At 71.7% G+C, this 56,398-nt stretch carries 48 protein-coding genes and 2 pseudogenes; 13 read left to right on the forward strand and 37 right to left on the reverse strand.

Translation table 11 applies throughout. From position 1 onward, the window contains the following. Positions 1–1,924 (reverse strand): bifunctional lysylphosphatidylglycerol synthetase/lysine--tRNA ligase LysX (gene lysX / locus ACFU95_RS24640; protein ID WP_383831379.1); only part of this gene is annotated, 1,924 nt, incomplete at its 3' end. 88 nt (positions 1,925–2,012) lie between these two features. On the opposite strand from lysX, the gene ACFU95_RS24645 reads away from it, so the two are divergent. Continuing rightward, positions 2,013–2,474: a universal stress protein gene (locus ACFU95_RS24645; protein WP_383831381.1), complete on the forward strand. Its 462-nt coding sequence runs from the start codon at positions 2,013–2,015 to the stop codon at positions 2,472–2,474. Positions 2,475–2,489: 15 nt separating this feature from the next. On the opposite strand, the gene ACFU95_RS24650 is transcribed toward ACFU95_RS24645, so the two are convergent. Next, complete coding sequence (locus ACFU95_RS24650; RefSeq protein ID WP_383831383.1) at positions 2,490–3,311, reverse strand: alpha/beta fold hydrolase; 822 nt, start codon at positions 3,309–3,311, stop codon at positions 2,490–2,492. A 57-nt stretch (positions 3,312–3,368) separates the two neighbouring features. Here ACFU95_RS24650 and ACFU95_RS24655 point away from each other — a divergent pair, with 57 nt between their 5' ends. After that, the gene (locus tag ACFU95_RS24655) at positions 3,369–3,842 is read left to right on the forward strand and encodes a MarR family winged helix-turn-helix transcriptional regulator (protein WP_383831385.1); all 474 of its coding nucleotides are present in this window, start codon (positions 3,369–3,371) and stop codon (positions 3,840–3,842) included. A 1-nt stretch (position 3,843) separates the two neighbouring features. Here the strand turns inward: ACFU95_RS24655 and ACFU95_RS24660 are convergent, their stop codons facing one another. Next, the gene (locus tag ACFU95_RS24660; RefSeq protein ID WP_383831387.1) at positions 3,844–4,992 is read right to left on the reverse strand and encodes a CapA family protein; all 1,149 of its coding nucleotides are present in this window, start codon (positions 4,990–4,992) and stop codon (positions 3,844–3,846) included. A 211-nt stretch (positions 4,993–5,203) separates the two neighbouring features. Here ACFU95_RS24660 and ACFU95_RS24665 point away from each other — a divergent pair, with 211 nt between their 5' ends. From ACFU95_RS24665 to ACFU95_RS24675, 3 genes are all read left to right on the forward strand, one after another. Next, positions 5,204–5,752 carry a sigma-70 family RNA polymerase sigma factor gene (locus ACFU95_RS24665; protein ID WP_383831389.1) on the forward strand — a complete coding sequence of 183 codons (549 nt, stop codon included), beginning with the start codon at positions 5,204–5,206 and terminating at the stop codon, positions 5,750–5,752. A 146-nt stretch (positions 5,753–5,898) separates the two neighbouring features. Continuing rightward, on the forward strand, positions 5,899–6,414 hold the full coding sequence (locus ACFU95_RS24670) for a hypothetical protein (RefSeq protein ID WP_048580100.1): 516 nt from the start codon (positions 5,899–5,901) through the stop codon (positions 6,412–6,414). Between the two features lie 151 nt (positions 6,415–6,565). Continuing rightward, the gene (locus ACFU95_RS24675) at positions 6,566–7,219 is read left to right on the forward strand and encodes a zf-HC2 domain-containing protein (protein WP_383831391.1); all 654 of its coding nucleotides are present in this window, start codon (positions 6,566–6,568) and stop codon (positions 7,217–7,219) included. A gap of 19 nt (positions 7,220–7,238) precedes the next feature. On the opposite strand, the gene ACFU95_RS24680 is transcribed toward ACFU95_RS24675, so the two are convergent. From ACFU95_RS24680 to ACFU95_RS24690, 3 genes are all read right to left on the reverse strand, one after another. Continuing rightward, the gene (locus ACFU95_RS24680) at positions 7,239–8,102 is read right to left on the reverse strand and encodes an Fpg/Nei family DNA glycosylase (RefSeq protein WP_383831393.1); all 864 of its coding nucleotides are present in this window, start codon (positions 8,100–8,102) and stop codon (positions 7,239–7,241) included. Positions 8,103–8,133: 31 nt separating this feature from the next. Continuing rightward, positions 8,134–10,209, reverse strand: coding sequence for a SpoIIE family protein phosphatase (locus ACFU95_RS24685; protein ID WP_383831395.1), 2,076 nt, complete (start codon positions 10,207–10,209; stop codon positions 8,134–8,136). 88 nt (positions 10,210–10,297) lie between these two features. After that, positions 10,298–11,605 carry a DUF6777 domain-containing protein gene (locus ACFU95_RS24690; protein ID WP_383831397.1) on the reverse strand — a complete coding sequence of 436 codons (1,308 nt, stop codon included), beginning with the start codon at positions 11,603–11,605 and terminating at the stop codon, positions 10,298–10,300. Positions 11,606–11,717: 112 nt separating this feature from the next. Here ACFU95_RS24690 and ACFU95_RS24695 point away from each other — a divergent pair, with 112 nt between their 5' ends. Continuing rightward, positions 11,718–13,139 carry a lipase maturation factor family protein gene (locus ACFU95_RS24695; protein WP_383831399.1) on the forward strand — a complete coding sequence of 474 codons (1,422 nt, stop codon included), beginning with the start codon at positions 11,718–11,720 and terminating at the stop codon, positions 13,137–13,139. Here ACFU95_RS24695 and ACFU95_RS24700 read toward each other — a convergent pair. From ACFU95_RS24700 to ACFU95_RS24735, 8 genes are read right to left on the reverse strand one after another with little or no spacing between them, the layout of a single operon-like run. Next, on the reverse strand, positions 13,127–13,960 hold the full coding sequence (locus ACFU95_RS24700) for an amidohydrolase family protein (RefSeq protein WP_383831400.1): 834 nt from the start codon (positions 13,958–13,960) through the stop codon (positions 13,127–13,129). The genes ACFU95_RS24695 and ACFU95_RS24700 overlap by 13 nt on opposite strands. After that, entirely contained in the window at positions 13,957–14,271 is a 315-nt protein-coding gene (locus ACFU95_RS24705; RefSeq protein ID WP_383831402.1) for an L-rhamnose mutarotase, read from the reverse strand. Before ACFU95_RS24705 ends, ACFU95_RS24700 begins: the two co-directional genes overlap by 4 nt. Beyond that, entirely contained in the window at positions 14,268–15,239 is a 972-nt protein-coding gene (locus ACFU95_RS24710; protein ID WP_383831404.1) for an aldo/keto reductase, read from the reverse strand. The genes ACFU95_RS24705 and ACFU95_RS24710 overlap by 4 nt, the downstream gene beginning before the upstream one ends. After that, positions 15,236–15,991, reverse strand: a complete 756-nt coding sequence (locus ACFU95_RS24715) for an SDR family NAD(P)-dependent oxidoreductase (protein ID WP_383831406.1) — start codon at positions 15,989–15,991, stop codon at positions 15,236–15,238. Before ACFU95_RS24715 ends, ACFU95_RS24710 begins: the two co-directional genes overlap by 4 nt. Next, positions 15,988–17,340, reverse strand: coding sequence for an L-fuconate dehydratase (locus ACFU95_RS24720; RefSeq protein ID WP_383831408.1), 1,353 nt, complete (start codon positions 17,338–17,340; stop codon positions 15,988–15,990). Before ACFU95_RS24720 ends, ACFU95_RS24715 begins: the two co-directional genes overlap by 4 nt. Before the next feature lie 45 nt (positions 17,341–17,385). Then, entirely contained in the window at positions 17,386–18,411 is a 1,026-nt protein-coding gene (locus ACFU95_RS24725; protein WP_383831410.1) for an ABC transporter permease, read from the reverse strand. Continuing rightward, positions 18,404–20,005, reverse strand: a complete 1,602-nt coding sequence (locus ACFU95_RS24730) for a sugar ABC transporter ATP-binding protein (protein ID WP_383831412.1) — start codon at positions 20,003–20,005, stop codon at positions 18,404–18,406. Before ACFU95_RS24730 ends, ACFU95_RS24725 begins: the two co-directional genes overlap by 8 nt. Further along, complete coding sequence (locus tag ACFU95_RS24735) at positions 20,002–21,072, reverse strand: sugar ABC transporter substrate-binding protein (RefSeq protein WP_383831414.1); 1,071 nt, start codon at positions 21,070–21,072, stop codon at positions 20,002–20,004. The genes ACFU95_RS24730 and ACFU95_RS24735 overlap by 4 nt, the downstream gene beginning before the upstream one ends. 182 nt (positions 21,073–21,254) lie before the next feature. Here ACFU95_RS24735 and ACFU95_RS24740 point away from each other — a divergent pair, with 182 nt between their 5' ends. Beyond that, complete coding sequence (locus tag ACFU95_RS24740) at positions 21,255–21,956, forward strand: FadR/GntR family transcriptional regulator (protein ID WP_383831568.1); 702 nt, start codon at positions 21,255–21,257, stop codon at positions 21,954–21,956. 53 nt (positions 21,957–22,009) lie between these two features. Here ACFU95_RS24740 and ACFU95_RS24745 read toward each other — a convergent pair whose 3' ends face one another. The 7 genes from ACFU95_RS24745 to ACFU95_RS24775 all read right to left on the reverse strand — a co-directional run bounded on the left by ACFU95_RS24745 (position 22,010) and on the right by ACFU95_RS24775 (position 32,448). Beyond that, positions 22,010–22,825 carry an N-acetylmuramoyl-L-alanine amidase gene (locus ACFU95_RS24745; protein ID WP_383831416.1) on the reverse strand — a complete coding sequence of 272 codons (816 nt, stop codon included), beginning with the start codon at positions 22,823–22,825 and terminating at the stop codon, positions 22,010–22,012. Positions 22,826–22,922: 97 nt separating this feature from the next. Continuing rightward, the gene (locus tag ACFU95_RS24750; RefSeq protein WP_383831418.1) at positions 22,923–25,943 is read right to left on the reverse strand and encodes an alpha-mannosidase; all 3,021 of its coding nucleotides are present in this window, start codon (positions 25,941–25,943) and stop codon (positions 22,923–22,925) included. Positions 25,944–25,978: 35 nt separating this feature from the next. Further along, positions 25,979–27,985 carry an endo-beta-N-acetylglucosaminidase gene (locus tag ACFU95_RS24755; RefSeq protein WP_383831420.1) on the reverse strand — a complete coding sequence of 669 codons (2,007 nt, stop codon included), beginning with the start codon at positions 27,983–27,985 and terminating at the stop codon, positions 25,979–25,981. Next, entirely contained in the window at positions 27,982–29,238 is a 1,257-nt protein-coding gene (locus ACFU95_RS24760) for a glycosyl hydrolase (protein WP_383831422.1), read from the reverse strand. Before ACFU95_RS24760 ends, ACFU95_RS24755 begins: the two co-directional genes overlap by 4 nt. A 67-nt stretch (positions 29,239–29,305) precedes the next feature. Beyond that, complete coding sequence (locus tag ACFU95_RS24765; protein ID WP_383831424.1) at positions 29,306–30,217, reverse strand: carbohydrate ABC transporter permease; 912 nt, start codon at positions 30,215–30,217, stop codon at positions 29,306–29,308. Beyond that, positions 30,214–31,149 carry a carbohydrate ABC transporter permease gene (locus ACFU95_RS24770; protein WP_383831426.1) on the reverse strand — a complete coding sequence of 312 codons (936 nt, stop codon included), beginning with the start codon at positions 31,147–31,149 and terminating at the stop codon, positions 30,214–30,216. Before ACFU95_RS24770 ends, ACFU95_RS24765 begins: the two co-directional genes overlap by 4 nt. 6 nt (positions 31,150–31,155) lie before the next feature. Continuing rightward, on the reverse strand, positions 31,156–32,448 hold the full coding sequence (locus ACFU95_RS24775) for an ABC transporter substrate-binding protein (RefSeq protein WP_383831428.1): 1,293 nt from the start codon (positions 32,446–32,448) through the stop codon (positions 31,156–31,158). Positions 32,449–32,666: 218 nt separating this feature from the next. Between ACFU95_RS24775 and ACFU95_RS24780 the strand changes: the two genes are divergently transcribed. Next, the gene (locus ACFU95_RS24780; protein ID WP_383831430.1) at positions 32,667–33,713 is read left to right on the forward strand and encodes a LacI family DNA-binding transcriptional regulator; all 1,047 of its coding nucleotides are present in this window, start codon (positions 32,667–32,669) and stop codon (positions 33,711–33,713) included. Positions 33,714–33,770: 57 nt separating this feature from the next. Here the strand turns inward: ACFU95_RS24780 and ACFU95_RS24785 are convergent, their stop codons facing one another. The 3 genes from ACFU95_RS24785 to ACFU95_RS24795 are packed head-to-tail and all read right to left on the reverse strand — an operon-like array spanning position 33,771 to position 38,411. Then, on the reverse strand, positions 33,771–34,922 hold the full coding sequence (locus ACFU95_RS24785) for a serine hydrolase domain-containing protein (protein WP_383831432.1): 1,152 nt from the start codon (positions 34,920–34,922) through the stop codon (positions 33,771–33,773). Between the two features lie 42 nt (positions 34,923–34,964). Beyond that, positions 34,965–36,524 carry an alpha-L-fucosidase gene (locus ACFU95_RS24790; RefSeq protein WP_383831433.1) on the reverse strand — a complete coding sequence of 520 codons (1,560 nt, stop codon included), beginning with the start codon at positions 36,522–36,524 and terminating at the stop codon, positions 34,965–34,967. Positions 36,525–36,575: 51 nt separating this feature from the next. Then, positions 36,576–38,411, reverse strand: a complete 1,836-nt coding sequence (locus tag ACFU95_RS24795) for a family 20 glycosylhydrolase (RefSeq protein ID WP_383831435.1) — start codon at positions 38,409–38,411, stop codon at positions 36,576–36,578. 249 nt (positions 38,412–38,660) lie between these two features. On the opposite strand from ACFU95_RS24795, the gene ACFU95_RS24800 reads away from it, so the two are divergent. Then, positions 38,661–40,016: an amidase gene (locus tag ACFU95_RS24800; protein ID WP_383831437.1), complete on the forward strand. Its 1,356-nt coding sequence runs from the start codon at positions 38,661–38,663 to the stop codon at positions 40,014–40,016. 3 nt (positions 40,017–40,019) lie between these two features. Here the strand turns inward: ACFU95_RS24800 and ACFU95_RS24805 are convergent, their stop codons facing one another. The 5 genes from ACFU95_RS24805 to ACFU95_RS24825 form a co-directional block, all read right to left on the reverse strand. Beyond that, entirely contained in the window at positions 40,020–40,196 is a 177-nt protein-coding gene (locus ACFU95_RS24805) for a hypothetical protein (protein WP_383831438.1), read from the reverse strand. An 8-nt stretch (positions 40,197–40,204) separates the two neighbouring features. Then, positions 40,205–41,386, reverse strand: coding sequence for a GDSL-type esterase/lipase family protein (locus ACFU95_RS24810; protein ID WP_383831440.1), 1,182 nt, complete (start codon positions 41,384–41,386; stop codon positions 40,205–40,207). A 17-nt stretch (positions 41,387–41,403) separates the two neighbouring features. Then, a complete protein-coding gene (locus tag ACFU95_RS24815) occupies positions 41,404–41,982 on the reverse strand; it encodes a TetR/AcrR family transcriptional regulator (protein WP_383831442.1) in 579 nt (192 codons plus the stop codon). Positions 41,983–42,071: 89 nt separating this feature from the next. After that, entirely contained in the window at positions 42,072–42,554 is a 483-nt protein-coding gene (locus ACFU95_RS24820) for a GNAT family N-acetyltransferase (protein ID WP_383831444.1), read from the reverse strand. Positions 42,555–42,608: 54 nt separating this feature from the next. Then, entirely contained in the window at positions 42,609–42,782 is a 174-nt protein-coding gene (locus ACFU95_RS24825) for a hypothetical protein (RefSeq protein WP_019759059.1), read from the reverse strand. 474 nt (positions 42,783–43,256) lie between these two features. Here ACFU95_RS24825 and ACFU95_RS24830 point away from each other — a divergent pair, with 474 nt between their 5' ends. After that, positions 43,257–43,652 carry a hypothetical protein gene (locus ACFU95_RS24830; protein WP_383831446.1) on the forward strand — a complete coding sequence of 132 codons (396 nt, stop codon included), beginning with the start codon at positions 43,257–43,259 and terminating at the stop codon, positions 43,650–43,652. Between the two features lie 25 nt (positions 43,653–43,677). Continuing rightward, positions 43,678–44,532: an SDR family oxidoreductase gene (locus ACFU95_RS24835; RefSeq protein WP_383831448.1), complete on the forward strand. Its 855-nt coding sequence runs from the start codon at positions 43,678–43,680 to the stop codon at positions 44,530–44,532. Between the two features lie 4 nt (positions 44,533–44,536). Here the strand turns inward: ACFU95_RS24835 and ACFU95_RS24840 are convergent, their stop codons facing one another. From ACFU95_RS24840 to ACFU95_RS24865, 6 genes and pseudogenes are all read right to left on the reverse strand, one after another. After that, a complete protein-coding gene (locus ACFU95_RS24840) occupies positions 44,537–46,054 on the reverse strand; it encodes an SDR family NAD(P)-dependent oxidoreductase (protein ID WP_383831450.1) in 1,518 nt (505 codons plus the stop codon). A gap of 105 nt (positions 46,055–46,159) precedes the next feature. Then, positions 46,160–47,497 (reverse strand): wax ester/triacylglycerol synthase family O-acyltransferase, encoded by a 1,338-nt coding sequence (locus tag ACFU95_RS24845; RefSeq protein ID WP_383831452.1) that lies wholly within the window; start codon positions 47,495–47,497, stop codon positions 46,160–46,162. 145 nt (positions 47,498–47,642) lie between these two features. After that, positions 47,643–47,959 (reverse strand): annotated as a pseudogene (locus ACFU95_RS24850) (hypothetical protein); the annotation flags it as partial. 32 nt (positions 47,960–47,991) lie between these two features. Next, entirely contained in the window at positions 47,992–49,212 is a 1,221-nt protein-coding gene (glgC, locus tag ACFU95_RS24855) for a glucose-1-phosphate adenylyltransferase (RefSeq protein ID WP_383831454.1), read from the reverse strand. Between the two features lie 51 nt (positions 49,213–49,263). Continuing rightward, positions 49,264–50,415 (reverse strand): glycogen synthase, encoded by a 1,152-nt coding sequence (gene glgA / locus ACFU95_RS24860; RefSeq protein WP_383831456.1) that lies wholly within the window; start codon positions 50,413–50,415, stop codon positions 49,264–49,266. A 41-nt stretch (positions 50,416–50,456) separates the two neighbouring features. Next, complete coding sequence (locus ACFU95_RS24865) at positions 50,457–51,212, reverse strand: (2Fe-2S)-binding protein (RefSeq protein WP_383831458.1); 756 nt, start codon at positions 51,210–51,212, stop codon at positions 50,457–50,459. Positions 51,213–51,422: 210 nt separating this feature from the next. Between ACFU95_RS24865 and ACFU95_RS24870 the strand changes: the two genes are divergently transcribed. After that, the gene (locus ACFU95_RS24870) at positions 51,423–52,583 is read left to right on the forward strand and encodes a DMT family transporter (RefSeq protein ID WP_383831460.1); all 1,161 of its coding nucleotides are present in this window, start codon (positions 51,423–51,425) and stop codon (positions 52,581–52,583) included. Here the strand turns inward: ACFU95_RS24870 and ACFU95_RS24875 are convergent. Continuing rightward, complete coding sequence (locus ACFU95_RS24875; protein WP_383831462.1) at positions 52,573–53,736, reverse strand: transglycosylase family protein; 1,164 nt, start codon at positions 53,734–53,736, stop codon at positions 52,573–52,575. The two genes, ACFU95_RS24870 and ACFU95_RS24875, sit on opposite strands and share 11 nt — an antisense overlap. Before the next feature lie 306 nt (positions 53,737–54,042). Between ACFU95_RS24875 and gndA the strand changes: the two genes are divergently transcribed. Further along, positions 54,043–55,482, forward strand: coding sequence for an NADP-dependent phosphogluconate dehydrogenase (gene gndA / locus ACFU95_RS24880; protein WP_383831464.1), 1,440 nt, complete (start codon positions 54,043–54,045; stop codon positions 55,480–55,482). Positions 55,483–55,893: 411 nt separating this feature from the next. Here the strand turns inward: gndA and ACFU95_RS24885 are convergent. Continuing rightward, positions 55,894–56,398: pseudogene (locus ACFU95_RS24885) on the reverse strand (arylsulfatase); the annotation flags it as partial.

Consider the following 56,398-nt stretch of genomic DNA (forward strand, 5'->3'; position numbering starts at 1 on the left):
CCGGGGGGGGGTCACCGCCGTCGGCGCGAACCCGGTCGGGGGTGGGGTGCAGGGTGCGGACCGGCTCCGGCAGGCCCGCATCCGGCCCGGCGACCCCGGCCTCGTCCCCTCCGTCGAGGCCGAGCGCCGCCAGCGTGGGCAGTCCTTCGGTGGTCGCAGGACGCGGCCCGCCTCGCGGGTGCCCTTTTCTGCGGAGTTTGTGCAGCGACGGTACGGAGACGAATCCCTCGGCGATGCCGGACGCGAGGCTGATCCGGGCGAGGGAGGCCGCCTCGCCGTAGCAGATGAAGCGCGGGAACCACTGTGGCTGGTACTTGGCGTTGGAGCGGTAGAGGGCCTCCAGTTGCCACCACTTGGAGAAGAACAGCAGCAGGCGCCGCCACAGCCGCAGCACGGGTCCGGCGCCGATGCGGGCGCCCTCCTCGAAGACCGAGCGGAACACGGCGAAGTTCAGCGAGATCCTGCGGATGCCCATCTTGGGCGCGGCCGCGCACAGGTCGGCGACCATGAACTCCATGACGCCGTTGGGGGCGCGCCCGCGGTCACGGCGCATCAGGTCCAGGGAGACGCCCTCCCTGCCCCAGGGCACGAAGGAGAGCAGGGCGAGCAGTTCGCCGTCCTCGCCGAGGGCCTCCACGAGGAGACAGTCGCCGTCGGCCGGGTCGCCGAGGCGGTCCAGGGCCATGGAGAAGCCGCGTTCGGTCTCGGTGTCGCGCCAGGCGTCGGCCTTGCCGAGCACCTCCTCCATCTCCGTCTCGGTGAGGGTGGAGTGGCGGCGGATACGGCAGTGGGCGCCGGTGCGGCGGACGCGGTGGACGGCCTGCCGGGTCACCCGCATGTCGCGGCCGTCGAGGTCGAAGTCCGAGACGTTCAGGATCGCCTCGTCACCGAGCTGGAGGGCGCCGAGTCCGGCGCGCGCGTAGGCCGTGGCCCCGTCCTCGGAGGCGCCCATCGCGGCGGGCACCCAGGCGTAGCGGCGGGCCAGGTCCTGCCAGACGGCGATGGCGTGCGGCCATGCCTCGCGGTCGCCGACCGGGTCCCCGCTGGCCAGGCACACGCCGGCCTCGACGCGGTAGGTGACGGCGGCCTTGCCGCTGGGTGAGAAGACGACGGCCTTGTCGCGCCGGGTGGCGAAGTAGCCGAGGGAGTCCTGGCCGCCGTACGCCTTGATCAGGGCGCGGATGCGGGCCTCCTCGTCGTCGTGCAGGGCGGCCTCCATGCGCTGTGAGCGGAACAGCGTCGCGGCGGCGTTCAGGAGGGCGAGCGCGCCGAAGAGGCCGAGCACGAAGTACAGGGGGCGGGGCGGGCGTCCGTCGTAGGAGGTGCCGGAAACGAGACCGCCGCAGACCCGGTCGGCGGCCCAGGCCAGCCGCTGGCTCTGCGGCAGGGTGCCGGGGAACAGCTCGACCAGTCCCCAGCCGATCAGGATCCCGACGGCGAGCCCGACGACGAGGACGCCGAGGGCCCGGCGTACGGCGGCGCGGCGGGAGGCGGCGTAGAACTCGCCCCTGGCGACGACCAGCAGGGCCAGGGCGAGGCCGCACACGATGAGGGAGGGCACGGAGTCGGCGTAGTCGCCGAACACCGTGCCGAGCACGTCGCTCAGGACCAGCAGTCCGAGGTAGATGACGACCAGCCACCAGGCGATCTTCTTGCGGGCGGCCGTCGCGGCGGCGAGCAGGAAGAGGAAGACGGCGTAGGCCAGGTTGGCGCTGACCGGGACGATGATCTGGTCGAGGGCGCGCACGACGGGGCGCAGCGCGGTACGCAGCGGCGGGATGAAGGCCAGCAGGACGCAGAGCAGTCCCAGGGCGCCGAAGAAGGTCGCGAAGCCCTCCGGCACCCTGCTCAGCAAGCTGTGCCGGGGCGACCGTATCGGGCCCTTGGCGCTCTTCTCCCGGGTGGCCTCCACGGTGGCACTCATGTTCCGACTCTAGGAAGACCGCGGCCTCCTCGCCCGTCGAGCGTCCTGCCCGACGGCGGGACCTGGGGCTTCCGATAGCCTCCCTGCCGTGACGGAACAGCACTCGCACCAGTTCGAGCGGGGCACGGACGGGCCCAAGGTCATCGTGGTCGGGGTGGACGGCTCCGACTCCTCGCTGCGCGCGGCGGCGTACGCCGGTGGTCTCGCGCGACGGCAGCACGCGCTGCTCGCCGTCGTGTACGTGCGGCCGGTGATGACGGCGGGCGCGGCCCTCGGCGCGCCGGTCGCGGAGACGACCGACGAGATCGCCGAGGACCTGATCGCCCAGATCAGGGACGCGACCGAGCGGCTCAAGGGGATATTCGAAGTCCGCTGGGAGTTCCACACCTTCCCGGGCGACCCCTACAACGGTCTGGTGAAGGCGGCGGACGACCTCAAGGCCGACGCGGTGGTGGTGGGCGCTTCGGAACAGGCCGGGCACCGGATCGTCGGTTCCGTCGCCGTGCGCTTGGTCAAGGCGGGGCGGTGGCCGGTGACGGTGGTGCCGTAGCCGGGTGACGGTGTGTCAGAGGGTGTGCAGGAAATCGGCCAGGATCCGGTTGAAGACCTCCGGCTTCTCCAGGTTCGGGTAGTGGCCGACGCCGCTGACGACCTCGGTGCGGCCGTCCTGGACGGTGGCGGCGAGCCGGTCGGCCGCTGCGAGCATGTCGGCGGGTTCCAGGCCGCCGTTGAGGGTGAGCAGCGGGACGGCGATCTCCGAGGCCCGGGCGAACGTGTCGGTCACGGGCACGAACCAGTCCTTCTCGCCGGGCGTGTGCTTGGCCAGCGTGCCGCCTGCCATCTCCCGCAGCAGGCCCAGGCTGCCCTGGTCGACGTCGTCGACGGACCGGTGCTCGCCGGGTAGCACCCGCACGAAGGCGTCGAGCCAGCCCGCGACGTCCCCCGCCGCCAGCCTGCGCGCCATCTCGGCCTGGAGCTCGCGGGTCCAGGGATCCGTGTACTGGAACTCTCCGGTCGCGGCACCGCAGGTCACGACCGCGCGGACGAGCTCCGGGTACTCCAGCACCGTGTTGGTGGCGATCAGCCCGCCCATCGACAGGCCGACCAGGACGACGGGCCCCGTGTCGAGGTGGCGCAGCAGCCCGGCCACGTCGTCGGCCCAGCGGAAGGGCATCGAGGCGTTGGCGGAGGCTCCGTGACCGCGTGTGTCCAGGGCGATCACGCGGTGGTCGGCGGCGAGGGCCGGGATCTGGGCGTGCCAGACGCGGTGGTCGACGTACCCGGAGTGGAGCAGGACCACGGGGTCCCCGGTTCCGGTGCCGGTGTCGAGGTAGGCGAGATCTCCGTCGGTGGACGTGAAGCGGCTCAGTTCCGAAGCAACTGTCATGACAACCAAGGTGTCATCTTCCGGCGACTTTGGCAACCGAGGTGTCATGATGGCCGGGTGAACGACATCGACGCACCGCTGCCGCCCGACGCACTCGGCCACCAGGTCAGCGAGGTGTTCGACCTGATCGGCGCGCTCTACCGGCGCGGACTGCGCAAGCTCGAACAGGGCGAGGAGGTCGAGGGGGTGTCCGTCGGCGTGCGCTCCGTTCTGGTCCTGCTGCACCGGTACGGGCCGATGACGGTGCCCCAGATGGCCCGGCTCATGACGCTGACCCGGCAGTTCGTGCAGCGCATGACCAACGACGCGGTGGCCAGGGGCTGGGCCGAGGCCATCCCCAACCCCGCACACCAGCGGTCCTCACTGATCCGGATCACAGCCGAGGGCGAGGCCGTCATCACCGCGATCCTCGCGCGCGAGCACGCCCTGAACCGGCAGGTCGGCGGCGATCTGACCGGGAGCGAACTCCAGGCGTGCGCGCGCGTACTGAAGGAGATGCTGAAGACCTTCGACCACGTCGACCCGGACTGACCTACTCCCCCATCGTGAGCCCGTCCTTCCCCGCCCCCCGGCTCAGCACGACGTCCCGGATCCGGTCCCGGACGCCCCGCACGTCGGCCCCCTTGGCGAGCGCCCGGTTGAGGTCGACCACCCGGCCGGCGTCGATGTCGAACAGCTGGGGCACGAACTCGGCCTTCGACACCTCCCACCGACCGCCCGCACGCTTTGGCGGGGAGAAGGTGAAGCGGCCGAGGGTGGACTGGTTGCCGCGCGGGTCCTGTACGCCCTGGTCGTTGTACATCGCACCGGCGATCTGGTCGCCCATGCCGTAGACCACCCAGGTTCCGTTGACCTTCTCGTACGCCTGCGGGACATGGGCGTGGGTGCCGAGGATCAGGTCGATGTCGGGGCGGCCGCCGGTGCGGGCGGCCGTGAGGCCGCGTGCCAGGGTCACCTGTTCGTCGTCCGGGGTGTCCTGCCATTCGGTGCCCCAGTGCAGCGAGACGACGACCACGTCGGCGCCCGCCTTCCGGGCGGCCCGGGCGTCCGCCCTGATCTTGTTCTCGTCGACCAGGTTGACCGCCCAGGGCTGCTCCGGCGGAAGCGGCGTGCCGTTGACGCCGGAGGTGTACGCGAGGTGCGCGATCCTGGCCGGGCCCGCGCGCAGCACGGTGACGGTCCGGGCCTCCTGGTCGGTGCGCGCCGTCCCCGCGTGCCGCACCTTCGCCTCGTCGAGGGCGTTCAGCGTGCGCAGGATGCCGGCGGCGCCGTCGTCCAGGCTGTGGTCGGAGGCGGTGGAGCAGCCGTCGTAGCCGGTGGCGGCGAGCCCCTCGGCCACCTCGGGCGGGGACTTGAAGAGGGGATAGCCGGAGTACTTCCCCTTCACGCCGTAGATCGTCTCCATATGACACAGCGCCAGATCGGCGCGGGAGACGACGGACTTGGCACCGGCGAGCATCGGACGGAAGTCGTATCCCGTGCCCCCGGAGTCGAAACGCGCGCGTTCGATGATCGAAGTGTGCGGTAGGACGTCGCCGGAGGCTACGAGCGTGAAGCCGCGCGGCGCCTTGCCGGACGGGCCCGCCTGCCCCGAGGCATCCCGGCTCTGGGCCTGACAGGCGGCGCCTGCCGCGAGAACGGCCGTCGCAGCGAGGGCCACAAGTCGACTACGTGCGATCATCGGCTCACCCCTTGTGGTCGTATATACGGATCAATAGGTACGAAGCCCTACCCGCCCGCAAACAATCCGGCCACTTTCGTTAGCCCGTCCGGCGCCCCCCGTAGGCGGAAGGAACCGTTCGTCGAACCGTTCGCCGACGCGATCGACCGTCCGCCGCAGATCCGTGTGCGTGCCCTGTCCCGGCGGCCGTCGCCTGCGATGCCATACGGCCATGACGGCCGGAACCACCCTCACCCACGGGACGACGACCGCCGAGCACGAGCTCGCCGCACTGCAGCGGGAGCACGGCCGGCCCCTCTTCGCGCTCCTGCTCCGCCTCTGCGACGGTGACCGGCAGCGAGCCGAGGACCTCGTCCAGGAGACGCTGGTGCGCGCCTGGCAGCATCCCGAGGCACTGCGCGCCGACGACTTCGACTCCGTACGGCCGTGGCTGATGACCGTCGGGCGGCGGCTCGCCATCGACGCGCGGCGGGCGCGGCAGGCGCGGCCGCCGGAGGTCGGGGACGCGATCCTGGAGAACGCGCGGGTGATCTCCGATCATGCCGAACGGGCCGCGGAGATGCTCGATGTGCGCGAGGCTGTGAAGACACTCACTCCCCAGCACCGTGAAGTCCTGGTGCTCGTGTACTTCCAAGGGGCGAGTGTTGCGGAGGCCGCGCAGGCCCTGGGGATCCCGCCCGGTACGGTGAAGTCCCGCGCGTACTACGCGCTGCGAGCCCTGCGCCGGGTGCTTCCGGGATACGCGGCCGACCTGCGGTGAAACCAATGGCTGAGTCAAACCTCCGTAAAGCGCCTTGCTGAACACCCCGGTTGAGTAATCGGCTGTCCTCATCCGTGTTCCGGATTGGGCCAGGGCCCAAGGCCCCGGGGTAGGGCGACGCACTCACCGGAGGAAGGCAGGAAGGGATGCTGCACAGAGGTCAAGAGAGCACGGACGGCACCGGCGGCGGTGAACTCACCGTCCCCATGGCTTGGTTGTACGCCGAGTACATCGCCGACGAGCTGCTGCGGACCGGCGATCTCATGCCGCCGACGTCCTTCGAGTTCCGCGCCGGGCGCGACGCCCTGGCGCTGACCATCTTCCTGTCCGACACCGACGGCGAGCTCTCCGGCATCCGGGTCGTCACCCAGCTGGAGACCTGGCTGTCACTGACGGCCTACGACCAGCCGTGGCAGGAGTGGGTGCGTGAACGCATGGCGGGTCTCGCGGCCGAGGCGGTCGAGTCCGGCGGGCCCGCACCCGACCTGGAGCTGGCCGAGGCGGCCTGGCGCTGGCTCCAGGAGACCGAGCTGCTCGCCCCCGATCTGAACGCGGTGCCGGGCGGCGGCGCGCTGGTCGGGGAGGACGAGGGACCGAAGGTGTGGACGCCGGCGTGGCAGCTCGGTCTGCCGCTCGGGCACCTCGCCATCCATCTTTTTTAAGTTCTTCTCCCCTCGGACCAATCCTCGGCCCGGGCGGCTCCGAATCCCTCGGTTGCGATTCTGTACGTGGCTTGAGTGATTCGACTGCCTGGTGCGTACCTGTGGGCGCAAGGAGTAACACACCCCACACCCAACGGCACGAGGATTCGGCATGAGGTCCCTGGAGAGGCATCGCGACGTCGCCGCGTACGCGCTCGGCGTGCTGAACGAGGCGGAGGCGTTCCGCTTCGAGGACCACCTCATGGAGTGCCCCCGCTGCGCGGCACACGTGACCGAGTTCGGGCCCATCACCCGCCAGTTGATGCTGTACCGGCGGGCCACGCCCCGGTTCGTGCACCCCATGACCAAGCCGGGCCCGCAGCTGCTGAACCGGCTGCTCGACACGGTGGCGGCCCGCCATCGCGCCCGGCGCCGGCGCACCCTGTACGCCGTGGCCGCCTCGGTGGTGATCGCCCTCGCCGGGCCCGGGGTCGCCATGATGGCGAGCGGGAACGACCAGGCCGCGCAGGTCGTCCAGGCGACCGACGCCCGCTCGGGCGTGTGGGCCCAGGTCACCACCGAGAACGAGGCCTACGGCAGCCAGGTGCGGCTGAAGGTGAAGGACGGATCGGGCCGGCGCCCCTGTCATCTGATCGCCGTCGGCCGGGACGGCTCGGAGGAGACCGTGACCAGCTGGCACGCCGCCGACCACGGCTCCCGCGAGAACACCATGACGGGTGCCTCGGCGATGCACGCGGACGAGATCGTCCGCTACGAGGTCAGAACGGCGGGCGGGGAGCACCTGGTGACGCTCCAGCCCCGGTGAGCCGTGCAGTCACCGCCCGCTACTTCAGCAGCCGCGACAGTCTCCGGTCCGCCAGCGGCTTCCCGCCCGTCTGGCAGGTCGGGCAGTACTGGAGCGAGGAGTCGCTGAAGGAGACCTCGCGGACGGTGTCACCGCAGACCGGGCAGGGCTCGCCGGTACGGCCGTGGACGCGCAGCCCGCTCTTCTTCTCGGCCTTCAGGCGTCCGGCCGCCACCCCGCGCGAGCGCTCGACCGCCTCGGTGAGGGTCGTCCGCAGGGCCGCGTACAGCCGGGCCGTCTCCTCGGGTGTCAGGGTGGCCGCCAGCTTGAACGGGGACATCTTCGCCGCGTGCAGGATCTCGTCGCTGTAGGCGTTGCCCACCCCGGCGATGAGGCTCTGGTCGCGCAGGGCGCCCTTGATCTGGCGGCGCTCGTCCTTGAGCAGGGCCGCGAAACGCGCCTCGTCGAAGTCGTCGGCGAGCGGGTCGGGGCCCAGCCGGGTCACTCCGGGGACCTGCTGCGGGTCCTGGACGACGTACACCGCGAGGCGCTTCTGGGTGCCCGCCTCCGTCAGGTCGAAGCCCGCGCCGGTCTCCAGGGCGACGCGCAGCGCGAGCGGTCCCTTGCCGGGGCGGGGCATGCCGCTGGGGAGTTCGTCCTTCCAGTGGAGCCAGCCCGCGCGGGCCAGGTGGGTCACCAGTCGGGGGCCGTCGGCCGTCTCCAGGTCGAGGAACTTGCCGTAGCGGTGCACCGCGGTGACCTCGTGGCCCTCCAGGGCACTGACCGGCGGGTCGTACGTCTTGAGGACGCTGATGGCGACGGGCAGCACGCGGACGATCTCGTGGCCGACCAGGTTCTCGGTCAGGAAGTCCTTGAGCGCTTCGACCTCGGGGAGTTCCGGCATACGTCCAGAGTGCCACCCGGCACCGACAGCCTCAGCTCCGCTCCGGCACCACGAACTCGCACCACACCGCCTTGCCCCCGCCCCGGGCCTCCACGCCCCACACGTCCGTGAGCAGGTCGACGAGGAGCAAGCCGCGGCCGGAGACGCCCGACTCCCCCGCCTCCCGGCGGCGCGGCAGGGCGCTGGAGGAGTCCTCGACCTCGACGCGCAGCCGGCGTTCGGAGCCCGCCAGGACCCGCAGGGTCACCACGGCGGAGCCCTCGGTGTGCATCAGGGCGTTGGTGATCAGCTCGTCGGCGACCAGCTCGATCTCGTCGGCCCGGTCGCCGGCGCTCCAGGCGCGCACGGCGGCGCGGATCATGTGCCGGGCCCCGGTGAGGGCCTCCGGGTCGCCGGGGGCGACATGCTGCTGGAGGCGGCCGCCGGCCTGCGGGGCGTCCAGGACGCGGCGGCGCAGCAGGAGCAGTGCCACGTCGTCGTCACCGCCGCGCTCCTCGGCGACGTCGATGAGGCGGTCCGCGAGGTCCCGTACGTCGCGCGGGCCGGTGGCGATGAGCGCGGTGAGGGTCTGCATGCCGTCGTCCAGGTCGGCGCCGGGCTGTTCGACCAGGCCGTCGGTGCACAGCAGCAGGGTGTGGTCGGAATCCAGCTCGATGGTGCCGACCGGGTATTCGAGCCGCCCGAACTCCGCGGACAGACCGAGCGGCAGCCCGCCCTCGACCGGGACGCGACGGCAGACGCCGCCGGGCTCGCGGAGCAGCGGGTCGATGTGGCCGGCCCGGACCACCTGGACGACGCCGGTGGACAGGTCGGCCTCCGCGTACAGGCAGGTCGCGAAGCGGTCGGTGTCCAGCTCATGCAGGAACACGGAGGCGCGGGCCATCACCGTGGCCGGGGTGTGCCCCTCGGCGGCGTAGGCGCGCAGGACGATACGCAGCTGGCCCATGACGGCGGCCGCGTGCGTGTCGTGGCCCTGCACGTCGCCGATGACGGCACCCACCCGGCCGCCCGGCAGCGGGATCAGGTCGTACCAGTCGCCGCCGATGTCCCGGCCGAGGGAGCCGGAGCGGTAGCGGACGGCGACGTCGGCGCCGGGCACGCTCGGGATGGTGCGCGGCAGCATGGCCTGCTGGAGTCCGGTGGCGAGGTCCTTCTCCTGCTCGTAGAACATGGCCCGCTGAAGGCTCTGCGCGATGCTGCTGCCGAGGGCGACCAGCACGTTGCGGTCCTCGGCGGAGAAGCCGCCGCGGTCGCTGTAGAGCAGGCCGATGGCGCCGATCGGCCGGGCCTGGGCGATCAGTGGCAGGTAGGCGGCGGCCGTGATGTGCAGGTCGGTGATGTGCGGCCAGAGGATGGGATAGCTGTCCGCGAACTCCTCCGGCGACTCGATGAAGCGCGGGCTGAGGGTCCGTACGACCTCGCTCATCGGGTACGGCTCGTCGATCCGGGTGACGAGGGTCCCCGGCACGAAGCTGCCCGCCGGGCCCTCGGCGACCAGCCGGATACGGCCGGCCTCGACCAGGCCCATGACGAGGCTGGTGGCACCGAGGTTGCTCAGGCCGTGGGTGTCCTTGAGGACGTCGATCACGTCCTGGACGGTACGGGCGTGGGCGAGGGCGGCCGTGGTGAGCTGGACGACGCTGGTCTGCTGGCGCCGTGCCTCGTCCTCGGCCGCCTGCTCACGCCGCTCCTCGCTCTCGGCGAGTTCCTCGGTGGCGTCCCGGACGATGCCGATGATGCGGCGCGGGCGGCCCGTCTCGTCCCGGCGGATGTAGCCCTGGGTGTGGGTCCAGCGCAGGGTGCCGTCGCGGCAGCGGATACGGAAGTAGACGCCGTAGTTCTCGCTGCCGTCCTTCATGGCCTTGGAGACCAGGCCGTCCAGCCGGTAGGCCTCGGGCGGCGGGACCCGGACCGCGAGCGTCGCGGGGTTGCCGTCGTACTCGTCTGGGCGCAGGTCGAAGACCTCGTGGGCCTGGGCGTCCATGTGGAACACACCGGAGTCCAGGTCCCAGTCGAAGCTGCCCATGCGGTTGAGCGCCAGGATCGGATCCGGGTGGGCGGGCCAGTCGTCCGGGAGTGCCAGGGCGCTCGCTCCCCGATCAACCATGGGGCCACCTTGCCAGGGTTTGCCGGATTCCTCGACCGGGGTGACAGAACTGTCTTCGCTCGGTTCCATGACCACTGCACGGCTTCGGTCAGCCGTCGAAGACGTCGGTGGGGCTGCCGAAGACGCTCTCGGAGGTGCCGGGGTCGTCGGGGAACAGACCGCCGCCGTCGGGCACGTCGGGGCTGTCCGGGACGGCCTCGGGGCCGGTCTCCTCCGGGGTCTCCCGGGAGTCCGGGGAGGTCGAGGAGTCCGGGGAGGTGCCCGGTTCCGTTCGGGAGTCGGAGGGGTTGGGCTCATCGGGCGGCTTCGGGGCCTTGGGGGACTTCGACGGCTCGGGGGACGCGGGCGACGCGGGTGTGCGGCCGGGGTCGGCCTTCGGCGGTGGCGCCGTGCTGGTGGCCGAGGGGCAGCCGGCGGGGGCGGTGTCAGCCGGTTCCGCCACGCCCGCCGGGGTCTTGCGCGGCGCGTCCTCGGTGGCGCCGGGGGTGGGGGTGGCCGCCGGGGTCACGCAGTCGGCCGGCCAACCGGGCGGGGAGGTGGGTTCGCCGGGCGGGGTGCCGGAGGCGCTGTCGTGGGGGTGCGGGACCGGGGTCGGGGTCACCGGCTTCGGGGGCCGTACGACATGGTCGCGGTCGTGGCCGCGATGACCGGTCGGCCGCTCGATCCAGGTGTTGTCGGTGACGTCGATGATCGTGATGCCGGTGATCACCTGGGTCGTCGGGGCCACCACGATCACCTGGCTCGGCCGGTACCCGGACCAGGCGTGGCCGCTGGTGCCGGGTCTGCCGCGCGGGTCGACGGGCGGGGCGAGCGGATTGCCGCAGGCGCAGCGCACGCGTGGCACCCCGCGGCTGTCGACGAGGACGGCGGTGCCCGCCTGGAGGACGGACTGGTAGCCGGTTCCCATGCCGTCGCGGTACCCGTGGTTGGTGACCCGGGTGTCGGCGCGCAGCACGACCGAGGTCAGTCCGCGCAGATAGCCGGGGATCGACCCCTGGGAGACGCCCGCGGCCTGGGCGAAGACACGGCCTCTGTCCCGGTCGGCGGTGAGTGCGTCGATCTGCCGCTGGACATCGCAACTGGCGGCGCCCCGGGTGCCGCCGTACAGGCCGGGTGTCTCGCCGGACAGGGACGGGAGCCCGGCCCGGCCCGAGTGCGCCGGCCTCGGCGTTCGGGTGACCGGCGAGGGGGTACCGGTCGAGGTCGCCGTGGAGTCGGTGAAGGGGTCCGGCCCCTGGTCCGCGACGGGCTGCAGACGGACGTCGCCGCCCGCTCGCGTCTCCTCGTCGTCGCCGCCACCGCATCCGGCGACGACGAGTGCCGCCGAGAGCGCGCAGGCCGTGACGAGGGTTCGGGTGGGTGTCCGCACCGCGTCCTCCCGCCGATTCTCGGGCATTTCGCCCCCATTGTCTGCTTCACTCGCTCGGGTTACGCAAGTGGAGAGGTGGTATACGGAGAGTCACGCGGATCGGGTGGTGCGCGACAATGAGGAGAGGAGGGGACGGGCCGTGGAGTGGTTCATCGCACCGGACTACTGGACGAGCCGGCTGGTCTTCCAGCGGGCTCTGGCCGGCGTGTATCTCGTCGCGTTCCTGACGGCGGCCCTCCAGTTCCGGGCGCTGATGGGTGAGCGCGGCATGCTGCCCGTACCGCGCTTCGTCGAGCGGGTGCCCTTCAAGGCGGCCCCTAGCCTGTTCCAACTCCATTACTCGGACCGCTTCTTCGCCGTCTGCGCCTGGTCGGGCTGCGCGGTGTCGGCGGCGCTGCTGGCCGGGCTGGACAACGCCGTGCCGCTCTGGGGCGCCATGCTGCTGTGGCTGGTCCCGTGGGCGCTGTACCTGTCGATCGTGAACGTCGGCCAGACCTGGTACTCGTTCGGCTGGGAGTCCCTGCTGCTGGAGGTCGGCTTCCTCGCCGTCTTCCTGGGCAACGACGAGGTGGCGCCGCCGGTCGTGGTGCTGTTCCTGCTGCGCTGGATCCTGTTCCGCGTCGAGTTCGGCGCGGGACTGATCAAGATGCGCGGGGACGCCTGCTGGCGCAAGCTCACCTGTCTGGACCACCATCACGAGACCCAGCCGATGCCTGGCCCGCTGAGCTGGTTCTTCCACCATCTGCCGAAGCCGCTGCACCGGGTCGAGGTGGCCGCCAACCACGTCACCCAGCTCGTCGTGCCCGTCCTCCTCTTCACCCCGCAGCCGGTCGCGACGGCAGCCGCCGCCCTGATGGTCCTCACCCAGCTGTGGCTGGTCCTGTCGGGCAACTTCTCCTGGCTGAACTGGATCACCATCGTGCTGGCCCTGTCGGCCATCAGGTTCCCGGATCATCGGACGTCCGTGCCGGCCACACCGCTGTGGTACGAGGTCGTGGTCCTCGCGGTCGCCGTGCTGCTGGTCGGCCTGAGCTACCACCCGGTCGCCAACATGATCTCCCGCCGCCAGGTCATGAACCGCTCCTTCGACCCGCTCCACCTGGTCAACACCTACGGCGCGTTCGGCAGCGTCAGCCGGATCCGGTACGAGGTGGTCGTCGAGGGCACGGCCGACGACGTGCCGCGGGAGGAATCGGACTGGCGGGAGTACGAGTTCAAGGGCAAGCCGGGCGATCCCCGGCGCTGGCCGCGGCAGTTCGCGCCGTACCATCTGCGGCTGGACTGGCTGATGTGGTTCGCCGCGCTGTCCCCCGCGTACGCCGGTTCGTGGTTCGGCGCGCTGGTGGAACGGCTCCTGGAGAACGACCGCGACACCCTGAAGCTGCTGCGCCGCTCGCCGTTCCCGCCCGACGCGCCCCCGCGCCATGTCCGCGCCCGCCTCTTCCGGTACCGCTACACGACCTGGCGCGAGCTGCGGGAGACCGGCGCGTGCTGGGAGCGGACCTATGTGCGGGAGTATCTGCCGCCGACCCGGCTGGCCGGGGTGGCTCAGAGGTCGTAGACGCGGGTGGCGGTCGTCCCGAAGATCTGCCGGCGGTCGAACTCGCCGGTCAGTTCCCGTGCCGTGTCGAGGACCTGGCCGTACGACGCCGCCAGCGTGCACACCGGCCAGTCGGAGCCGAACATCAGCCGGTCCGGGCCGAAGGCGTCCAGGACGACGTCGGCGTACGGGCGCAGGTCGTCGACCGTCCAGGAGGCGGGGTCGGCCTCGGTGACCATGCCGGAGAGCTTGCAGACCGTGTTGGAGAGGGCGGCCAGGGAACGGACCGCCCTCTCCCAGGGTTCCCGCTCGCCCGAGGCGATGGGCGGTTTGCCCAGGTGGTCCAGGACGAAGGTGAGGCCGGCGTGGTCCGCGGCGGCCTTGACGCAGGCCGGCAGCTGGTGCGGCAGCACGACCAGGTCGTAGACCAGTCCGGCGTCGGCCAGGGCGGCGAGGCCGCGCCGTACGTCCGCACGCAGCAGCCACTCCGGGTCGGGTTCGCCCTGCACCTGGTGGCGGATGCCCTTCAGGTACCGGCCGCCGGGCAGCTCCCGCAGCCGGGCCAGTTCCTCGGCGACGTCCGGGCGGGTGAGGTCCGTCCAGCCGACGACGCCCGCGATGAGCTCGTGCTCGGCGGCCAGGGCCAGGAACTCCGGGGTCTCCTCGGCAACGGTGACGGTCTGGACGAGGACGGTACGGTCGATTCCGGCGGCCCGCGCCTCGGGGGCGAGGTCGGCGATGGTGAAGTCCCTTCGCAGCGGCCGCAGTTCGGGTCCGGTGATCCAGTCCTGGTCCCGCACCGAGAGGTCCCAGACGTGGTGGTGGGCGTCGACGACCGTCACGGCAGCTCCCACACGACGGGCAGGCCGGCGTCCGCGCCCCCGTCGGAGTAGTCGTGCACCACGTCCAGCAGTTCGGCCATGCGGGCCTGCCAGACCACGTTGACCGGCAGTTTCTCCAGCTCGGCGAGGAGACGCCCGTAGTCCTCGCACTCCAGGACGTGGAAGAGGTCGGTGCCGCTGCGCCAGATGGTCCAAGAGGTCGCCCCGGCGGCCCGGATGGCGTCCGTGAGTTCCTTCGGCACCTCGCGGTGGGCGGCCTCGTACTCGGTGACGCGGTCCGCGCGGACCTTGGTGTGCAGGGCGACTCTCATCGCGTCTCCTTGTCGGACAGCAGGCCGGACTCCAGCAGTTCCTGCCAGAACGCCATCGGCACCTGCGTCGCGAACTGCTCGGCGCAGTCCCGGACCTCGTCGGCCGACCGGGCGCCCACGAGGACGCTCGCGACGGCCGGGTGCGCGGCACAGAAGGCGAGGGCGGCGGCCCGCAGGGTGATGCCGTGGCGTTCGGCGAGGGACTTCATGCGCAGTGCGCGGTCCAGCAACTTCCGTGGCGCCCGCGCGTAGTTGTATGTCGCGTCCGGCCTCGGATCCGCCAGGAGACCGGAGTTGAAGGCTCCGCCGACGACGACGGAGGTGTGGCACTCGACCGCCACGGGCAGCAGGTCGTCGAGCGCGCTCTGGTCCAGCAGCGTGTAGCGGCCGGCGCACAGCACCACGTCGACGTCGGTGTCGGTGACGAAGCGGGTGAGCATCTCGGCCTGGTTCATCCCGACGCCGATGGCGCCCACCACCCCCTCGGAGCGCAGCTTCTCCAGGGCCGGATAACCCTCGCGGAAGGCCTGTTCGGCGTGGTCGTCGGGGTCGTGGAGGTAGACGACGTCGACGCGGTCGAGGCCGAGCCGTTCCAGACTGGCGTCCAGGGTGCGTCGGACGCCGTCCGCGCTGAAGTCCCAGACGCGGCGCCGGTCGGCGGGGACGGCGAAACCGTTGGCCAGGTCGTCGCCCGTCGGCTCCGCCAGGGGCTCCAGTCGGCGGCCGACCTTCGTGGAGATGGTGTACTCGCCGCGCGGGTGCTCCCGCAGAGCGGCGCCGAGGCGGCGTTCGGACAGGCCGAGGCCGTAGTGCGGGGCCGTGTCGAAGTAGCGGATGCCCGCCTCCCAGGCGGCCGACACGGCCCGGTGCGCCTGTTCCTCGCCGACCTCGGTGTAGAGGTTGCCGATGGCGGCCCCGCCGAAGGACAGCGGGCTGACCTCGACGTCGGTGCGACCGAGCCGGTTCACCGGGCCGCCGGCCTCAGGCGCAGCCCCTGCATGCCGCCGTCGACGGCGAGGGCGGTGCCGGTCGTGGCCCCCGAGAGCGGGCTCGCCAGGTAGGCGACGGCGCCCGCGACCTCGGTGGCCGAGACGAGGCGGCCGGTGGGCTGGCGGGCCTCCAGGGCGGCGCGTTCGGCGGCCGGGTCGGCGGCTGAGTCGAGCAGGCGGCCGACCCAGGGGGTGTCCACCGTGCCGGGGTTGACGCAGTTGACGCGGATGCCCTCACGGACGTGGTCGGCGGCCATGGCGAGGGTGAGGGAGAGGACGGCGCCCTTGGTGGCGCTGTAGAGCGCCCGCTGCGGCAGCCCCGCCGTGGCCGCGATGGAGCAGGTGTTGACGATCGCCGCGTGCTGGGAGGCGCGCAGGTACGGGAGGGCGGCGCGGGACACCCGCACCATGCCGACGACGTTGACGTCCATCACCCGGTGCCACTCGGCGTCGTCGTTGTCCTCGACGGTGCCCTGGGCGCCGATGCCGGCGTTGTTGACCACGACGTCCAGTCCGCCGAGGTCGGCCACGGCGGCGGCCACGGCCGCGCGCACGGAGGCGTCGTCGGTCACGTCGGCGCGGAAGGCGAGCAACGGCTTCTCGACGGACGACGGGTCCAGGTCGAGTACGGCGACCCGGGCGCCGCGCGCGGCGAGGAGTTCGGCCGTGGCCCGGCCGATGCCGGAGGCGCCTCCGGTCACCAGCGCCTTGAGACCGTCGAAGTCGCTCATGCCGCGTGCCCCTTCTGCTGCGTCTGGAGGTCGGCGGCCCAGAAGGCGCCGTCCGGGAACGTGTACCGCGCGATCGACTCGGGTCGCATGGCGGCCGAGAAGCCCGGCGCGGTGGGTGCCGTGTAGTGACCTTCCCTGATCACCACCGGGTCGAGGAAGTGGTCGTGCAGATGGTCGACGTACTCGATGACACGGTCCTCGGTGGTGCCGGTGACGGCCACGTAGTCGTACATCGACAGGTGCTGGACGAGTTCGCACAGTCCGACGCCGCCCGCGTGCGGGCACACCGGGACACCGAACTTGGCGGCGAGCAGCAGGATGGCGAGGTTCTCGTTGACGCCGCCGACGCGGGCCGCGTCGATCTGGAGGACGTCGAGGGCGCCGGCCTGGAGGAGCTGCTTGAACACGACCCGGTTCTGCACGTGCTCGCCCGTGGCCACCTTCACGGGTGCGACCGCCTCGCGGATCGCCGCGTGGCCGAGGATGTCGTCGGGGCTGGTGGGCTCCTCGATCCAGTACGGGTCGAACTCCGCGAGGGCCTTGGTCCAGCGGATCGCCTCGTCGACGTCCCAGCGCTGGTTGGCGTCGATGGCCACGCGGATGTCCGGCCCGACGACGGAACGGGCGACGCGGCAGCGCCGTACGTCGTCCTCCAGGTCGGCGCCGACCTTCAGCTTGATCTGCCGGAAGCCGTCGGAGACGGCCTCGGCGGCGAGCCGGGTGAGCTTGTCGTCGTCGTAGCCGAGCCAGCCGGCGGAGGTGGTGTAGGCGGGGTAGCCGCGTTCCAGCAGCCGGGCGGTGCGCTCCGCCGAGCCCTCCCGGCCGCGGCGCAGGATCGTCAGCGCCTCCTCGGGGGTGAGGGCGTCGGTGAGGTACCGGAAGTCGATCTGACGGACGATCCACTCGGGGTCGGCGTCGGCGAGCAGGCGCCACAGCGGCTTGCCGGCGCGCCGCGCGGCCAGGTCCCACACGGCGTTCATGACGGCGCCGATCGCCATGTGCATCACGCCCTTCTCGGGGCCGAGCCAGCGCAGCTGGCTGTCGCCGATCAGGTCGCGGTTCAGGGTCCCCGGGTCGCCGCACAGCTCGTCGACGGAGCGGCCGACGACATGTCCGCGCAGCGCCTCGATCGCGGCGACCTGGACCTCGTTGCCCCGCCCGATGGTGAAGGTGAACCCGTGCCCCTCCAGCCCGTCCGGCGCGTCGGTGCGCAGCACGACGTACGCGGCCGAGTAGTCCGGGTCCGGGTTCATCGCGTCGGAGCCGTCGAGCTCGCGCGAGGTGGGGAAGCGGATGTCGTAGGTTTCGAGCGCGGAGACGCGACGAGAGGGGCCGGGGGTCGGGGACACGGAGGGCCTTTCGGTAGGTGACGTCGGTGCGGCGGCGGCGCGGGGTCAGTCCTGCGCCCGGCCCGTCGTCACGCGGGCGATCATGAGGGCGACCAGGATGATTCCGCCGTAGATGGCCTGGATCCAGAAGGACGGCACCTGGGCGAGTGTCAGCAGGTTCTGGACGACGCCGAGCAGGAGTACGCCGGTCAGGGCGCCGAACATGGTGCCCTTGCCGCCGTCCAGGCTGATGCCGCCGATCACCGCGGCCGCGAACACGGTGAAGATCATGTTGTTGCCCTGGTTGGCGCTGATCGCCCCGACGTAGCCGGTCTGGATGATCCCGCCGACGGCCGCGAGGGCACCGGCGACGACGAACACGCCGAGCATCACGCGCTCGACCCGGATGCCGGCCGCGCGGGCCGCGTCCGCGTTGCCGCCGATGGCGTACAGGGCGCGTCCTACGCGGTGGTACTTCAGCACGAAACCGGTGATCGCGAAGGCCGCCGCCGCGAGCCACACCGACATCGGGATGCCGAGGAAGGTCGTGGTGGCGAGGGAGTAGAAGCTCTCGGGCATCCCGAACAGCGTCTTGCCCTTGGTCGCGCCGACCAGCAGTCCGCGCAGGACGATCAGCATCGCGAGCGTCACGATGAACGCGTTGAGCTTGAACTTCACGACCAGGATGCCGTTGAAGGCCCCGACGGCCCCGCCCACCGCGACGATCGCCGCCATGGCCAGGACGGCCGGGAGTTCGGTGCCCCAGCCGGAGCTGGCGGCGGGCAGGACGAGGAGCGCTCCCACGGCGGGCGCGATACCGACGACCGACTCCAGGGACAGGTCGAACTTGCCGGTGATCAGGACCAGCGACTCGGCCAGCACGACCATCGCGAGTGCGGCGGAGGCACCGAGGATGGAGATCAGGTTGCGCTCGGTGAGGAAGGAGTCGTTGACCACGGCGCCGAGCACCAGCAGGAGCAACAGAGCGGGGACCAGGGCGAGTTCACGGGCTCGGCGGAGCAGGACCGTCCTGGCGGCACGGGCGTCCGGCACCTTCACGGGGAGGGCCGGTGGGGCCTTGGTGTCAGCCATGGTTGTCCACTCCTTCGATGGAGGCGATCAGCTCGTGGTCGTGCCAGCCCGCCGGGTGCTCGGCGACGACACGGCCGTGGAACAGGACGAGGACGCGGTCGCAGCGGCGCAGGTCGTCGAGTTCGTCGGATACGACGAGTACGGAGGTGCCGTCCTCGCGGGCGCTGTCCATGCGGGCGAGCAGGGACTCCTTGGACTTCACGTCGACGCCCGCGGTGGGGTTGATCAGCACGAGCAGGCGGGGGTCGGAGGCGAGGGCGCGGGCCATGACGACCTTCTGCGCGTTGCCGCCGGACAGGTCGGAGACGGGCTGGTCGGGGCCCTCGGCGTGGATGTCGAGGCGCTCGATGAGGGCGCCCGCGAAGCCGCGCCTGCGGTCGGTGCCGACGAATCCGAAGCGGCCGAGCCGGTCGAGGACGCTCATGGTGGCGTTGTCGCCGATGGTCATGCCCGCGACCAGGCCCTGGTCGTGCCGGTCCCGGGGCACACAGGCGACGCCGGCCTCGAGTGCGGCCCGCACATCGCCGAACGGCAGCCGCTCGCCGTCCAGTCGAGCGCTCCCGCCCGTCGGGGTGTGCAGTCCCGCGAAGGACTCGGCGAGTTCGACCTTGCCGCTGCCGCTGATCCCGGCGAGTCCGACGACCTCGCCGCGGCGGACGGTGAGGTCGATGTCCTGATACGCCGGTGAGGTGAGCCCGCGGGCTTCGAGCAGGACGGGGGCGTCGTGGTCGACGTCCCTCGGATCCACGGCCTGTTCGGCGAGGGCTTCCAGGGACTCCCCCGCCATGGCCTCCACCAGGGCCCGGCGCGGGAGTTCGGCGACCGGGGCGGTGGTGATCCAGCGGGCGTCGCGCAGGACCGTGACGGTCTGGCAGACCTCGTACACCTCTTGGAGGTGGTGGGAGATGAACAGGAAGGTGACGCCGGAGTCCTGGAGCGCCCGCATGCGTGTGAACAGCCGCTCGATCTCGCGGTTGTCGAGCTGGGCGGTGGGCTCGTCGAGGATGATGAAGCGGGCGCCGAAGCTCAACGCCCTCGCGATCTCCACCATTTGGCGGTCTTCGACCTTGAGGTCGGCGGTGCGCGCCTCGGGGTCGACGTGCACGTCCCAGGTGGCGAGGAGTTCGGCGGCCGCCGAGCGCAGCCTGCGCCAGCTGATGAAGCCGCGGTTGAGCGGCTGCCGGTTGATGCTGTGTTCATCCGGGGGACAACCCCCGGACCCCCGGCCGGCCTTGCGATTCACCCGCGTTGACCTGGCAGCGTGGATTTCGGCGATGAAGAGGTTCTCTGCGACCGTCATTTCTGGGACGAGGGTGGGCTTCTGGTAGACGCAGGCCACCTTGCGGCGCCAGGCGTCGCGATCGGCGAGCGGGGGCGCGGGCTCGCCGTCGAAGCGGACCTCGCCCTCGTCGGCGGCCTGGAGTCCGGTGAGGAGTTGGACCAGGGTCGACTTGCCGGCGCCGTTGCGGCCGACGAGGGCGTGCGACTCGCCGGGCAGCACGGTGAGCCGGCCGTCGGCGAGGGCGGTGGTGGGGCCGTACCGCTTGACGATGTCCCGCGCTTCGGCGAGGGGTGTGATCACAGCCGTACTCATTTGACCGTGTTGCCCCAGAGCTTGGGGTCGTCGACGTTGTCCTTGGTCACCAGCGGGGCGGGCAGCTGGTCCTCCAGGATGCCGCTGGGCAGCTTGACGATGGTCGAGTCGTGGTCGGTGGGACCGGGCTCGAACTTCTTCCCCTCCATCGCCGCCTTGATGTAGTACATGCCGTACTGGGCGTAGAGGTCGGCGGGCTGGGAGACGGTCGCGTCGATCTCGCCCTTGCGGATGGCGTCGAACTCCTGCGGGATGCCGTCGTTGGAGACGATCGTGATGTGCCCGGACTCCCCGGCCTTCTTCAGCATCCCCTTGGACTTCAGGGTCTGCAGGGTCGGGGCCAGGTAGACGCCGCCGGCCTGCATGTAGATGCCCTTGATGTCGGGGTTGGCGTTCAGGAGGGTGTCCAGCTTGGAGGCCGCGGTGTCGGACTCCCACTTGGCCGGTATCTCCAGGACCTTCAGCTTGGGGAAGTTCTTCTTCACGCAGGCGCGGAACGCCTCCGAGCGGTCCCGGCCGTTGACGGAGGCCAGGTCGCCCATGATCTGTACGACCTTGCCGGAGGGGATCTGCTCGCCGAGGTACTGGCAGGCCTTCTCGCCGTAGGCCACGTTGTCGGCCCGCACGACCATGGCGACCTTGCCCTTGTCGGGCGCCACGTCGACGGCGACGACCGGCACGCCCTTGCGCTCCGCCTGGTCGAGACCGGCCTCGATGGCGGCGCTGTCCAGCGGGGCGACGACGAGGCCCTTCACGCCCTGGTTGAGCTGGTTGTTGATGTCGGTGATCTGCTGGGAGGGGTCGCTGTTGGAGTTGACCGTCTTGAGCGTGTCGACGTCCTCGGACTCGGCCATCTTCGGCACGTAGTCGTTGTACGACTGCCAGAACGGCGAGGTCAGCAGGGGCAGGATCACCCCGACCTTGCCGCTGCCGCCGCCTTCGGCGCTCGCGGCGCCGGTGTCCTTGGTGCTGCCGCAGGCGGCGAGCAGGAGCGAGGCGCCGACGACCGCGGCCACTGCTGCCCCCCTCCGTGACCTGTTCTGCTTCCGCGCTGTAGTGCCGTGCATCTGGCGGCTCCTCGTTGAGCGTGTTCGAGCACATGGTTCGAGCAGATGCCCGCATATTTATCAGACCACTTCCGGGGAAGAACACCCTCCAGCGGCAGATTTTCCGGCATCGCGACCGTATTGGTCGGACCACCTCGCTGGTTAGACTGCGGCGCACCGGTGACAGGAGGAACGGCGTGAACGTGGACGAGACAGCCCCGCAGAAGGGCACCGTGACGCAGCGCGCCATCGAGCAGATCAAGGCGATGATCGCGGAGGGGCGGCTGGAGCCCGGCCAGCGGCTGCCGACCGAACGCGATCTGGCGGTCCGGCTCGGCATCTCCCGCAGCTCGATGCGCGAGGCGATCCGCGCGCTGACGGTGCTGGGGGTGCTGGAGGCCCGGCACGGTTCGGGCATCTACGTCACCCAGCTGGAGGCCGGGGACCTGCTGGAGACGTTCGGCGTGGTCGCCGACCTGTCCCGGGGCCCGCGGCTGGTGGAGCTCCTGGAGGTGCGCCGCATCCTGGAGTCGACGGCGACGGCCCTGGCGGCGGCGCGCATCACACCGGACCAGCTGGCGGAGGTGGAGAAGCATCTGACGGCGATGAACGCCACGGACGACCCCGAGGAGATCCTCGCCCACGACCTGGCCTTCCACCGCGAGATCGCGGCCGCCGCCGGCAACGAGACGATGGCCGCGATCCTGGACGGCCTGTCCTCCCGCACCTTCCGCGCCCGCGTCTGGCGCGGCTACCAGGAGGAGGGCGCCTTCGCCCGCACCCGCCGCGAACACGCCGCGATCCACCGCGCCCTGGTCGCCCACGATCCGGAGGCGGCCCGGGCGGCGGCGGCCGCCCATGTGGGCGAGGTGGAGCAGTGGCTGCGGACACAGCTCGGCGACTGACCCTCCGCCACCGGCGCGGGGCCCCGCGCTCGCGCGTGGAGAACGCCCGGGTCCTACGGCCGCACGTCGAAACCGTGGGCCGCGCCGAGCCGGTCCAGTGACACCTGGCCGGGAACGCCGTTGGCGTCCGCGCCGGTGAAGCCACACCGGTGCTGCCAGGCGGAGTACGCCTTGACGGTCGCCCCGCCGAAGTGGCCGTCGGCGCACTTGGCGTCGAGCAGGCCCTCCGCGACGAGCGCCTTCTCCACAGTCCGTACACCCGCGTACGACACCGGTGTGCCCGTGCGGTCCGGGTCGTGCAGGGCGGCGGCGATCACCCGCGACAGATCCACCACCGGGCGGTCCGGTTCCGGGTCCGAACCGCCGCCCGGCCGCGGGGCTCCCTTCTTCACCCACGCGTACAGGTGCTCGCCGGGGCATGCGGTGGCCAGTCCGTCCCGGTGCCCCTTGATCTCCTGGCCGGCACCATGGCGGCGCAGCAACTCGATGCCGTCCCGGATCGCGCCCAGCATCGCGTCCGTCGGCTTGGTGAGCCCCTTCGAGCCGACCAGGCCGCAGATCGCGTAGTGGGCGCGGTTGAGTTCCTGGTTGCCGTTCGCCCCGGTGCGCCTGCCGAGGCCGCGTCCCTCCAGGAGGCGACCGTGCGGGCAGGCGCCGTAGTTGTAGGCGATGTCCGAGTAGTTCTCCCTCGGGTTGGCCAGATGGTCCTTGCGGATCGCCTTCCACTTGGCGAGGCAGAGGTCGTGGTCGTCGAGGAGTTCCACGCTGACCGTCGCGCCCTCGTAGTGGACCTTCACGCCCTTGGCCGAGGTCTGTGGGGGTGCGGCGGACGCCGGCCAGCCGAGCTGGGCTCGTGTGACGAGCTTCAAGAGTTCCTCCAAGGCGCGATGGGGACGCCAACACCTCCGAGTGTGAGGGCGGTTGGCGTCCCGCTCCACGGTGGCGGGCCGCCGTCCCCCGTCTGGCCTAAGAGGCCCGCCGCAGCCGCAGCGTCACCAGTTCGAAGGGCCGCAGCCGCAGCGCGACGCGCCGCCCGTCGTACGCCGGAGCCTCGGGCAGCGCACGCTCCAGCAGATCCGTCGCCCAGGCGTCCGCGACCTCGAATCCCGCCGTCAGGGTGGCCCGTACGCGACCTCCGTGGGCCTCGTGGAGGCGCACCACCACGTCCCCGCTGCCGTCGTCGGCCAGCTTGACGGCGGTGACGACGACCGCGTCCTGATCGACAGTGACCAGCGGTGCCACCTCGTCGACGCCGCCGGTCACCCGCCGCTCGGGCAGGTTGATCCGCCAGCCCTCGCGTACCGCGTCCCCGATGCCCGCGCCCGGCACGAGGGCGTGCCGGAAGCGGTGGACGCCCTGGTCGGTCTCGGGGTCCGGGAAGCGCGGGGCGCGCAGCAGGGAGACACGGACGGTGGTGGTCGTACCGCGGTCGCCGTCGGTGCGGACCGTGCGGGTCACGTCATGGCCGTACGTCGAGTCGTTGACGACGCTGACGCCCCAGCCCGGCTCCTCCACATGTACGAAACGGTGGTTGCAGGCCTCGAACTTGGCCGCCTCCCAGCTGGTGTTGGTGTGTGTGGGACGGTGGAAGTGCCCGAACTGGGTTTCGGAGGCATACCGCTCCGCGTGCACGTCGAGCGGGAAGGCCAGCTTCAGGAACTTCTCCGTCTCGTGCCAGTCGACCTCCGTGTCGAGCAGCAGCCGCCGCTCCCCCGGCGCGAGCGACAGCACCTGGGTGACGCGGGAGGCACCGAAGGACCTCACGCTTCGTACCGACGTCCCGTCGTCGCCGGGGGTGATCTCGTCCACGTCGGTCAGGTCGGTGACCGTGTGGCGGTAGAACTCGTCGACGTCCCAGGCGTCCCACATGTTCGGGAAGTCGGGGTGGAGCTGGAGGAGGCCCGCGGCCGCGCCCGGCGCGACCGTCTCGCGGTCGGCCTCGATGTCGTACGCCGACACGACCAGGCCCCGCGCGTCGATCTCGACGCGCAGCAGGCCGTTGTCGAGGACGAAGCCGCCGCCGGGGCGATCCGTGCGTGCGGTTCGGCCCTCGGCCGCCGGGGTGCGGGCGCCGCCCGCCGCCACGCCGTCGCGTGGGTGCGGAGCGGAGTTGAAGACGAGCGCGGTCCCGCCCTCGCCCGCCAGGGCGCGCTGCGCGGAGTCGATGATCGCGTTCAGCTCACCGGCGAGGCGCTCGTACGTCGCCCGCGCCTCCCGGTGCACCCACGCGATCGACGACCCCGGCAGGATGTCGTGGAACTGGTGCAGCAGCACCGTCTTCCAGATACGGTCCAACTCCTCGTACGGGTAAGGGAGTCCGGTCCGTACGGCCGCCGTCGCCGCCCACAGCTCGGCCTCGCGCAGGAGGTGTTCGCTGCGGCGGTTGCCCTGCTTGGTCCTGGCCTGGCTGGTGAGGGTGGCACGGTGCAGTTCGAGGTAGAGCTCGCCGACCCAGACGGGCGCGTCGGGGTACTCGGCCTCGGCCTTGCGGAAGAAGGCGTCCGGGGTCTCCCAGACGACGGTGGCCGAGCCCTCCAGGTCACGCAGCCGTGCCGCCTTGGCGATCATCTCGCGGGTGGTGCCGCCGCCTCCGTCGCCCCAGCCGGTGGGGGCGAGCGAGTGCCGGGCGACTCCCTTGTCCTTGAAGTTGCGGGCCGCGTGGGCGATCTCGCTGCCCTTCATGGAGCAGTTGTAGGTGTCGACGGGCGGGAAGTGGGTGAAGATCCGGGTGCCGTCGATGCCCTCCCACTGGAAGGTGTGGTGCGGGAACTTGTTGGTCTGGGACCAGGAGATCTTCTGCGTCAGCAGCCACCTGGAGCCCGCCGCCTTGATGATCTGGGGCAGTCCGGCGGCGAAGCCGAAGGTGTCGGGCAGCCATGCCTCGTCGTTCTCGATGCCGAACTCGTCGAGGAAGAACCGCTTGCCGTGCACGAACTGCCGGGCCATCGCCTCCGAGCCCGGCATGTTGGTGTCCGACTCCACCCACATCCCGCCCGCCGGCACGAACCGCCCGTCCGCCACCGCCTTCTTCACCCGCGCCCACACCTCGGGCCGGTGCTCCTTCACCCACGCCCACTGCTGGGCCTGCGACATGGCGAAGACGAAGTCGGGCTCGTCCTCGACGAGCGCGGTCATGTTGGAGGTCGTACGGGCCACCTTGCGCACGGTCTCGCGCAGCGGCCACAGCCACGCCGAGTCGATGTGGGCGTGCCCGACGGCGCTGACGCGGTGTGCGGACGGCACGGCGGGGGTGGCGAGGACGCGGGTGAGGAGGGAACGGGCGCGGGCCGCCGTACCGCCGATGTCCTGGAGGTCGATCGAGTCCAGCGCCTTCTCCACCGCCCGCAGGATCTCCCAGCGCCGGGCCGACTCCACCGGCAGCTCTGCCATCAGCTCGCCGAGCACCTCCAGGTCGAGCACGAGCTGCCACACCGTCTCGTCGAAGACGGCGAGGTCCATGCGGGCCAGCGTGTACTGCGGTTCGCTGCCGGCCGTCTCCTTGTCGCCCAGCCGCGTGGGCAGGAAGGGGTGGTAGTCGAGGATGACCGGGTTGGAGGCCGCCTCGACGTGCAACCGCACCCGCTCCCCGCCCTCCACGGGCGCCCCGACGCGTACCCACTGGTTGCGCGGGTTGAGGCCCTTCACCGGGGTGCCGTCGGGACGGTAGACCAGACCCTCGCACTGGAAGCCGGGCATGTTCTCGTCGAACCCGAGGTCGAGGAGCGCCTCGACCGTCCTGCCGGCCCACGCCTCGGGCACGGTCCCGGTGACCCGGAACCAGCTGGTGCCCCAGGGCGCACCCCAGCGCGCGCCCACCTCGATCGGCTCGGGTTCGGCCGCGAGCCCCTCGGCGACCGGCACCGGCTCGCCGGGCGCATGCCACACCGCGACGTCCAGCGGCACGGACTCGGGGTACACGGCGGGTCGGACGCGCTCGTCGAGGACGCGCTTGAGTCGGGCTTCGACCAGGCTGCGGTCGTCATGCATGCGGGGGCACTCCGTAGGTCGTGGGGCGGGGAGGGTTACCAGGCGTGGGTGACGGTCGCGGGGGCGGACGTGGTGTAGAGCTCCCCTACGGCGCGCAGTTCGAACCGCGCCGCCCGTTCACCCTGTTCGGGTCGCAGGCCGCCGGTGAAGAACGCGCGCTGGCAGGTGCCGCCGAGGAAGCGTCTGGTGCCGTCGGGGAGGAGGCGGTGGAGGGTGTAGTGGCGTACGCCGCCGGCCGCCGGGTTCCAGGAGAAGCGCAGGTCGCCGCCCGACGCCGCGCTGATCCGGAGTCCGGGAGGGGCAGCGGGCGTGTGGGGGGCTTCACGGACGGCGAGGCCGCCGAGCCGCCAGCGGACGGGGCCACCTTCGGTCGCGGTGAGCCGGATGCCGATCGCATGTGCGGTGCCGGTCAGGCCCGTGAGCGGTACGGTCACGGTCTGCCAGCTGTTGACCGAGTTCACAGGCAGATACGTGTACGGCGGTGTCGCCCCCGGCCCAGTCGCCTCGGCCATGGCCACCGCCAACTCGACGTTCACACCACCCGCGTCGGTGCGATGCGTCAGCTCGACAACCGTGTCAACAGTGACCGGCAGCCGTGTCGCGTACACATCCACGACCGTCGGCTCGTCCAGTTCACCCTCGACGAGCACACTGCTCCCGCCACACCAGGCGTCCGAGAAGTCGAAGTTCACGGCGGGGCGCCGCCCCTCGGTGTGCACGACCCAGCGCCGCGACGGCAGCCGGTCCTGCAAGCCCAGGTGGTTCCACGGCGCATCCGACGTCACTTCGCCGTCCTCGTACCACCGCAGCCCGTGCCCGGTGTTGAACACGCTCGCGAACGGCACCGAGGTGACCGTCGACCGGTCGGCGACCGACACCGCCGGCGCCCGCCAGCCGTCCGTGGCGTCCGGCCGCGACGGATCCAGTGACCGCCCCGTCCAGAACCGGTCGTCGCAGGCGTGGAAGGCCCCCGGAGCCCGGCCGTCCGCCGGCAGGTGGTTGCGTGTCCACTCGGGCCGGTAGAAGCCGACCGACACGACGTGCGCCTTGTCGCGCGGCACGATCGCGTCCCAGTTCACGGGGGAGTTCCAGCCGCCGGCCTCGACGTCGACGCCCGCCCACAGCTCGTAGCGGCTGCGCCCCAGCCGCCCGGCCCGCTCTCCCGACGACGTCAGCTTCGCCGCCGTCCACCGGAAGTCGACGAACATGTCGTCGGCGGCCTGGAAGAACGCCTCGTTCTGGGAGTCGAGGGCCCCCTGCCAGCTCACCGAACCGTTCACGGTCATCGAGTCGTACCAGGTCACCCGCTGGCCCTCGGCCTTGGCGAGCGCCTTGAGCTCGCGCATGAAGCCGAGCATGTCCGCGCCCAGCGCGGCGTTCCCACCGCTCGTCTCGGCGTTGACGAACCATCCGTCGAACCCGTACGCCTGCGCGACCGCGACCAGTCGTCCGGCCAGCGGATACCGCCCGGACGCGTCCTTCTGCACCAGGTCACGGGTCCACCGCAACTGGCCGCCATAGGCGACGGGCGGCAGGAAGACGTTGCCGAGGACGGGCACCCCGTGCCGGTGGGCGGCGTCGACGACCGGCGCGTTCGGCGCGAGCACCAGCCCCTCCCCCGACGAGCCGCCCCAGAAGACCAGCTCGTCGATGTACGCCCAGTGTGTGAGGGCGTAGTAGTCGGCGGTGGCCGAGCCCTGGGAGGGGTTGCCCGCGGTGGGCCCGAAGGACACCAGGGACTGGATACGGGCCTGGCCCGCGCGGGCGGTCGGGTTCACGGGGGCCGGGGTGAAGCGCGGGGCGAGCGGGACGGTCGCCGCGTTGAAGGCGAGGTCCGGGTCGTCGGCGGGGCGCCAGGACTTCAGGCTGCGCCAGGTGATGCCGGCGCCGGGGCTGCCGGCGGGCAGCGAGTCCGGGTACCAGTAGGAGGCGTACGGCTGGAGCTCGGCGGCCTTGGGCCCGGGTGCCGCCGCCGCGGTCGCCGAGGGGAGCAACGGGGTCGTGGCGGCGGCGATGAGGACGGTGCGTCTGGTGGGGTTCACGAGCGGGTGCCTCCTTGGGGGGTGGGGAGTACCTGATCGGGAGCGACGACCTCGGTGATGCCGCGTGCGCCGAGGTGTTCCGGGTCGGCGGCACGCGCGTCGAGGACGGTGGTGGGGCGGACGCCGTCGGCGACCAGCCGGAAGTAGGCGTCGAAGACCGGGCCGCCCGGAGCGCAGAGCGAGCGTCTGGACGGATCGGCGGGGACGATCAGCGCCGTCGTACGCGGCTCGGGCGTCCGCGGCGTCTCCCGGGCCGCCCGTTCCAGCACCCGGGCGGTGTCCTTGGGCTTCCTGTCGTTGGTCAACAGGCCCAGCCCGTATTCGAGTGGGGGAAAGTCGGCCAGCTCACGGGAGACGTCGTGGGAGCACCACCAGGTGATGCCCCACAGGTCGGGGCAGTCCAGGGCGTTCGTGACGGTCGCCGCGGTGAAGGCGGCGCCGTGCTCGGGCGGGATCAGGGGCGCGGGCGCGCCGACCTCCTGGAGCCAGACGGGCCGGTGCGGGTCGTCGGCCCATGCCTTGCTCAGCTCGACGAGGTACGCGGCGTGGTGCTCGGTCGGCACGGAGGTGCGGCCGTGGCGCTGGGCGGTGCCGTTGAAGACCCAGGAGTGCACGGCGGTGACGCCGCCGTGGCGGGCGGCCTGGGCCGGCGTGAACGGCTGGTCGTCCTGGTACCAGGTGGCGTCGTACTCGGCGTGCAGGTGCAGCCGCCCGGGGGCGCCCTCCTCGCAGGCGGCGAGCATGCGCGTCAGCCACCGGTCGATCTCCGCCCCGGTCGCCCGGTCGGGGTCGGGATGCGGGCCCGCCGAGAACTGGTTGACCTCGTTGCCGAGGGTCATGCCGAGGAAGCCAGGCCGGCCGGCCAGCGCGGCGGCGAGTGTGCGCAGGTAGGCGGCCTGGCCGTCGATGACGTCCGGGTCGGTGAAGAGGTTGCGGCGGTGCCAGGTCCGGGTCCAGGCGGGGAGGAAGTCGAAGCTGCTCAAGTGGCCCTGCAGACCGTCCACGTTGACGTCGAGCCCGCGTTCGGCGGCGGCGTCGACGAGCTGGACCAGCTGCTCGACGGCCTGGGGGCGGATCAGCGAGCGGTTCGGCTGGAAGTACGGCCACAGCGGGAAGACGCGGATGTGGTCCAGGCCCAGCGCCGCGATGGAGTCGAGGTCGGCGCGTACGGAGTCGAGGTCGAAGTCGAGCCAGTGGTGGAACCACCCTTCGCTCGGGGTGTAGTTGACGCCGAAGCGCACGGCAGCAGGCATGCGTGTCCTTGTGACGGAGGTGCGACGGGGGTGCGACGGACGGGTCGGGCTCGGCCCTGCGCGGGGTTCAGCCCTTTACGGCGCCCTCGCCCACGCCCCGGAAGAAGTACCGCTGGAGACAGGCGAAGAGGGCGATCAGCGGCGCCACGGCGATGATCGTGCCCGCGGCGACGAGGCGTTCGTCGTTGGCGAAGGTGCCGTGCAGGTAGTTGAGTCCGATGGTCAGCGTGAACCTGGAGGGGTCGCTGAGCACGATCAGCGGCCACAGGAAGTCGTCCCAGGCGCCCATGAAGGCGAAGATCGCCACGACGGCGAGGGTCCCCTTCACCGACGGCACGGCGATGCGCAGGAACCGCTGCCAGACGTTGGCGCCGTCGACGTAGGCCGCCTCCTCGATCTCGTACGGCAGGTTGAGGAAGGCGTTGCGCATCAGCAGGACGTTCAGGGCGCTGACGCAGCCGGGCAGTACGACGCCGACGAGGGTGTTGTTGAGGCCGAGCTCCCGCATGGTCGTGAACTGGGCGATGATGATGCCCTCCACGGGCACGAGCATCGCGAGGATGAAGGCCAGGGTGGCCGCGCGGCGGCCCCGGTAGCGCAGCCGGGCGAGGGCGTAGCCGGCGAGCGCCGAGCCGACGCAGTTGGTGACGACGTTGGCGGTGGCGACCTTCAGCGAGTTGAGGGCGTAGTCCCAGACGGGGATGGTGTCGGCGACCCGCTCGTAGTTGTGCAGGGTGGGGTCGCCGGGCAGGAACTTCGGCGGGGAGCTGAAGATGTCCTCGGTGGGGCCCTTGAGCGAGGTCGACAGCTGCCAGAGGAACGGGCCGACGGTGAGGGCGAGTACGGCGAGCAGGAGCAGGTAGCGCAGTGCCAGTTCCCACACCCGTACGCGCCGACCGTTCTCGTCGGTGACGCGGGGTGCGCGGGCGTCGGTCCGGGGCCTCGAGGCGGCGGGCCGGACCTTCTCCATGAGGCTCATGACTCGTCCCTCCGGTCCGCGCGCAGCACGAGCAGCATCAGCGCGACGGTGACGACGAAGACGACGACCGAGATGGCGGAGGCGTAACCGACCCGCCCGGTCAGACCCGTACCGGTGCGTTGGACGAGCATCACGAGCGTCGTGTCCTCGCCGGCCGGGCCACCGCTCGGCCCCGCCATCAGATAGACCTCGGAGAACACCTTGAAGGCGGCCACCGAGGACAGCGCCCCGACCAGCACCATGGTCGACCGGACGGCGGGCACCGTGACCGACAGGAAGCGCCGCACGGCTCCCGCGCCGTCCACGGCAGCGGCCTCGTGGAGTTCGCGCGGCACGTTCGCCAGCGCCGCCAGGTAAATGATCATGTAGTAGCCGAGGCCCTTCCAGACCGTGACGGCCATGGCGCTCAGCAGGAGCAGCCACTGGTCGCTGAGGAAGCCGACCCGCCCGACGCCGATGGTCTCCAACAGGGAGTTCACCAGGCCGCGTTCGTCGAGCAGCCACACCCAGATCAGTCCGACCACGACGATCGACGCGACGACCGGGGTGTAGAAGGCGGACCGGAAGAAGGTGATGCCGGGGATGTTCTTCTGCACGAGCAGGGCAAGCAGCAGGGGCAGGACGACGAGGGCGGGGACGACGCCGACGACGTAGAGCGTGCTGTTGCGCAGGCCGATCCAGAACATGTCGTCCTGGAGCAGCTCGCGGAAGTTGTCGAGGCCCACGAAGGTGCCGGGGATCAGGGTGCGGCGGTCGGTGAAGGCGTTGACCACCGTGGAGACGAACGGGTACAGGATGAAGGCGCCGATGATCAGCAGCCCCGGGGCGGCGAACAGCCAGGGGCTGGTGGGCAGTTGCCGCCGCACCCGCTGCTCGGGTCGCCGCGTCCTCGGCGCCGGGCGCCCCGCCCGGGAGACGGTCGAGGTGGCCATCGCGCGCTATCCCTGCTGCTGGAGAAGCCGGTTGCAGGACTCGACAGCGTTGTCAAGGGCTTGCTTCGGGCTCTCCTTGCCCTGCAAGGCCTTGGCGACCTCGTTGCGCAGTTCGGTCTTCATCTGCTCGCTGAAGAGTACGGGCGTGTAGTTGACCGCGTTCTTCAGCGACTTGGCGGCGGCCACCCGCACCCGCGTCTCGTCGGTGCCGTCCTCCTTGGTGAAGTACGGGTCGTCGAGCGAGCCGGCCGTGCTGGGGAAGATCGCGACCTGCTTGGCGAACGACATCTGGTGCGCGGCGTCGGTGACGTAGTGGGCGAAGGCGACGGCGGCGGGCGCCCGCTTGGTTCGCGCGTTGACCATCACGCCCATCACGTACATGTTGACGTGGCCGGTGCTGGTGATCTGGTCGGTGATACCGATGTTCCTGTACAGGTTCGGCGCCTGCTTCTTGAAGTTGCCGAGGTCGAGCGCGCTGCCGGGGTTCATGGCGACGGCCCCGGTGAGGAACTTCTTGCCCGACGACTCGGGGGTGGCGGTCAGCGCCTGCGGGTCGAGGGCCTTGGCGTCGTACAACTCCTTGTACCTGGTGAGGAGTTCGACTCCCTTGGCATCGTTGAAGGTGAAGGCGGTGCCCTCCTTGTTCATCAGCTCGACGCCGTAGCGGCCGAAGTCCTCGACGGTGGGCACGTTGGCGAGGGTGGCGACCTTGCCGTCGGTCTTCTCCGCCATCTTCAGCGCGGCGTCGAACACCTCGTCGTACGTCTTCGGCGGCTGCTCGGCGTCGAGCCCCGCCTCCTCGAAGAGGGACTTGTTGTAGAAGAGCGGGCCGGTGTTGAGATACCAGGGGAAGGCGTACGTGCCCGTCATGCCCGGTATCTGATGGCTGGCCCAGGCGCCGGGCAGGTACTCCTTCTTGTACTGGGACGCCGTCTTGTCCAGGTCCAGTGCGAGGCCCGCCTTGGCGAGCGGGGCGACCAGGTCGGGCGAGACGTTGACGACGTCGGGGAGGGTGCCGCCCGCGGCGTCGGCGCTGATCTTGTCGGCGTAGCCCTCGGCGGGCTGGTCGATCCACTTCACCTCGGTGCCGGGGTACTTCTTCTCGAAGTCGGCGATGAGGCCCTCGAAGTAGTCCTTGAAGTTGGCGCGGAGGTTCCAGGTCTGGAAGGTGATGTCGCCCTCGACCTTGCCGGAGGCGTCGGCCGTGCCGCCGTCGCCACCTCCCGAGCCGCAGGCGCTGAGCGGCAGGACGACACAGACGGCGAATGCGGCAGCGAGGGCTCTACGGGAAACAGGCACCGTGAACCGTCCTCCTTTGCGGGCGGGTTGGTAGACGAGGCAGACCCTGCACGCCGCCCCGCAGGCCCGTCAATGACTCTCACGCAGCTAATTTCATTAGTGACTAATGCGCATTAGGATCACCGAGCTGAACCGTATTAGGTTCACTCCGGGCTCTTTGACCTGAACCGCATTAGTGCATACTGCTCCGGGAATGTGTCGCGGAATGGGGAATCACCATGGCAGGCAAGCGCTCGCCGGCCCGCCGGCCGACGATGAAGGACATAGCGCGGCACGCCGGGGTCTCGCAGAGCGCGGTCTCCTTCGCGCTGAACGGCCGGCCGGGCGTGTCGGAGGACACCCGTGACCGGGTGCGGCAGGTCGCGGAGGAACTGGGCTGGCGGCCCAGCACCGCGGCCCGCGCCCTGTCCGGGGAGGGCGCGGCGACGGTCGGCTTCGTCCTGGCGCGTCCGGCCGACACGCTGGGCGTGGACTCCTTCTTCCTCCAACTCGTCTCGGGCATCCAGGAGGTGCTGGCGGAGCGCCATCTCGGGCTGCTGTTCCAGGTGGTGGAGGACGTCGCCGACGAGTGCGCGGTGTACCGGCGCTGGTGGGCCGAGCACCGCGTGGACGGCGTCCTGGTCGTCGACCCCCGCACCGACGATCCCCGCCCCGGCCTCCTCGACGAACTCGGCCTGCCCGCCGTGGTGATCGGCGGCGCTCCCGACGAACGCCACCCCGGGCTCTCGACCGTGTGGGCGGACGACGCGGGCGCGATGGCCTCGGTCGTGGACGGCCTGTACGCGCTCGGCCACCGGCGGATCGTGCACATCGCCGGTCTGCCGGGGCTCGCCCACACCGAGCGCCGTATCCGCACGCTGCGCGCCGAGGCCGGGCGCCGGGGACTGTCCGAGGTGCGGTCGGTGACCACCGACTACTCCGACGCCGAGGGCGCGGCGGTCACCCGCCGGGTGCTGGAGGACCCCGCTCCTGCGACCGCCCTGATCTACGACAACGACGTGATGGCCGTCGCCGGGGCCGCCGCCGCGGCCGAACTCGGCTTCTTGGTACCGGCGGACGTCTCGGTGGTGTCCTGGGAGGACTCCGCCCTGTGCCGCATGGTCAAGCCGTGGCTGTCCGCGCTCTCCCGCGACAGTGTGGAGTTCGGCCGCACCGCGGCGCGGGAACTGACCGCGCTGCTCGACGGCGGGTCGGCACGGGCCGTGCGGGTGCCCGTGCCGATGTTGATCGAGCGTGGGAGTACGGGGGTGGCGCGGGGCGCGTGACGCGCCGGTGGCGTCGCTGTCCGGCGCCGTCGGTCACACGCCACCCCGTCGCCCGGTTCAGCGGCGCAGTCCCTGAAGCCCTTCGTAGGCCGCCGTCACGATCTCCATCCCCCTGGTGTCCTCGGCGGGTTCGCGCATCTGGTTGGTCACGTAGGCGACGACCATCCGGCTGTCGGGCTCCAGCATCATCAGGGATCCGCCCCAGCCGCCCCAGCCGTACGCGGTGCCGAAGAGGCCATAGCCCAGGCCCCAGCGCATCGGCATGCCGAGGACGCGGTCGTCGCCGTCGAAGTGTTCCTCCCAGGCCCGGTCGCAGCCGGCCCGGGACAGCAGCCGGACGCCGCCCACCTCTCCCCCGCAGGCCAGGGCCGATTGCGCCAGCGCGACCGAGCGGGCGTTGCCGTAGCCGCTCGCCGCCGGGATCTGCGCGCGACGCCAGGCCGTGCTGTTGCCGTCGCGGACTCGGACGCCGTTGCCCGCCTCGGAGCCCGTCGGGTTGCCGGGCGCGCTCGCGGAGTAGTCCTCGTCCTTGCCCGTCGGCGGAATCGCGGGGGCGACCCGGTGGTCGTGCTCGGGCGCCAGGCCGATGTGGAAGTCGGCGCCCAGCGGACCCGTCACCTCCGCGGCGAGGAAGTCCCCCACGCTGCGGCCGGTGACCCGCCGCACGACCTCGCCGACCAGGAATCCCTGCGTAAGGGAGTGGTACCCGGCGGCGGTGCCCGGCTCCCAGCGGGTGGTGCGCGCGGCGAGCCGGGATGTGGCGGCCGGCCAGTCGTAGAGCTCGTCGACCGGCCCGTCCCAGTCGGGCAGGCCGGCCGTGTGCGAGAGCAGGTGCCGTACGAGCACCTTCTCCTTGCCCTCCGCCGCGAACTCCGGCCAGTAGCGGGCGACCGGCGCGTCCGGGTCGAGTTCGCCCCGGTCGATGAGGACCAGGGCGCACAGGGCCGTCATGGTCTTGGTCACGGACCACACGTTGACGATCGTGTCGCGCTCCCACGGGACGGTGCGGCCGGCGTCCGCGAAGCCGCCCCACACGTCCACGACGGGCTCGCCGTCCACGAAGACCGCGACGGAGCCGCCGGCGTCCCCGGCGTCCCCGGCGTCCCCGGCGTCCCCGGCGTCCCCGGCGTCCCCGGCGTCCAGCATGGCGGCCAGCGCGTTCGGCACGGCGATGAACAGACGGTCGTAGGTGCCCTGGATGTCGGCCATGCACCCCATCCAGCCCGTACGGCCCCGCCCCGGTCAACCGAATTAGACCCGTGAGCGGTACAGCCCGAACTCCGCGAGCCGGGCCGCCGCGCGCGAGCCGGTGACCCGCACCCGCCACCGCCGGGCCCGCACCGGCGCCGCCAGCAGCAGGATCCGGCTCGCGCCGATCACCCCCGCACGGGTCACCTCCGTCCAGGCGCCGTCGCGCTGTGCCTCCACGACGAAGCTCTCCACCTGCTGCCCGTGCCGGATGTCCTCCGCGAGCCGGATCCGGTCCACCTCCCGTTCCCGGCCGAGGTCGACGGTGACACGGCCCGGTGCGGTGGTCGTGCGGGCGTCGCGTGCCAGGTCCTCGGGCAGCTCGCGGTCCACGCGCTCGCGGAATTCCCTCAGCCGGGCCACGTCGGCGGCCGGCAGCAGGCCGTCCGTGTCCGGCGGGATGTTGAGCAGGAGCACCGAGTTGCGGCCGACGGAGCGGAAGTAGATGTCGGTCAACTGCTCGACGCTCTTGGGCTGTTGGTCGGCGTGGTAGAACCAGCCGTCGCGGATGGAGACGTCGCACTCGGCCGGCCACCACTGCAGATGGTCGGCGACCGGCCGGGCCATCACCAGGGCGTCCCTGCTGCCCATGTCCGGGGCGTCGTAGGCGAGGGCGTAGTCCGTCCGCCCGTAGTCCTTCTCCTGTACCGGTACGACGCTCCACTCGTCCTCGCGGGCCAGCCCGCCCTCGTTGCCGACCCAGCGCACGTCCGGACCGGAGACGGCGACCACGGCGTCGGGGGCGAGCGAGCGGACGAGGGTGTACCAGCTGTCCCAGTCGTACTTCTCCACCTTGTCCGGCGGGATGCGGCCCTGGGCCCCGTCGAACCAGACCTCGTCGATCGGACCGTACTCGGTGAGGACCTCGTAGAGCTGGTTGAGCATATGGGCGCCGTAGTCGGTGGCCGGGAGGGTGTACGACCGCGGCGGTGTGCGGTCGTCGCCGTCGACGAGGGTGGGGATGGTGTGGTCGGTGCGGGCGCTGCCGTTGGCGTAGACGCCGTGCAGGTACTGGTTCTCGTCGGCGGGCGAGACATAGACGCCGACCTTGATGCCGTACCGGCGCATGGAGTCGGCGAAGGAGCGCAGGACGTCCCCCTGGCCCTCGCGCCAACTGCTCGACGCCACCGAGTGGTCCGTGTAGCGGGACTGGTGGAGCACGAAGCCGTCGTGGTGCTTGACGGTGAGGATGGCGAGCCTGAAGCCGCCGTCGCGCAGGGCGCGTGCCCACTGGTCGGTGTCGAGGCCGGCCGGCTGGAAGACATCCGGGTCCTCGTCGCCGGTGCCCCATTCGAGGCCGGTGAAGGTGTTCACGCCGAAGTGCAGGAACGCGGTGCGTTCCAGGCGCTGCCAGGCGATCTGCCGTGCGGTGGGGCGGACCTGGGAGGCCTTGCGGACCAGGTCGGCCTCGGTGTCGTCGGGGCTGACGGGGATGCGGTAGTGGGGGTCCTGGGCGGCGGACGGGGCTGTGGGTGCGCGGTGTGCCGCCGAGGCGGGTCTTGTGACGCCGGTCGCGGCGAGGACGGCGGCTGTCGCGACGAAGACGCGTCGGGAAACGGCCATGGGAAGGCTCCTAGGGTCAGTCCTCGGGTCGATCCTCAAGTCAGCGGATCATCAGGTCAGGTGCCAGCGGGCGGGTGCGCGCAGGTCCGGCGGGTACTGGGCGAGCCGGCCGTCGTCCGTCACGCTCACCGCCATCCGGGTGATGGCGTTGACGAGTCGGTAGCCGCCGTTCGCGGGCTCCAACTGCCAGCGCTGGAGGGTGTTTCCGGGGTCGCAGGTCTGCCACCCCGCCTCGACTCCGGGCTGGAGCGGCACGTTGAGCGTGAGCTTTCCGCCACGCACCTCCAGGCAGCCGTCGGCCGTGCGGACGGTGGCGTAGCCGTCGGCGGTGCGCCGCACCTCGGCGGTGAGGGCGGGGTGACCGGGCGTCCGGAAGGTGTACGACCCGTCCGCCACCGGCACGCGGGTCAGGTCCCGCCAGCCGGGGGAGTGCCCCACGGCCGTGCCGCGCGCCGCGAACCCGGCGTAGGTGGCGTCCGGGTGCGGATCGCCCCATGTCGCCTGGGCGATGTGCCGCAGGGCGGGCCAGAGGGCGACGGCGACCTCGTTCTCCGTCTCGCCCCGGCCGTTGTCGGGCCAGAGGCTGATCTTCGCGCCGGTGATGCCCTCGGCGGAGGCCAGCTTCTCGCCCTCGAAGCTGCGCGGATCCCAGCTCTGGTCGTAGAGCCCCTTGGTGTCACTGTGGAAGCCGCCGCGGACCAGGTAGAGGGCGTACGCGGCGTTCATCAACGGGTAGCCCTGGGCGAGGAGCCGGCTGGGCTTCACGGCCACGTTCAGCCAGTGCTCGACCGTCGTTCCGGCGGTCACCGGGACGGTGTTGGCGCCGGTGAGCCCGTCGTTCCAGATGCGCAGTTTCCTGCCCTTGCCGGCCGCGTAGGCGTGGACGCGGTTGACGAAGTCGATGAAGGCGTCCTGGGGTGTGGCGTCGGGGCCGTACCTGTCCTGCGCGTACTTGAGGACCTGCGGGTACTTGGCGAAGTCGGAGCCGAGCATGTACTCGTCGGCTCCCATGTGCCAGGAGGTGGCGGTGAAGACCTGTGCGTACTCGTCGATCAGGCTGGTGTAGTAGGCGAAGGCCTCCGGCCGGGTGATGTCGAGGCGCGAGGGCTGCTTGTCGCCGTCGGAGTCGGTCAGCTGGAGGTCCGGGCGGTTCTCGATCCACGGGTCCATGTGCCCCGGTGAGTTGATCTCGGGGATGATCTCGACGTGGTACCGCTTGCCGAGGGCGACCAGTCGGCGGATCTCGTCCTTGGTGTAGTAGCCCCACGTGTTGGCCTCGGGGTGGGCCTCGCTCTTCACCTTCAGTTCGAGGAGCAGCTGGTTGAGCTTGTGGTACGCCATCTCGCGGACCAGGTTCTCCAGCCAGGGCATCGAGACGTGGATGTAGCAGGCGCAGACGCCTACGCCCCGCTCCTGGTAGCGCGGCACGTCGACCGTGCGGCCGGCGGGGACGCGGTCGCCCTGGGCGAGGAGCTGGAGGAGGGTGCGGGTGCCGTAGAAGGCGCCGGTCTCGGTCGCCGCGGTGATCGCCATCCGCTCGCCCGAGCGGAGTTCGTAGCCGTCCGTGCCGAGAGTGGTCCGGGAGGGCTGGACGTCGATAACGATGTCACCGGGTCGGGCGCCGCCGCGCACCACGGGAACCGTGCCGTGTCCCGCGGCGCGCAGATCACCGGCGAGGGTGTCGGCGACCCGGCGTTCGCCCGCGCTGTCGGCCACCAGGCGGGCGGAGCGCTCGTAGGTGTAACTGCCGGATGCCGGGGTCCAGTCGGCCAGGGCGGGCACCGTGAGCGGCGCCGCCTGCTCCGCCGCCGCTACCGCCGGCAGCGGCGTCGCGAACAACAGCGTCAGCGCCGCCAGGGCCCCTGCGGCTCTCCAGCGTCTCCTCATGAGGCACTCCCATTCATCGGATGTCTGATGATTGAGCTGGCCCCAGGGGCTGTCAATGGGAGGCGAAGGGAGCAGAGTTGGCACATTGATCGGATGATGCGCAGGTCAGCGAGGCTATGCCGAGGAGAGGCCGCGCGAAAAGTCCAACAAGACCCTCGCGAATATCCAAGCGGGGCGCCCTCTCGACGCCGGGCCCGCCGCCCGGCAGAGTTCTCCTACATACTCGCGAGTAAGCCCTGAGGAGCAGCCGTGACCAGCTGGGTCGGCCGGACCGCCGCGGAGATCGCCGCCGCCGTACGCGAGAAGCAGGCCACGCCCCGGGAGGTGGTGGCCGAGCACCTGGCACGTGTCGAGCGGCTGGACGGCCGCGTGGGCGCGTTCCGGGTGGTGCGGGCCGAGGCGGCGCTCGCCGAGGCCGACGAGGTGGCCGCGCGTGCCGACCTCGCCGAACTGCCTCTGGCGGGCGTGCCGGTCGCGGTGAAGGACAACCTCGCGGTGCGCGGCGAGTCCAAGCGGATCGGTTCCGCGGCGACGCCCGACACCCCGGCCGGCGACGACCATGTGACCGTGGCCCGGCTGCGGGCGGCCGGCGCGGTGGTCGTCGGGCTGACGAACGTGCCGGAGCTCTGTGTCTTCGGCACCACGGAGGGCGTGCACGGCACCGCCCGCAACCCGTGGGACACCTCGCGCACGGCGGGCGGCTCGTCCGGTGGCAGCGCGGCCGCGGTCGCCGCGGGCATGGTGCCGATCGCCCTCGGCAACGACGGCATGGGCTCCCTGCGCATTCCCGCCGCCAACTGCGGCCTGGTCACCATCAAGCCCGGCACCGGCGTGGTCCCGGCCGGTGTCAGCGACGGCGACTGGTTCGGCATGTCGGAGAACGGCCCGCTGGCCACGACGGTCGAGGACGCCCGCCTGATGCTGTCGGTCCTCGCCGGCACCGACGCCGTACGGCCGGACGCGGCCGGCACTCACCGGATCGCGGTGTCCCTGCGCAGCCCGATCGCCGGGGTCGCCATCAGCAAGCCGTACGCGACGGCCGCCCGTGAGGCCGCCGGGCTGCTGATCAAGGCCGGTCACCAGGTGCGGCGCGCCGACCCGCCGTATCCGATGTCGCTGGGGGTCACCTCGCTGACCCACTGGACGGCGGGCACGGCCGTGGACGCCCGGGACTTCGATCCCCGTCTGCTCACCCGCCGGACGCGGGTGCACGCCGCGGTCGGCAGGCGCTTCGTCGACCGGGTGCGGGACGGTGCGAGCCGGGAGGAGCTGCGCCGACGCCTGGAGCCGTTCTTCGCCGAGTACGACGTGCTGCTCACCCCGGCCCTCGCCCGCCGCTCCCCCAGGTCCGCGCCCTGGCACGAGCGGGGCTGGCTGCGCAACGTCATGGCCAACACCAACTACTCGCCCATGACTCCGCCGTGGAACCTCACCGGCTGGCCCGCGATGTCGGTCCCGTTCGGCACGTTGCCGTCCGGCGCGCCGAGCGCCGTACAACTGGTGGGGCGTCCGGGCTCGGAGGCGGTGCTGCTGTGCCTGGCGGAGCAGATCGAGAGGCTGCGGCCCTGGCAGCGGACGGCGCCGCTGGACCAGGCGTCGTCGTAGGGCTCAGATCGCGCCGGGCATGTGTCGCGCCGCGATGACGCCGGCGATCGTCCGCGGGTTCCGGTAGTAGGACGTGCAGTATCCGTCACCGATCAGCGGCAGGACCTTGTCCAGGCCCGCGATGCGCATGTGCTCCTCCCACAGGAGGGAGAGGCTGTCGTCATGGGCTCGTGCGCTCACGTCCTGGATCACTTCTGGTCGGCGAAGGGCCCGTCGGCGGTGAACGCCAGCCGCGCGAAGCGCTCTCCGATGAGGCGGTGGGTGGCGGCGTCGGGGTGGAGTCCGTCGGGCAGGGGCAGTTCGGCGAAGTCGGTCTCGCCGTAGAGCTCGCGGCCGTCGAGGTGGTGCAGGTTCGGGTCGTCGGCCGCCCGCCGGCGCACGATGCGGGCCAGCTCGTCGCGGATGACGCCCAGGGTCAGCTTGCCGCTCGCGCGCTCGGCCGGGTCGCCCATGGCGACGAACCGCAGCCGTCCGGCGCTCATGCCGCTGAAGTCGGGGGCGCAGGGGCCGGGCGTGTCCTCGTGTATCGGGCACAGGATGGGCGACACGACCAGCAGCGGTGTCGTCGGGTGGCCTTCCCGGATGGTGTCGAGGAAGCCGTGGACCGCGGGACCGAAGGCACGCAGCCGCATCAGGTCGGCGTTCACCACATTGATGCCGATCTTGACGCTGATCAGGTCGGCGGGGGTGTCGCGCAGGGTGCGGGCGGTGAACGGGTCGAGCAGGGCGCTCCCGGCCAGGCCCAGGTTGATCAGCTCCACGCCCCCGAGGGAGGCGGCGAGCGCGGGCCAGATACCGGTGGGGCTCGCGGCGTCGGATCCGTGGCTGATCGAACTGCCGTGGTGCAGCCACACCCTGCGGCCCGGGTCCCGCGCGGGCTCGACGGGGGCGTCGGTGCGCAGGGCGATCAGTTCGGTGGTCTCGTTGTGCGGCAGCCAGATCTCGACGTCCTTGTCGCCGTCGGGCAGCCCCGTGAAGCGGACGGTGCCGGCCGGGCCGGGTCGCTGCTCGGCGGTCCCGGCGAACATGTCCACGGTCACCGTGTTGCCGCCGGTCACGCCGGCCTGTCCCGTGGGGCGGCCGTCGACGATCAGCTCGTACACGCCGTCGGGGCGGGGCGGCGCGCCGGCATAGGCGCGCTTGGTGCGCAGGGCGTCGAGTTCGACGGCGGTGGCCCGGGTACGGAAGACCAGCCGGACCCCGGAGGGCTGCGACTCGGCCATCGCCAGCTGCGCGTCGGTGTTCTGGGCGCGGGCCCGGGCGGGCAGCCGGTGGGGCAGTACTCCGCGCCCGGTGTGCTCGACGTCGAGGGCGCCGCGCAGGAGGCCGGCGGTGACGGGCGTGGTGATCCAGTCGTGCTCGGTGTGCATGTGTCCTCAGCCTGTCGTCAAGGGGTGGGCTCGCTGGGCCAGTTGCGCAGCAGGGCGTCGAGGGCGTCGAGGATCCGGGTCCAGGTCTGCTGGGAGTCGGGGGCGCTGTGGCTGAAGCCGCCCGCCACCTCCAGGCTGGCGTAGCCGTGGAAGACGCTGCCCAGCAGCCGCACGGCGTGGGTCGCGTCCGGCTCCGTCAGGTCGTAGCCGCGCAGGATCGCCCGGGTCATCTGCACGTGCCGGACACCCGCGCCGGCGGCCGCCGTCTCGGGGTCGAGCCGCATCCGCGCGGCGGCGGCCCGGCCGGGGTGCTCGCGGCCGTAGTCGCGGTAGACGTCGGCGAAGGCGACCAGGGCGTCCTTGCCGGCGCGGCCCGCGATGGCGTCGGCGGCCCGGTCGGCCAGCTCCTCCAGTGCGAACAGGGCGATCCGCGTCTTGAGGTCCTGGGAGCTCTTCACATGCGAGTACAGGCTCGCGACCTTGACGTCGAACCGCCGGGCGAGCTCCGACACGGTCACCTGCTCGAAGCCGACCTCGTCGGCCAGCTCCGCACCTGCCCGGACCAGGCGTTCCGTGGTCAGTCCTGCGCGTGCCACAAAGTCCTCCGTTCGCCAGAAGCGATTATGCATCTACCTAAAGCTGTTAGGCAAACACGGAGGACGTAAAGGCGGGCGGCTAAGGTTGGCTAGAGCGCCCGGTACATGATGTGCAGGCCCACGCGCCCGTGCCGGGGGTGGTCGTACGCGTCCGGGACCGTGCCGAGGACCGTGAAGCCGAGGGAGGTCCACAGGCCGACGGCCGGGTTGGTCTCGACGACCGCGTTGAAGACCATGCCCCGGTAGCCGTCGGCCCTGGCCGCGGCGAGGAGGTGCTCGGCGAGGGCACGGCCGACGCCGCGCCCCGCGTGGTCGGGGTCGACCATGAATCCGGCGTTGGCGATACGGGCGGCGGGGCCACCGTAGTTGGGGGTGACATAGGCGGAGGCGACGACCGTTCCGGCGTCGTCCTCGACGACGTAGACCCGTTTGGCCGGGTTCATCCACAACGCCCGGGCGGCTTCCTCGGAGGTGTCCGGATCCCATGCGTAGGTCTCGCCGGCCGAGACGATCCGGTGCCAGAAAGGCCAAATCCGCGGCCAGTCCTCGGCCGCGGCTTCTCTGATCAGCATGGGCGTGAGTCTCGCACGCCCATGCGGTCGGCGATCGCGAAGGGCTCTGCCCCGTCAGTCGACGCTGGGCAGGATGTGGGGCTCGGCGAGGTCGTCCTCGTACCCGGCCAGGCGGATGGGGGCGGACCTGGCCCACACATCGAGACTGCCGATCTCCGTGGACCGGCGGCCCGCGCGCTCCGTGCGTTCCTTGGGGCGCTGCTCGCGATTCGTCTTCTCAGGTGTCACCGCGCACTCCTTATGTGTCGGATCACCCTCGGGGCGGGGCCGGTCCAGTCTGCGGTCCGGCACCTGACGCCCGCTCGGGTCTTACTCGAAGTCGGCTCGGACGCGGTGGCGCCGGTGTACTGGTCGGAGAGCAGGCCGTTGTGCACCGGCATGTCCCGGGACGGACCGTGGGTGTGGGTTGGGACCCTGTAGTGCTGTCCGTCCGCTATAGATTAACCAAATGAGCGGGTGCCCGCTCGATGGGGCTGCAAACAAGGTGTAACTATCCGGAGTCGACCGGTTTTCACCTGCCTCACATGCCCGCCTTTATTGCAAATTACGGCATTTGACCGTCACTCGTTCGGCTCAGTAGCCTCCCGCCGTCCGGCACAGGACCCGTGCACGCCGCGCAGTTCAGGTCCCGTTGGCCGAATCGCAAGGCGGCCATGATCTGCTGACGGACGGCAACGGCTTGTCCTGCGGGAGGACTGACGCATGGAGCTGCGCAGTGTCGAGGAGCTGATGGATCTGCTGTACGCCTGCCCGCACCAGCCCGCGCTGCGGACCGCCGCGCTGCTGCGCCGCGGCCGCCCCGCCGACAAGGAGCTCCAAGTGGCGGGCCTGGTGCACGACATCGGGCAGCTGCTGTGCCCCGGCGACGAGACCCGCCGCACCGCGCACGCGGCCGAAGCCGTACGGCCGCTCCTCGGCGAGCGCGTCCACCGCCTCGTGCGCCACCGCGACCCCGGCGGCGACGAAGACGCGCTGCGCCTGCTCCTGGCGATCGAGGAGAGCCGGGCCACCGGGTTCGACGCCGGGGTCCTGGAGGACTGGCGAACGGTCCTGGAGCTGGTGGCGGCGAGGCACTCACGTCTCGGGGCTGTTGACTGACGGCCCGTCATGAGACGGTACGGCGATGACGTCGTCGTACGCGCTCCGGGGCAGGGCCGCCGTCGTCACGGGCGGTACGCGCGGCATCGGCCGAGCGGTCGCCGAGCACCTGGCGCGGGCCGGTGCGCTGGTGTGCGTGACCGCGCGCGACGCCGACGGGGTACGGCGCACGGCCGCCGAGCTGGGCGGCGTGGGAGCGGTCGGCAGCGTGGCCGACCCGGACCACCTGCGGGCGGTCGTGGACCTGACCCTGCGCGAGTTCGGCCGGCTCGACGTGGTCGTGAACAACGCGGCGACCAACCTGCCCTACGGCCCGCTCATGGACGTCGACCCGATGGCCTGGCGCGAGGCCTTCACCGTGAACGTCGAGGCACCGCTGCGGCTCGTGCGGAGCGCCTGGCGGGCCTGGATGCGCGAACACGGCGGCGCGGTGGTCAACGTCTGCACGGAGGGCGCCACTCATGTCGGCCCCCACCTCGGCGCCTACGGCACCAGCAAGGCGGCCCTCCTCCACCTCACCCAGCAGTTGGCGGGGGAGCTGGCCCCGAAGGTGCGGGTCAATTCCGTCTCCCCCGGGCTGGTCCGCACGGAGATGGCACGGTTCGTGTGGGAACCGGGCGAGGAGGAGGTGGCCGCCGGGCTGCCGATGGGGCGCATCGGCGAGCCGGAGGACGTGGCGCGGGCGGTGGTGTGGCTGGCGTCGGACGCGGCGGAGTGGGTGACGGGGGCGGACCTGCTGGTGGACGGGGGGACGCGGGTGCGGGCGGCACGGACGGCGGGAAGGGGCGCGGGGCCCTCTCCATATGCGGCTCCGCCGCGTGGGCGCGATCAGCCCCCTACGACCCGCACCCTCCCACCGGCTGATCACCCCACCCCGTAGGGGCCTACCACTTACCCGGCGCGTAGTCCTTCAAGAAGACCCCGTACAGATCCTCGCCCGCCTCACCCCGCACCACCGGGTCATAGACCCGTGCCGCCCCGTCCACCAGATCCAGCGGCGCGTGGAACCCCTCTTCCGCGAGCCGCAGCTTGTCGAAGTGAGGCCGCTCGTCGGTGATCCAGCCCGTGTCGACCGAGGTCATGAGGATGCCGTCGCTCTGGAACATCTCCTGCGCGCTGGTCCGCGTGACCATGTTCATCGCGGCCTTGGCGGCGTTCGTGTTCGGGTGCCCGGCGCCCTTGTAGCCGCGGCCGAAGACGCCCTCCATCGCGGAGACGTTCACGATGTACGCGCGCCCGCTCGCCGCCTTCCTCGCGGCGGCGGCCATGGCCGGGCGCAGCGCGCTGATCAGGATGAACGGCGCCGTGTAGTTGCACAGCTGGGTCTCCAGGAGCTCCACCGGGGAGATCTGCTCGATGGTCTGGACCCAGGTGTTGCTGTCGACGACGTCGGGGACGAGGCCGCCCGCGTCGATCGCCGTGCCGTCGAGGTGCCGGGCGACGCTGGCGTTGCCCGCGACCAGGGCGAGGTCGGCGACCTGCTGGGCGTCGATGCCGGAGATCCCGGCGGGCAGGGAGGCGAGTCCGTCGACCGCGCCGGAGCCGAAGGCGCCGATGACGTGGTGGGCGGGGAGCTCACCGGCGGGCAGCGGTGCGCTCTCCCCGTCGACCAGGGCGGCGTAGGCCGAGGGCAGGCGGCGTACGGTCTGTGTCGCGTTGTTGATCAGGATGTCGAGGGGGCCCGCCTCGGTGACCTGGTCGGCCAGGGCCACGGCCTGGGCCGGGTCGCGCAGGTCGATGCCGACGACCTCCAGGCGGTGCATCCAGTCACCGGAGTCGTCCATGGCCTTGAACCGGCGGATGGCGTCCTTCGGGAAGCGCGTGGTGATCGTGGTGTGCGCGCCGTCGCGCAGCAGCCGCAGCGCGATGTACATGCCGATCTTGGCGCGGCCGCCGGTGAGCAGGGCGCGCTTGCCGGTGAGGTCGGCGCGGACGTCGCGCTTGTCCCGGTTGAGGTTGGCGCAGTCGGGACAGAGCTGGTGGTAGAAGTAGTCGACTTCCACGTACCGGGTCTTGCAGGTGTAGCAGGAGCGCGGGCGCTGGAGTATCCCCGCGATCCTGCCCGCCTCGGTGACGGACGACGGCAGGATGCCCTCGGTCTCGTCGTCGATGCGCTGGGCCGAGCCGGTCGCCGTGGCCTCCGTGACCGCTTTGTCGTGGGCGGTCTTGGCGGCCCGGCGCTCCTGGCGGCGGCGCTGCTTGACGGTGCGGTAGATGCCGGCGGTGGCCCGGCGCACGGCGATCGCGTCGGGGTGGTCGACCTCCAGCTTGTCGAGCTCGTCGAGCACGCTGAGGCAGACGGCCAGCCGCTCCGGGTCGATGCCGGGGCCGTACCCGACCTCGTCACCGGGCTCGTGCACGACCTCGTCCGTGGCCGCCGGGCCTTCCTCTGTCACCGTCATCGCGCTGCCGCTTCCCTGATCACCCGCGCGGCGCTCCGACCGCGCCTGCTTTCGAACGGGGAATTCTACGGAGCGCCGGGCCGGTCCTCCAAAAACCGGTGACGATCAAGGACCGCAGGCGGTGATCAGCGCGGTCACCTCCTCGGACACGGCCTTGGCCAGCACATCGAGATCCGGTACGGCCTCGGCGTCGGCGACGAGCCCGTAGTGGACGCGCCCGCGGTACGTCGAGATCGCGATCGCCAGGGAGTGGCCGCGGGCCAGCGGGGCGAACGGGAAGACCTCGGTGACCTGGTGGCCGCCGAGCTTCAGGGCGATACCGGGCAGCGGCACGCTGGTGACCAGGATGTCGAACCAGAGCCGGGCGGCCTGGCCGACCAGCGGTCCGCCAAGCCGGTGGCCGAGCGCCGGGACGTGGTCGGCGAGCAGGGCGACGGCGCCCGCGCCCCGGTTGGGGCCGGCGTCCTTGTTGCGGTCCATGGCCGTACGGACCGTGGCGAGGCGGCGCAGCGGATCGGGGTCGTCGACCGGAAGCCGTATCAGGTACCCGGAGAGCCGGTTGCCCTGAGGGTGCGCGGTGCGGGGCCGGCGCTTGGAGACGGGGATCAGGGCGCGCGGCGCGACGCCCTCGCTGCCGTCGCCGCGCTCGTCGAGCCAGCGGCGCAGGGCGCCCGCGACGACGGCGATCAGGACGTCGTTGACGGTGCCGCCGACGGCCTTGCGGACCACGTGCACGTCGTCGATGTCGACGACGACTCCGGCGGTGCGGCGGGTGCCGCTCGGCTCGGCGGTCAGTGCGGACGACGAGCGCATGGCCAGGGTCGACACGGCGACGGAGGCTCCGATGTCGAGGGCGCGGCCTACGTCCGACAGGGCGCCGCGCACCATCCCCGGCAGTCGGCGCACATCCGGGACGCGACCGCCCCTGGGCTCCTCGGGGCGGGGCTTGCGGGCCGGCATGTCCATGGGGTCCAGGACGGCTGCGGCGAGCGTCAGCGCCCGCAGTCCGTCGGCGAGGGCATGGTGGAACTTGAAGAGCACGGCGAACGACACGCCGTCCTCCCCCGGCAGGACATGCGCCTCCCACGGCGGTCGGCCGCGCTCCAGCGGGCGCTCCATGAGCAGGCCCGCCGCCGCCTGGAAGTCGGCGGTCGGGGCATGCAGCCGCACATGGTCGAGCGGATCGAAGTCGGGGACGGGCTCGCGGGTGGCACCGCCGAACGAGAACGGCTGGAGGAGGCCGAACGGCTGCCAGGCGTCCCGGATCCGCATCCGCAGTCCCGGCACAGCGGCGGCGCGGGCGGCGAGCAGGTCGGCCGCGTGGGCGCCGGCGGTGGGCGAGTGGGCAGTGAACACGCCCAGCGCGGCCAGGTGCATGGGGTGTTCCGCGGACTCGATGTTCCAGAACGCCAGGTCGAGAGGTGCGAGCAGGTCAGAAGTCAATGGCTTGCCTCGCGTCGACGAAGGGTGGACCAGCAGTCAATCGCCCTCTGGCGATTACAGTCAAGTACGATCAAGCTACGCTCAGTTAACAGCAGATTAAGTCCCGCCCCTTACGAAAGGGGCGGGACTCATGGTGCATATGAGGTCACTTCAGCACGGGTAGCGGCACCGGGCATCCCGACGGTGTCACCCGGGAGGCGTCATGGATGAGCGCCTCGTGAGCGGACCTGAGCCGTTTCGCGTCCGGTTTGAGCACGGCACGGTCATAGGTCAGGAGCCCGTTCAGCTCACCCTCGACGTCGGTCGCCAGGTCGACGGCGCCGGCGCCGCCGTCGGCCCCGAGGTTCAGCCCCGACCGGTTGTCGACCAGCCGGGTCGGGTCCCAGGGTTGAAGGTGACCCACTTGATCACCGACGGGCCACTGACGTGCTCGTCGATCAGATGCATGACAAGGCTGGGGTACAGGCCAGTCCCGGTGTCGGTGCCGCCAGGGCTCAGGGCACCCGCTGCCCCTTGCCCAGCGCGATCACCCCGCCCTTGGAGACGGTGTACAGCTCCGAGTCCCGCTCCGGGTTGACGCCGATCGTCGCACCCGGAGGCACCTCGACGTTCTTGTCGAGCACGGCTCCGCGCACCACAGCGCCCCGCCCGATGCGCACGTTGTCGTGCAGCACCGCCCCCTGCACCACGGCCCCCGGGTCGACCACGACCCCCGGCGACAGCACGGACCGCGTGACCTGTCCGCGGATGAGGCACCCGGCGCTGATGATGGACTCGCTGGCCATGCCGCCGGCGTTGAAGCGGGCCGGGGAGAGCTGGTTGGAGTGGGTGTAGATGGGCCAGCTGCGGTTGTAGAGGTTGAACGCGGGGCGCTCGGCGATGAGGTCCATATGGGCGTCGTAGTACGCGTCCAGGGTGCCGACGTCCCGCCAGTAGCCCCGGTCGCGGTTGGTCTCGCCGGGGACGTGGTTGGCGCTGAAGTCGTACAGCTGGGCCTCGCCCCGGTCGGTGAGCTGCGGCAGGATCGAACCGCCCATGTCGTGCACGGAGTTGCGGTCCTCGGCGTCCCGCTGGAGCGCCTCGATGAGGGCCTTGGTGGTGAAGATGTAGTTGCCCATCGAGGCGAACACGCACTCCGGGTCGTCCGAGAGGCCGGGCGGGTCCGCGGGCTTCTCCAGGAAGCGTTCCACCGTCAGGCCGTCCGAGCCCGGGCTGATCACGCCGAAGGACGAGGACTCGCTCCGCGGGACGCGTATCCCCGCCACCGTCACGCCCACCCCGCTCTCGATGTGCTGGGCGAGCATCTGGCGCGGGTCCATGCGGTACACGTGGTCGGCGCCGAACACCGCGACGTACTCGGGGCGTTCGTCGTAGACCAGGTTCAGCGACTGCAGGATCGCGTCGGCGCTGCCCAGGTACCAGCGCGGGCCGAGGCGCTGCTGGGCCGGGACCGGGGTGACGTAGTTGCCGAGCAGGCTGGACATCCGCCAGGTCGTGGTGATGTGCCGGTCCAGCGAGTGCGACTTGTACTGCGTGAGCACGCAGATGCGCAGGATGTCGGCGTTGACGAGGTTGGAGAGGACGAAGTCGACCAGCCGATACGTTCCTCCGAAGGTGACCGCGGGTTTCGCGCGATCCGCGGTCAGGGGCATCAGGCGCTTGCCCTCTCCGCCCGCCAGTACGATTCCGAGCACCGAAGGTCCGCCACGACGCATGGCCGCTCCCCTCACCCTGGTTGGTCCCAGCCTGCCCCTGAGCAGCGCGCGCTAAGCCTGTTTGAGGATCTCCCCGTAGAGCCGGACCGTCCGCCGGGCGACCGCGTCCCAGCCGAACTCCCCCACCGCGCGCTCCCGTCCGGCCTCGCCCATCCGCCGGGCGGTCTCCCGGTCCCCGACGACCGAGTCCAGCGCCCGCGCGAGGCCCGCCTCGAAGTCGTCGTCCAGCGGGACGAGCAGGCCGGTCTTGCCGTCCTCGACGACCTCGGGGATGCCGCCGACCCGCGAGGCCACCACGGGAGTTCCGCAGGCCATCGCCTCCAGGTTGACGATGCCGAGCGGCTCGTACACCGACGGGCAGACGAACACCGCGGCGTGGGTGAGGAGTTGGATCACTTCCGGGCGCGGCAGCATCTGCGGGATCCAGTGCACACCCTCGCGGACCCGGCTCAGCTCCTGGTAGAGGTCGCGGAACTCCTGGTCGATCTCGGGCGTGTCGGGCGCTCCGGCACACAGCACGACCTGCGCGGCCGGGTCGATGTCGCGTACCGCGCGCAGCAGATGGGGCACGCCCTTCTGGCGGGTGATGCGGCCGACGAACAGCACATACGGGCGGTCGGCGTCGAGGCCGAAGCGCGCGAGGACGTCGGTGCGGCGGTCGGGCCGGTAGAGGGTGGTGTCGATGCCGTTGTGGACGACGTGGACCCTGGCCGGGTCCAGCGCGGGATAGCAGCCGAGGATGTCCTCGCGCATCGCCCCGGAGACGGCGATCACCCCGTCGGCGGACTCGATCGCGGTGCGCTCGGCCCAGCTCGACAGGGCGTATCCACCGCCGAGTTGCTCGGCCTTCCAGGGGCGCGACGGCTCCAGGGAGTGGGCGGTCATCACATGCGGGATGCCGTACTGCAGCTTGCCGAGGTGGCCGGCGAGGTTGGCGTACCAGGTGTGGGAGTGCACGAGTTCGCGGCCCTCGAGGCCGGCCGCCATCGCGAGGTCCACGGAGAAGGTGCGCAGCGCGTCGTTGGCGGTGTCGAGCGCGGACCAGGGGCGGTGGCGCTGCACGCCCACCCCGCGGCCCTCGCCCCAGCAGTGCACCTCCAGGTCGACGAGATCCCTCAACTCCCGGGCGAGGAACTCGACATGGACACCCGCGCCGCCGTACACATCCGGCGGGTACTCCCGGGTCAGCAGTCCCACACGCACCCGGAACCCCCTGTTCTCAGCGGCTGGTTGCCCTTTCATGGTCACCCAGATGAGGCGCGTGGGGAAGAGCGCGGTGCTCGTGTGAAGCAACAGTCGCCGCACACCCCACCGCCCGGCACCCGGTAGTAGAGGCAGCAGCTGCGGCGCCGGAACGCGGTCCCGGTGAGGGTGCCGGTGCCGGCGAGGAGGGGGTGGCCGAAAAGTTCCGCGGTCAGGGCGCGGGTGCGGGCGGCGGCGTCGGTACGGCCGTCGGCGCGCGCCCACTGGTCCAGTTGCCGGGCCGCGCCCGCGAGCGCCGACCCCGCGTTGCCCCACAGCAGACCGGAGGCCACGCGGTAGCGGGCGTGCAGGGCGGCGGTCAGTGGTTCCAGATGGGCGTGCAGGACGACGTCCGCGAGGGTCGCCGGGTCCGCGGGCAGCGGGTGCACCTCGGTGAGCCAGAGGTCGTCGGGGGCGCTGCCTTCGGGGTCCCAGCGCAGCAGGCGCGGGTCGAGGTCGGGGATCCGGCCGTACAGGACGGCGCAGCCGAGCGTCACCGACCACAGCCGGGCCGCGAGGCCCTGCTGGGCGACGGAGGCGGCGATCCGCGGCTCGGGGGCGCGCAGGGCGTGCGCGACTTTCCGGACGCGGAGCTGCAGGGGACTTCCCTGAGGGTCCGACGGGGGTTCTCCGTACGCCTGCGCCAGGGTCGGAAGTGGCCGAGGGCCGGCCCCTGCCGTGCGTAGTACGAAGAAGCCGCCGAGCGGCCGGAGCGCGGGGAGATCGGGGTCGAGGTCCACGAAGAGCAGTAGTACCAAGGCCCGTCGGGGTCATCACCTGGGGGTCTTCCTCAGGGGTCACCCGCCTGGGGGATGAGAACGGCGCCGTAATACTCCATCGGCAGTACGACACAGTGGGTGCTCTGGTACGACGACGGGAAGAGGATTTCGCGGCATCGTGTTGGTTATGAGAGCCGACCGTTCACCGCGCCGGGGTCACCGCCCCCGCCTCACGCAGAGGAGCAGCTCATGAGCGCCCTCGCGTTGTCCGTGCTTCTGTCGCTCATCTCCGCGGTCGCGTACGCGGGAGGGGCGATCGTGCAGGAGCGCGTCGCGGTGTCCTCGCCGGGGCAGCAGTTCGCGCCGATGCGTCGGCCGGGCTGGTGGGCGGCGGTCGCGCTGAACGGCCTGGGCGGGCTGCTGCACGTGGTGGCGCTGGCTTTCGGACCGCTGAGCCTGGTGCAGCCGCTGGGTGCTCTGACGATCGTGTTCGCGCTGCCGATGGCGGCGCTGTTCGTGGGCCGCAAGGCCGGGTCGACGGCGTGGCGGGGCGCGATCATGGCGACGGTGGGCCTGGCCGGGCTGCTGTCCCTGGTCGGCTCGTCGGAGTCGCAGTCGCTGGCCACGGCCGAGCGGGCGGGCGTGGCCCTGGTGACCGGCGGCCTCGTCGTGGCGCTGATGATCGCGGGCCGTGCGGCCCACCGTCACCCGGCGGTGCGCAGCATGCTCCTCGCGACCGGGTCCGGCATAGCCTTCGGCATGTCCTCGGTGTTCACGAAGGTCGTCGCGGTGGACTGGAACGGCGGGGTGTCGATGGCCGACGTGCCCGCCCTGGCCACGATAGGCGTCTTCGCCACGGCCGGTCTGCTGCTCTCCCAGGCCGCCTACCGGGGCGCGGGACTCGCGGCGCCGCTGGCCATGCTGACGGTGGTGAACCCGGTCGTGGCGGCCGCGGTCGGCATCACGATGTTCGGCGAGACCTTCCGGTACGGAACCATGGGCACGGTGCTCGCCCTGGGCTGCGGTGTGGTGGCGGCGGGTGGCCTGATCCTGCTGACGACGGAGCGGATCGCGCGCACGGAGACGGTGACCGCGGCGGCACCGCCCGCGGCGGAGACCCTGCCGGCACTGCCCGAGCCGACCCTGCGCGGGGAGCTGCTCGCCGGCCTTCCGGAACAGGCCGGGGCGGTGCCCCGCGAGCAGATCCCGGTACGGGACGGGGACGACATCGTCGTACCGGACAGGATCGACGGCATCCTCATACCGGCCCAGCTCGCGGAGGGCGCGCACGAGGACGGCGAGCCGCCGCACCCCGCGAGCGAGCCCCCGAACCTCTACGGCCCCTTCTACGGCGGCCCCTACGTGCCCACGCCGGTCCTCGACCGGCACCGCATCCGCGTCAAATCCTGACGCCACCGGCCCGGAGGTACGCCACCGGGTCGATGTCCGAGCCGAAGGCGGGCCCGGTCCGCACCTCGAAGTGCAGGTGCGGGCCCGTGCTGTTGCCCGTGGACCCGGAACGGCCGATGCGCTGGCCCGCCCCCACCGACTGCCCGTCCTTGACGGAGATCGCCGAGAGATGGGCGTACTGGCTGTAGCGGCCGTCGGCGTGCCGGATCACCACCTCGTAGCCGAAGGAGCCGCTCCATCCGGCGCTCACGACCCGCCCGGCCCCGACGGACTTCACGGACGTACCGGTCGGCACGGCGAAGTCGACGCCGGTGTGGTAGCCCTTCGACCAGGACGAACCTGCCTTGCGGTAGGGGGTGCCCGAAGCGGCGCTCACCGGGGCGACCAGCGAGCGGCTGCTCGTCGTGGCCTGCTCCTCCCGCTTCTGGTCCCGCTCCCCGGAGGTCTTCCCGGGCGAGCGCTCGGGGGTGGACTTCGGTGGGGCCGTCGTCCCCGCGGGCTTGCCCCGCACGGCGAGCCGCTGCCCCGGCCGGATCAGGTCGGGGTCCGCTCCGACGGTCTTCCGGTTCGCCTCGTACAGGCCCCGCCAACCGCCCCTGACCTTCTGTGACTCGGCGATGCCGGAGAGGGTGTCGCCGTGCACCACGGTGTACATCTCGGCCGTGCCGGCCCGTGACTGGGGCGTGGTCTGCGGCTGGACGTCCTGGACGGAGGTCTTCTGGCCGGTGCGGCCGGTGTCGCGGGTACCGGCCGGGTGGATGTCGGGCGTGTCCCCGCCCCGGGTCAGCCCGGCCCGCACCGAGCACTGCGGCCAGGCGCCGGGCCCCTGCCCGTCGAGCACCTTCTCGGCGACGGCGATCTGCTGGTCCTTGGTGGCCAGATCCGCGCGCCCCGCGTACCGGGTGCCGCCGTAGGCCTCCCACGTCGACTGGGCGAACTGGAGTCCGCCGTAGTAGCCGTTGCCGGTATTGACGTCCCACCTGTTGGTCGACTCGCACGCGGCGACCTTGTTCCAGGTGCTCACGTCGGCCGCCTGTGCGGCGCCCGTGCCGATGAAGGGGAGCGCCATCCCGGCGCCACCCGCGGTGACGGTGAGTGAGGCGCGGTTGATTCTGTTCGGCTGGTACCTGCGGTGCCGACCGCGTACGGCCATGACGGAGCCCCCCATTGACATGCGTCAGGAGGGGCAAAAGTAAGCGCTGCGAACAGGCCATGACAAGACGGCAATTCAGCCGCCTCTTCACGCCAAGTGGCGAGGAACCGGCGCACGTTGCCCGGCGCACGAACGGCGCCCCGGGACGGCTGAGTGCGCCGGGGCCTTCCGTGCGTATCTGCCTGCGCGACATCGCGCCACCCCGAGTGTGCGGCCGGAGTACCGGCACGTCAGGATGGACGATGGGGCAATACTGGCGGGCATGACCGGCACCGCTGATATATCGAGGTCACTAGGAGCCAACGCATGAGCACTTCGGCGCAGATCGGCGTCACGGGTCTCGCGGTCATGGGCCGCAATCTCGCCCGCAACTTCGCCCGCAACGGCTACACGGTCGCGGTCCACAACCGGACGCCGGCGCGTACGCGGGCGCTGGTGGAGGAGTTCGGGAGCGAGGGCGAGTTCATCGCGGCCGAGACCGCCAAGGACTTCGTGGCGGCGCTGGAGCGGCCGCGGCGGCTGGTGATCATGGTGAAGGCCGGCGAGCCGACCGATGCGGTGATCCAGGAGTTCGCGCCGCTCCTGGAGCCCGGCGACATGATCATCGACGGTGGCAACGCGCACTTCGCCGACACCCGGCGCCGGGAGCGTGACCTGCGCGAACAGGGCATCCACTTCGTCGGCATGGGCGTCTCGGGCGGCGAGGAGGGCGCGCTGCACGGGCCGAGCATCATGCCCGGTGGCCCGAAGGAGTCGTACGACTCGCTCGGCCCCATGCTGGAGAAGATCTCCGCGAAGGCCACGGACGGGGCGCCCTGTGTGACGCATGTCGGTCCGGACGGTGCCGGGCACTTCGTGAAGATGGTGCACAACGGCATCGAGTACGCCGACATGCAGCTCATCGGCGAGGCGTACCAGCTGCTGCGGGACGTCGCCGGGTACGAGCCCGCCCAGATCGCGGAGATCTTCCGCACCTGGAACCGGGGCCGGCTGGACTCCTACCTGATCGAGATCACGGCCGAGGTGCTGTCGCACGTCGACGCCGCGACGGGCAAGCCGTTCGTGGACGTGGTCGTCGACCAGGCGGAGCAGAAGGGCACGGGCCGGTGGACCGTGCAGATCGCCCTCGACCTGGGCGTGCCGGTGTCCGGGATCGCGGAGGCGGTCTTCGCCCGCTCGCTGTCCGGGCACGCGGCGCTGCGGGACGCGTCCCGCGGGCTGGCCGGGCCCAAGGCGTCGCCGCTGAGCGAGGCTGAGGCGGGGGCGTTCGCCGACCGGGTCGAGCAGGCGCTGTACGCGTCGAAGATCGTGTCGTACACGCAGGGCTTCCATGAGATCGACGCGGCGCGCGCCGAGTACGACTGGGACATCGACCTGGGTGCCGTCTCGGCCATCTGGCGCGGCGGCTGCATCATCCGCGCGGCGTTCCTGGACCGGATCCGCGCGGCGTACGACGCCCGCGCCGACCTGCCGAGCCTGCTGTCCGACGACACGTTCGCGCAGGAGATCGCCGCGGCCCAGGACGACTGGCGTGAGGTGATCGTCGCGGCGACCCGGCAGGGTGTGCCGACGCCGGGCTTCGCCGCCGCTCTCGCCTACTACGACGCCCTGCGCGCCGAGCGGCTGCCCGCGGCGCTGACGCAGGGGCAGCGGGACTTCTTCGGTGCGCACACATACCGGCGGACCGACCGGGACGGCTCGTTCCACACGCTGTGGGGCGGGGACCGGTCGGAGGTGTCCGGCTGACAGACGCGGCGCGGGAACGACGGGCGGCCCCTGGGCCGCCCGTCGCCTGTCCGCGGGCGTCACGTGCCCCGGCCCGGCCGCTCAGCTGAGCGGCGGTCCCGGCTCGGGGTTCGGCACCGGTTCGGGGCCCGGCGGTACCGGCGACGGGCCCGGCTCCGGACCCGGGTGGGGGTTCGGGGGTGGCATGGGTGCCGGGCCCGGGGGTGGCTCAGGGGTCGGTACCGGAGGCGGTCCGGGGGTCGGTACCGGGGCCGGTTCCGGGTGCTGCGGGTCCGGGCCCGGAGTCGGGCTCGGATGGACGGGGTCCGGGTGGACCGGGTCCGAGTACGGGGTCGTCATGGCGTCCTCCAGCCCATCGGTACATGTCGGCTCTGGACTACTCCCCCGCGTACCCGGGGGTCGCTCCGGCAGTCACTCGCCCGAGTCGGCACGGGAGCCCGGTCGGGCCTGACGCGGGTGCAGAACCGCCGCGCCGGCCGCCAGCCCCGGGCGGGGGCTGGACAGTACGGGCACCGCTGTCGTCGCCAGCCGCTGGGCCCTGGCGATGGAGACCTGGGCGAGGACGATCGCGTCGGCGTCCTCGGTCCCGTCCGCCGCGGCTGCCACCAGACGAGCGCAACCGTCGACGTCACCCGCCTCGAAGCGCTCCCACGCCCCCTCGACGAGTCGCGTCCGCACCTCGACGGGGCGCCCCGCACGGCGGGCCTCCTCCTCGATCAGGGACACCGTCGGACCGAACGTGCTCCGCACGGTGGCGAGGACGACGATCCGGGCCCCCTCGGCCACGGCGGCCGCCGCCCCCCACCCGTCCCCCCCCCACACCCGTCCCCCCCCCCCATCGGGAGCCCCCTCCCCCAACCCCCCCACTATCTAACAAGTGCACAACACCACCCCCACCCCCCGCTCGCCCCCCCTC

The sequence above is a fragment of the Streptomyces sp. NPDC057623 genome, from assembly GCF_042800355.1.
Lineage (GTDB): Bacteria > Actinomycetota > Actinomycetes > Streptomycetales > Streptomycetaceae > Streptomyces.

Coding starts and splice junctions, on each gene's coding strand:
- ACFU95_RS24650 (WP_383831383.1), bottom strand. CDS start 3,311: ATGACAGTTGCTTCGGAACTGAGCCGCTTCACGTCCACCGACGGAGAT.
- ACFU95_RS24660 (WP_383831387.1), bottom strand. CDS start 4,992: ATGATCGCACGTAGTCGACTTGTGGCCCTCGCTGCGACGGCCGTTCTC.
- ACFU95_RS24665 (WP_383831389.1), top strand. CDS start 5,204: ATGACGGCCGGAACCACCCTCACCCACGGGACGACGACCGCCGAGCAC.
- ACFU95_RS24670 (WP_048580100.1), top strand. CDS start 5,899: ATGCTGCACAGAGGTCAAGAGAGCACGGACGGCACCGGCGGCGGTGAA.
- ACFU95_RS24675 (WP_383831391.1), top strand. CDS start 6,566: ATGAGGTCCCTGGAGAGGCATCGCGACGTCGCCGCGTACGCGCTCGGC.
- ACFU95_RS24680 (WP_383831393.1), bottom strand. CDS start 8,102: ATGCCGGAACTCCCCGAGGTCGAAGCGCTCAAGGACTTCCTGACCGAG.
- ACFU95_RS24685 (WP_383831395.1), bottom strand. CDS start 10,209: ATGGTTGATCGGGGAGCGAGCGCCCTGGCACTCCCGGACGACTGGCCC.
- ACFU95_RS24690 (WP_383831397.1), bottom strand. CDS start 11,605: ATGCCCGAGAATCGGCGGGAGGACGCGGTGCGGACACCCACCCGAACC.
- ACFU95_RS24705 (WP_383831402.1), bottom strand. CDS start 14,271: ATGAGAGTCGCCCTGCACACCAAGGTCCGCGCGGACCGCGTCACCGAG.
- ACFU95_RS24715 (WP_383831406.1), bottom strand. CDS start 15,991: ATGAGCGACTTCGACGGTCTCAAGGCGCTGGTGACCGGAGGCGCCTCC.
- ACFU95_RS24725 (WP_383831410.1), bottom strand. CDS start 18,411: ATGGCTGACACCAAGGCCCCACCGGCCCTCCCCGTGAAGGTGCCGGAC.
- ACFU95_RS24730 (WP_383831412.1), bottom strand. CDS start 20,005: ATGAGTACGGCTGTGATCACACCCCTCGCCGAAGCGCGGGACATCGTC.
- ACFU95_RS24735 (WP_383831414.1), bottom strand. CDS start 21,072: ATGCACGGCACTACAGCGCGGAAGCAGAACAGGTCACGGAGGGGGGCA.
- ACFU95_RS24750 (WP_383831418.1), bottom strand. CDS start 25,943: ATGCATGACGACCGCAGCCTGGTCGAAGCCCGACTCAAGCGCGTCCTC.
- ACFU95_RS24760 (WP_383831422.1), bottom strand. CDS start 29,238: ATGCCTGCTGCCGTGCGCTTCGGCGTCAACTACACCCCGAGCGAAGGG.
- ACFU95_RS24765 (WP_383831424.1), bottom strand. CDS start 30,217: ATGAGCCTCATGGAGAAGGTCCGGCCCGCCGCCTCGAGGCCCCGGACC.
- ACFU95_RS24770 (WP_383831426.1), bottom strand. CDS start 31,149: ATGGCCACCTCGACCGTCTCCCGGGCGGGGCGCCCGGCGCCGAGGACG.
- ACFU95_RS24780 (WP_383831430.1), top strand. CDS start 32,667: ATGGCAGGCAAGCGCTCGCCGGCCCGCCGGCCGACGATGAAGGACATA.
- ACFU95_RS24785 (WP_383831432.1), bottom strand. CDS start 34,922: ATGGCCGACATCCAGGGCACCTACGACCGTCTGTTCATCGCCGTGCCG.
- ACFU95_RS24790 (WP_383831433.1), bottom strand. CDS start 36,524: ATGGCCGTTTCCCGACGCGTCTTCGTCGCGACAGCCGCCGTCCTCGCC.
- ACFU95_RS24795 (WP_383831435.1), bottom strand. CDS start 38,411: ATGAGGAGACGCTGGAGAGCCGCAGGGGCCCTGGCGGCGCTGACGCTG.
- ACFU95_RS24810 (WP_383831440.1), bottom strand. CDS start 41,386: ATGCACACCGAGCACGACTGGATCACCACGCCCGTCACCGCCGGCCTC.
- ACFU95_RS24820 (WP_383831444.1), bottom strand. CDS start 42,554: ATGCTGATCAGAGAAGCCGCGGCCGAGGACTGGCCGCGGATTTGGCCT.
- ACFU95_RS24830 (WP_383831446.1), top strand. CDS start 43,257: ATGGAGCTGCGCAGTGTCGAGGAGCTGATGGATCTGCTGTACGCCTGC.
- ACFU95_RS24835 (WP_383831448.1), top strand. CDS start 43,678: ATGACGTCGTCGTACGCGCTCCGGGGCAGGGCCGCCGTCGTCACGGGC.
- ACFU95_RS24840 (WP_383831450.1), bottom strand. CDS start 46,054: ATGACGGTGACAGAGGAAGGCCCGGCGGCCACGGACGAGGTCGTGCAC.
- glgC (WP_383831454.1), bottom strand. CDS start 49,212: ATGCGTCGTGGCGGACCTTCGGTGCTCGGAATCGTACTGGCGGGCGGA.
- ACFU95_RS24870 (WP_383831460.1), top strand. CDS start 51,423: ATGAGCGCCCTCGCGTTGTCCGTGCTTCTGTCGCTCATCTCCGCGGTC.
- ACFU95_RS24875 (WP_383831462.1), bottom strand. CDS start 53,736: ATGGCCGTACGCGGTCGGCACCGCAGGTACCAGCCGAACAGAATCAAC.
- gndA (WP_383831464.1), top strand. CDS start 54,043: ATGAGCACTTCGGCGCAGATCGGCGTCACGGGTCTCGCGGTCATGGGC.